The following is a 56,105-nucleotide window of genomic DNA, read 5'->3' as shown; positions in this document are numbered from 1 at the left end:
GCAGCGGCTCGGTGACCAGCACGAACCCGCGCCGCGGCAGCACCGGCAGCCGGACGCCGGCCAGCCCGGCCAACTCGCCGCCCCAGGTGCCGGCGGCGTTGACCACGGCGGCCGCGTCCAGCCGCCGCCGCTCGGTCTCGACGCCGCGCACGGCGCCGTCGGCCCCGAGCCGCACGGCCCGGACGGCCTCGCCGGTGTACAGCCGCGCCCCGGCCCGGCGGGCCGCGCGCAGCAGGTGGGCGGCGGCCAGCGCGGGCTGGACCTGGGCGTCCTGGGGGTAGTGGAAGCCACCGGCCAGGCCGGGCGCGAGGTGCGGCTCCAGCTCGTTCAGCCGCTCGCCGGGGATCTCCTCGGCGGTGACGCCGACCTCCCGCTGCGCGGCCGCGAAGGCGCGCAGCGCCTCCTGCCGGGCGGGGGTCGCGGCGACCACCAGGCCGCCCTTGGCCTCGTACTCGACGGCGGCGCCGAACTCGTCGGAGAGTTCGCGCCACAGGCCGGTGGAGTGCAGGGCGAGGTCGAGCTCGGGGCCGGGCTCCTTGTCGGAGACCAGCAGGTTGCCCTCGCCGGCGCCGGTGGTGCCGCCGGCGACCGGACCGCGGTCGACGACGTCGACGGCGAGGCCGGCCCGGGCGGCGTAGTACGCGCAGGCGGCGCCGACGACACCGGCACCGACCACCACGACGTCGGGGAGTCTCTGGGAGTGGGACACGTCAGTAATATGTCACATGCCATCGAACCTGCCAAGACCACCCGCCCGGAACGGGCCAAAAACATCGAAAAGCCCCGGCCCGCCGCTCGGAAAGCGGCGGGCCGGGGCTCGGGGCCCGTGGCCGGACCTCAGGTCATCGGCCGGTTCAGGTGATGTCGTCCATCTGCTCGTGGCGGGCGGCCGGCACGTGGCCGGAGGCACTCGGCGTGCTCGACGCCTCGATCGCCTCGGCCCCGGCGACCGGCGCCACCGAGAGGTCCACCTGCGAGGCCTCCTCGTCGCTCAGCGCGAGGTCCGGGTTGCGCCGGGCCCTGCGCCGGTCGTTCAGCATCGCCACCCCGACCGCGAGGAAGTACAGCGCCCAGATCGGCGCGGCCAGCGCCAGCATGCTGAGCGGGTCGGCGCTGGGCGTCGCGAAGGCGGCGAACACGGTGATGCCCATCACCATGCCGCGCCACCAGCCCAGCAGCCGCTTGCCGGTGACCATGCCGACCAGGTTCAGCATCACCAGCAGCAGCGGGAACTCGAAGGCCAGACCGAAGACCAGCACCAGCCGGGTGGCGATGTCGAAGTAGTCCGCGGGCGGCAGGATCGGCGTGGTCTTGTCCGGGGTGAACGAGATCAGCACCTGGACCGTCACCGGCAGCAGCAGGATCGCCAGGGTCACACCGGCCAGGAACAGCGGAGCGCCGCACGCCATGAAGATCACGGTGTACTTGCGCTCGTGCTTGTGCAGACCGGGCGCCACGAAGGCCCACAGCTGGTACAGCCAGACCGGGACGGTGACGACCACACCGACCGTCAGGGCGACCTTGAGCATCCAGTTGAAACCGGCGGTCAGACCGATGGTGGAGACCTGCGCGCACTTGCCCTTGGTGGTCTCGATGGTCTCCGGGGTGCACTGCGGCAGCGGCTTGAGCAGCAGCGTCTCGATCTGCTTGTGGAAGATCAGCGCGACGATCGTGATCACCACGATCGCCAGGACCGACTTGACCACGCGGTTCCGCAGTTCCCGCAGGTGGTCGGCGAGGGCCATCCGCCCCTCGGGATCCTTGGGCGTCTTCGACGCCTTGGTGAGCTTGCTCAACCCCGGTCCTCAACTCGTGCGTCGAGGCCCGCCGGTCGACGGGCCTCCAGTGGTCGCGTGCGCCGCGCGCTCAGCGCGCCCCGCCGTCCGGAGCGGACTGCCCGGTGGGCTGCTCGTTCACCGGACGGGCGGTCTCGGGCGCGCCCGGGGCGGACTGGATGGTCTTCGCCGTACCACCGTCGGCCACCGCCGGGGCGGACGGCGCCGGGGTGTCGGCGGTGCCGTCGGTGCGCATCGCCTTGGCCTCGCTCTTGAGGATCCGGGCCGACTGGCCCAGGGAACGCGCCAGCTCCGGCAGCCGCTTGGCACCGAAAAGCACAATGGCGATGACCGCGACCACGAGGATCGCGGTGAACGAGACCCGCATGCTCGACCACCTTCAGTCTCGGCGGCATCCGACGGGCCGCCCGCTGCGGGGATGGTAACCGCTGCGGGTGACGCCGTGACGTCGGCCGCCCGAACAGGACAGCGGCCCCCGTTCGCGCTCAGGAGCCAACTGAGAGCGTAACGCGCCCCTACCTCCGAAGAGCAGCCCCCGGTGCGCCCCGTTCGACATGACCGGCAGGTCCGCGACGGTCCGCCGCACTCCGTGCGCCGGGGTGAACGCTCCGTACGCCGGACCGCGGCGGGCCCGCGCGCCGTCAGGAGCGGGCCGCCGCCGAGGCCGCGAGGTCGCCGGCCGCCTCGGCCAGCGCCCGGGAGGCGGCGTCCACGCCCTTGGCCAGGGCCCGCACGTCCATCCAGAGCCGGACCGCGAGGACGCCGAGCACCAGCAGGCCGGCGGTGGCGAGGAGGACGGCGGCGACGAGCATCCAGGACATGTCCCCCACCCTATCCGCCCCGCTCACCCCTCGGCCGGCACCAGCCGCATGGTCCGCACCCCGGCCGCGGTCAGCGCGGCGACGATCTTCTCCCCGGCGGGCTTGCGCACCGCCGCCCCGCACAGCGGGCACCCGAAGCTGTAGTGCGGCTGCGCCGCCGCGCGGCCGAACGTCAGGCGGAACGCCTCGACCGGCAGCTCCACCTTCTCCCGGCACTCCGAGCAGTACACCTTGAATCTGGTACCGGGCTCCACGGCTCAGACCCGCCCCTCCCCGTAGTGCGCCAGCGCCTCCAGCGCCGCCGCCCGCGCCTGCCCGGCCAGCTCCGGCGGCGAGACGATCCGCCCGTCGCGGCCCAGCCGCAGCGCCAGCGGGCGCAGCTGCGAGGGGTCGGCGCTGCGCAGGGTGATCCGCAGCCCGCCGTCGGGCAGTTCCTCGGCCCGGTCGTGGGTGTAGTACTCGGCGACCCAGCGGCCACCGGAGGAGACCTCGACGACGACCTCGGGGTCGTCGGCGGAGGGGTTGACCAGCCCGCCGGAGAGGTCGCGCGGCTCACGCTTGGGCGGATCGGCGGGGACGTCCAGGACCTTGATCTCGGCGACCCGGTCGAGCCGGAACATCCGGTGGTCCTCGGAGGTCCGGCACCAGGCCTCCAGGTAGGTGTGGCCCTCGGTGAGCAGCCGGATCGGGTCGACCTCGCGCTCGGTCATGCCGCCGCGGCCGTGCGAGTAGTAGCGCAGCCAGAGCCGGCGGCCCTCGCTGAGGGCGCGGTCGATGTCGGCGAAGACGTGGCTCTCGGCCTCGAAGGTCACGCCGACCCGGGCGCTGCCCTCGGCGTTCTCCCCCGCCGCGTTCTCGATCTTGGCGACGGCCCGGGTGAGCGCCTCGCGGTCGCCGGCCCGCAGGCCGGGCAGTCCGGCGACGGCGCGGGCGGCGACCAGCAGCGCGGTCGCCTCGTCGGCGGCCAGCCGCAGCGGCTGGGCGACGTCGTCGACGTTGTGCCACCAGATCCGCTCGCCGTCGGTGTCGATGTCGAGCAGGTCGCCGCCGCGGAAGCTGGTTCCGCACATCGGCAGGACGTTGAGGTCGCCGATGAGTTCGCGCTCGCTGATGCCGAAGGCGCGGGCCACCTCGGCGACCTCGGCGCCGGGGCGCTCGCGCAGGTAGGTGACCAGCGAGAGCATCCGCCGGGTCTGGTCGATCGCGTTGCTCATGCCCGCACATCCTCCACCACGGTGCCGGCCACCGCACGCAGCCGGTCGATGACGTCGGCCCGCAGTTCCTCGGGGCCGACCACCAGCACGTCCGGCCCGAACTCGGCGAGGTCGGCGCCGAGCCCGTTGCCGTACGGGATCTCCAGTTCGTCCCAGCCGTCGTCGGCCCGCCGGGTGGCGAGCGCCTTGGTGCGCAGCGGGAAGCCCGCACCGCGGCGGACCCTGACCACGGCGGTGGCGGTGGCGCCCTCCCCGGCGAACTTGGCCACGGTGGCGCGGACGTCGACGTGCTCGGGCACCGTGCCGAGGAAGGCGCCGGAACGGGCCCGGACCTTGCCGGTGATCCGGCTGAGCCGGAAGACCCGGGCGTCCTCGCGGTCACGGTCCCAGCCGGCCAGGTACCAGTGACCGCGCCAGCACTCCAGGGCCCAGGGTTCGACACTGCGCTGTTCGACGGCGGCGGCGCCGGCCTTGCGGTACTCGAAGGTGACCGGGCGGCGGTCGCGGGCGGCGGTGAGCAGCGGTTCGAAGGCGGCCTCCCGGGCGGGGATGCGCGGTTCGAGGGCGGGGCGGCGCTCGGTCTCGGTGAAGGGGACGCCGGCGGCGCGGAGCTTCTGGAGCGCGCCGCTGGCGGCGCCGCTCATCTTGGCCTGCTGCCAGACCCGGGCGGCGAGGGTGAGCGCGGCGGCCTCCTCGGCGTCGAGGGCGATCTCGGGCAGGCGGTTGCGGTCGGCGCGGGCGAGGTAGCCGAGTTCGCCGTCGAGGGCGTTCTCGTCGACGTCGATGACCAGTCCGAGTTCGCGCAGGTCGTCCTTGTCCCGCTCGAACATCCGGTTGAAGGCTTCCTCGCTGCTGTTCTGCCAGGCTTCGCGGTAGGCCTCGATGGACTCCCGCAGCTCCTTCTTGGAGAGCGGACGTCTGGTGTTCATCAGGCACAGGGCGAGATTCATCAGCCGCTCTGCCTTGGCGATCGCCATCGCTGACCCTTCCGGTGTGCCGCGCCGCGCGCGGGGTGCGCCCGCCGGGCGTCGTCGTTGACCCGGCGGGACCGACCGTACCGGTAGCGGTACACCGTGCAAAAGCCGAGTCCGCGAACATCCCCGAACACGTGGGGCCGCACCCCCCTCAGGGGGTGCGGCCCTGGCGATCAGCGTCCTCAGACGGAGATCAGGTCGACCACGAAGATCAGGGTCGAGCCCGCGGGGATGAGCGGGCTGGGCGACTGGTTGCCGTAGGCCAGGTGCGGCGGGATGGTCAGCTCGCGCCGGCCGCCGACCTTCATGCCGGCGACACCCTGGTCCCAGCCCTTGATGACCCGGCCGCCGCCGAGCGGGAACTTGAAGGTCGAGCCGCGGTTCCAGCTGGCGTCGAACTCCTCGCCGGTCGCGAAGGTGACGCCGACGTAGTGGACCTCGACGACCTGGCCCGGCTTGGCCTCCTCGCCGGTGCCGACGACGATGTCGCGGATCTTCAGCTCGGCCGGCGGGTCGCCGACCGGGAAGTCGATCTCGGGCTTGCTCACTAGTACCTCATCTCACGGTTGGTTCGTTCCACGACCAAGCGGCGGGCGCCCGCACCCCGGTCCGTTCCCAGACCACGGTACGGGCGCCCGCCGCCCGTCCGGGCCTCGGCCACGCGGCCGGGCCCGGAGGTCACACGTACACCATTGTCACCCGAAAGTGGATCAGCCCTGACCGGCGTCGAGGATGTCGACGACGAAGACCAGCGTGGAGTTGGCCGGGATCTCGTTCTGGGCCTGGTCCTTGTAGCCGAGCGAGGCCGGGATGACGAGTTCGACCCGGCTGCCGATGGTCTGGCCCTCCAGTCCCTGGTCCCAGCCGGCGATGACCTGGCCGCCGCCGAGCGGGAAGGAGAACGCCTGGCCGCGGGTCAGCGAGGAGTCGAAGACCTTGCCGTCCTTGTACAGGGCGCCGGTGTACTGGACGAGGATCTTCTCGCCCTTCTCGACCTTGCGGCCCTCGCCCTTGATGAGGACGTGGCTCTTGAGCTCGGTCGGGTCGGCCGCGCCGGGCACCGGGGTGATGTCGGCGGGCTTCTTGCCGTTGTCCTTGACCTGCGGGAAGTCCGCGGGCGGCGGGGTCACGGTGCCGCTGACGACGGCGTCGGGGGCGTTGCTGTTGCGGATGTCGATGACGAAGATCAGATTGTCCTTCGCCCCGATCGACATGCTGGGGTTGCCCTGGGCGCCGAAGGCGGCGGCCGGCGGGGCGACGACCAGCAGCCGGGATCCGGCCTTCTTGCCGATGACCGCCTGGTCGAGCGCCGGGATGAGCGCATCGGTGCCGGCCTGGAAGATCTGCGGCTTGCCCTTGTCATCGTAGGACGAGGGGATGTCCTTGCCGGTGTTCCAGTCCTTGCCGGTGTAGTCGACGGAGGTCCAGGAGTTCTTCTCGACCTTGGCGCCGTTGCCCTCGGAGAGGACCTTGACGACGAAGTTGCCGTCGGCCTGGTCGGCGGGCACCTCGATGGTGGCCTTGCTGCCGAAGTCGCCGGTGACGTTGGGCAGCACCTTGGCGCTGTCCTTGATCGGCGGGACGGGCTCGGCGGACGGCGTCGCCGGGGCGGACTTGGCGGCGTCCGGCTTGGCGGCGGCGGTGTCGTCCGAGCCGTCCTTGTTCACCAGGTACAGGGTGACGGCGCTGCCGATGAGCAGGACGCCCAGGACTGTGCCGAGGATCACGCCGAGCTTGCCGACGTTGCCCGGGTTCTCGTCGTAACCGGCCTCGGAGGTGTCCCCGCGGCGGACGGTGGACGCGAAGATCTGCGGGGCCTCGTCGGTCTTCGTCCCGGTGGCCCGCGGAGCTTCCCCGGACCCGCCCCACCCGGCCTGCTGCTTCAGGATCGCCGGGGGCACGATGATCGACTCACCGTCGCCCGGGAGCGGGCCGCCGGGCCGCGAGTCGGCCGGGTCGCCGGCGGAGTTACCAGGCGTGGTGCCGGACCCGCCCGGGCTCGACGCTTTCTCAGACATGACTCCCCATCCATCTCGCCACGAGGTCTTCGAGGTCTACGGCCGGCGTGGTGGCGCCGGGGTGCTGCCGCACTGCCCGCCCGGACCCCGGGCGCCGGCGGCGCCTACCACAGTGCGAGGGCAGTATGACAGGTCAGGATGAGGGCGGGCGCTTGCCCGTGCGAGCGCCCGCCCAAGCGTACGGACTCCCCCGGGCTCGAACCAGCCCGCGCCGGGGATCTCCGCTGATCCGGTGCTACACGGCCTCCAGGATGTCCACCACGAACACCAGGGTGGAGTTCGGCGGCACGGAGCCCTGTGCCTGGTCCTTGTAGCCGAGCGCCGGCGGCACCACCAGCAGGACCCGGCTGCCGACGTTCTGGCCGACCAGGCCCTTGTCCCAGCCCTCGATCACGCTGCCGGTGCCGATCTGCAGGGCCTGGGCGCCGCCGTGGCTCCAGGAGGAGTCGAACTGCTGGCCGTTGCTCCACAGCACCCCGGTGTACTGCACGACCAGGGTCTGCCCGGACTTGACCTGCTTGCCCTCGCCCTTGATCAGCACGGCCTGCTGGAGGTCGGCCGGCGGGGCCTCCCCGGCCGGCACGGTGATGGTCACGGCGGCCTTGCCGTTGTCCTTGACCTGCGGCAGGTTCGTCGGCGCCTGCGTCATGGTGCCGGACAGCGTGGAGTCCGGCGGCAGGCTCTCCATGATGTCCAGCACGAAGACCACGGTGTCGCCGGGGCCGACGCCGAGCTGGGTGGAGCCCTGGGTGCCGAAGGCGGCGGCCGGCGGGGCGACGACCAGCAGCCGGCTGCCGACCTTCTTGCCGATCACGCTCTGGTCGAAGGCCGGCACCAGCTGCCCGCTGCCCGCCTGGTAGAGCTGCGGCTTGCCGCCGGAGTCGTAGGAGCTGGGCAGGTCCTTGCCGGTGGTCCAGTCCTTGGCGGTGTAGTTGACCGTCACCCAGTCGCCCTTGTTGACCGCCGGGCGGTCCCCCTCGCTGACGGTGTTCACCACGAACTGACCGCTGGGCTGCTGGCCCTCGGGGATGGTGATGGTGGCCTTGCTCCCGAAGCCCCCGCCGGACAGCACCGGCATCGGCGAGGCCTCGTTCACCGGGGCGGGCACGGTGGGCGCGGCGGTCGGCGACGCCGTGGGCGTGGCCTGACCGGCGGGCTTGGTGGAGCTGCTGCAGGCCACCGCCAGCAGCAGGGGCAGGGTGAGAAGCAACCCGGCGGTGCGGCGCACGGCGTTCCTAACTGTCGGTCAAAGTCGGCTCTCCGGACTCCGGCTCCGGACTCGACGGACAGCGTATGCGCAGACGGCGCCCGGTCCCGGTAGGCACCACCGGGACCGGGCGCCGCGAAGATCACACCGACGGACGACGGGGGCCGCGCGCCGCTCCCCCGCCCGCGCGCCGGTCACATGCCGGCGATGAGCTTCTCCACCCGCTCGTCGACGGACCGGAACGGGTCCTTGCAGAGCACGGTGCGCTGCGCCTGGTCGTTCAGCTTGAGGTGCACCCAGTCGACGGTGAAGTCGCGGCGCTGCTCCTGCGCCCGGCGGATGAAGTCGCCGCGCAGCCGGGCCCGGGTGGTCTGCGGCGGGATCGACTTGGCCTCGAAGGTCTTGAGGTCGGTGGTCACCCGCTGCGCCTGGTTCTTGGCCTGGAGCAGGTAGAACAGGCCGCGACGGCGGTGGATGTCGTGGTAGGCGAGGTCGATCTGGGCGACCCGGGGGTTGCTCATGCTCATCTGGTGCTTCTCGCGGTAGCGCTCGATGAGCTTGTACTTCATGATCCAGTCGATCTCGGTGGCGACCCCGTCGAGGCGTTCGGTCCTGACCGCCTCCAGGGTGCGGCCCCACAGGTCGAGGACGCGCGCGATGGTGCCGGTGTTGATGCCCTTGCGGTCGGCGAACTCCAGGGCCTTGGTGTAGTACTCCTCCTGGATGTCGAGCGCGCTGGCCTCCCGGCCGTTGGCGAGCCGTACCTGGTGGGTGCCGGTGAGGTCGTGGCTGACCTCGCGGATCGCCCGGATCGGGTTCTCCAGGGTGAGGTCGCGCATCACCACGCCGGCCTCGATGAGCCGCAGCACCAGGTCTGTGGCGCCCACCTTGAGCAGGGTGGTGGTCTCCGACATGTTGGAGTCGCCGACGATCACGTGCAGCCGGCGGTAGCGCTCGGCGTCGGCGTGCGGCTCGTCGCGGGTGTTGATGATCGGGCGGGAGCGGGTGGTCGCCGAGCTGACGCCCTCCCAGATGTGCTCGGCGCGCTGGCTGACGCAGTAGACCGCGCCGCGGGGGGTCTGCAGCACCTTGCCGGCGCCGCAGATGAGCTGCCGGGTCACCAGGAACGGGATGAGCACGTCGGCCAGCCGGGAGAACTCGCCGTGCCGGGCCACCAGGTAGTTCTCGTGGCAGCCGTAGGAGTTGCCGGCGGAGTCGGTGTTGTTCTTGAAGAGGTAGACGTCGCCGGCGATGCCCTCCTCGTGCAGCCGCCGTTCGGCGTCGACCAGCAGACCTTCGAGGATGCGCTCGCCCGCCTTGTCGTGCGTCACCAGCTCGACGACGTCGTCGCACTCGGGGGTGGCGTACTCGGGGTGGGAGCCGACGTCGAGGTACAGGCGGGCACCGTTGCGCAGGAACACGTTGCTGCTGCGGCCCCAGGAGACTACGCGGCGGAAGAGGTAGCGGGCGACCTCGTCCGGGGACAGCCTGCGCTGCCCGCGGAACGTGCAGGTGACTCCGTACTCGTTCTCCAGCCCGAAAATTCGGCGGTCCATGGGCCATCCATTCTCTGATGGGAGCTGTCCGAAACCGCCTCCGCGAAAGCCCGTCCGGGCCGCCGCAGGGGCACCGGGGTCCCGTGCGGCCGCCGCCGTCGCCGGCCGCCGTACGGGACCCCGTGGGCACTACTGGTCGGAGTCGCCGGGCGGGGTGGCCGCCAGCTTCCCCTTGTCGTCCGCGTCGTCCGAGTCGTCCGACTCGGCGGACTGGTCGCCGTCGAGCAGCCGGGCGAGCTGGCCGCCCAGGATCCGCTTGAACTTGCGCTGCTGGAAGCGCTGGCGGTCCAGGACCGCCACCTCCAGCTGGTCGGGAGTGAGGGTGCGCGGGCTGCCGCCGTTGGGGTCGCGGGCGAGCGAGTCCACGGCCACCTTGACGGCCTCGGTGAGCGAGAAGCCGCTGCGGTGGCGCTGGCCGAGGTAGTTGCCGATCGAGTCGGCGTTGCCGCCGACCACGACGTAGTTCTTCTCGTCGACCACCGAGCCGTCCGGGGTGAGCCGGTAGATCTGGTCGTCCTCGGCCGTGCGGCCGACCTCGGCGACGATCAGCTCGACCTCGTAGGGCTTCTCGCCGACCGAGGAGAAGATGGTGCCGAGCGTCTGGGCGTAGACGTTGGCCAGGCCCCGGGCGGTGACGTCGGCCCGGTCGTAGGTGTAGCCGCGCAGGTCGGCGTAGCGGACGCCGCCGATGCGCAGGTTCTCGAACTCGTTGTACCGGCCGACCGCCGCGAAGGCGATCTTGTCGTAGATCTCGGACACCTTGTGCAGGGCCCGGGAGGTGTTCTCGGCGACGAAGACGATGCCGTCCGCGTAGGTGAGCACGACCACGCTGCGACCGCGCGCGATGCCCTTGCGGGCGTACTCCGCGCGGTCCGCCATGGCCTGCTGGGGGGAGACGTAGAACGGTGTGGACACCGGCGATCGTCCCTTCCTTCCTCAGTTGATGGCTAGAGCAGCGGGGCCTGCGGCCCGTTGGGGTGGGCCAGGCGCTGGTCGGTGATGGAGACGGCGATCTCGGTGACCTCGGCCTCGGTGAGCCGGCGGAAGCCGTCCTCGGTGATCAGCGAGACGATCGGGAAGATCTTGCGGGCGAGGTCGGGGCCGCCGGTGGCGGAGTCGTCGTCGGCCGCGTCGTAGAGCGCCTGGACCACCATGGTGGCGGCCTGGTCGGCCGTCAGGTCGTCGCGGTGGAGCTTCTTCATCGAGCCGCGGGCGAAGACCGAGCCGGAGCCGGTGGCGGCGAAGCCGCGCTCCTCGGAACGGCCGCCGGTGACGTCGTAGGTGAAGATCCGGCCGCGGCCGAGGTCGAGGTCGTAGCCGGCGAACATCGGGACGACCGCCAGGCCCTGCATCGCCATGCCGAGGTTGCCCCGGATCATGGTGGTGAGCCGGTTGGCCTTGCCCTCCAGGGAGAGCACGGTGCCCTCGATCTTCTCGTAGTGCTCCAGCTCCAGCTGGAACATCCGGACCATCTCGATCGCGAGGCCGGCGGTGCCGGCGATGCCGATCGCGCTGTACTCGTCGGCCGGGAAGACCTTCTCCATGTCCCGCTGGGCGATCACGTTGCCCATGGTCGCGCGGCGGTCACCGGCGAGGACCACGCCGCCGTCGAAGACCGCGGCGACGATGGTCGTGCCGTGCGGGGCCTCGATGACGCCCTCGGGCAGCCGGCGCCGGCCGGGGATCAACTCGGGCCGGTGGGCCTCCAGGAAGTCGAGGAACGACGAGGACCCCGGGGTCAGGAAGGCAGCCGGTAGACGCCCGGTGCCACGAGTGTTGGCTTCCACACGATTCCTTCCAGGTAGCTTGAAGCGCGCACTGCCCGCACCCTACCGGCCGGACGATCACTGTCCAGCACGGTGCGGGGCCGGACCGGACGGACGGACGGCTCCCGCCGCCCGTCCGCCGTCATCGTTCGCGACCGTGGATTCCCGGAATGCCGCCGGGCAGCCTCCCGGATTCCGGACGGAATTACTGTCCGCCCTTTTGCACGAACTGCCGCACGAAATCCTCGGCGTTCGATTCCAGGACCTCGTCGATTTCGTCCAGAACCGCGTCGACGTCGTCGCTCAGCTTTTCCTGGCGTTCCTTGAGGTCATCCGAATTCTGCGCTTCCGCGGCCTGCTCCTCGACCTCCTCGGAGGAGCGGTTCGCCCGCTGCTGGCCGCCGCCGGTGTCCTTGCTCGCCATTTACCTCACCCCGCTCGATCGTCTGGCACGGTTTGGTCGTTGCTTGCTGCACCGACCCTATACACAAGGTGCGACAACCCGCTTCCGGTTTGCCGGTGGCGCTTCCTGTCCAACGTCCGCCGTCACCCCGGATGATTCCCATTTGCCCGGCGTTCACCCGTGGTGATCGGAAAGTGACCCGGCTACCCGCCGGAGAGGACCCGCAGCAGGTCCTCCGCCGTGCGGCAGCGGTCCAGCAGCTCCTTGACGTGGTTGCGGGTGCCGCGCAGCGGCTCCAGGGTGGGCACCCGCTGGAGCGAGTCCCGGCCCGGCAGGTCGAAGATCACCGAGTCCCAGGAGGCCGCCGCGACGTGCTCGGCGTACTGTTCCAGGCAGCGCCCGCGGAAGTACGCCCGGGTGTCCTCCGGCGGCTTGCCGACGGCCCTGACGACCTCCTCCTCGGTCAGCAGCCGGTCGAACCGGCCGCGGGCCACCAGGCGGTTGTAGAGGCCCTTCTCGGGCCGCACGTCGCTGTACTGGAGGTCGACCAGCTGCAGCCGCGGGCTGTCCCACTCCAGGCCGTCCCGGCTGCGGTAGCCCTCCAGGATCTCCCGCTTGGCGATCCAGTCCAGCTGGCGGGAGAGCGACATCGGGTCGCGCTCCAGGCGGCCCAGCACGTCCTCCCAGCGGGCCAGTACGTCCACGGTCTGCTCGTCGGCGTCGGTGCCGAAGCGGTCCTCGACGTACTTGCGGGCCAGCTCGAAGTACTCCAGCTGGAGCTGGACGGCGGTGAGCCGGCGCCCGCTGCGCAGCGTGACCAGGTGCTTCAGCGTGGGGTCGTGGGAGATCCGGTGCAGGGTGCGCACCGGCTGGTCGACGGCCAGGTCGGAGGTGATGAAGGCGTCCTCGATCATGGCCAGGACCAGCGAGGTGGTGCCGAGCTTGAGGTAGGTGGAGATCTCCGAGAGGTTGGCGTCCCCGATGATCACGTGCAGCCGGCGGTACTTCTCGGCGTCGGCGTGCGGTTCGTCCCGGGTGTTGATGATCGGCCGTTTGAGGGTGGTCTCCAGGCCGACCTCGACCTCGAAGAAGTCGGCGCGCTGGCTGATCTGGAAGCCGTGGGCGGAGCCGTCCTGGCCGATGCCGACCCGGCCGGCGCCGGTGACCACCTGGCGCGAGACGAAGAAGGGGGTGAGGTGGCGGACGATGTCGGCGAACGGGGTCGCCCGCTTCATCAGGTAGTTCTCGTGGGTGCCGTAGGAGGCGCCCTTGTTGTCGGTGTTGTTCTTGTAGAGGTGGATGTTCTGCCCGTTGGGCAGCTCCAGCGCGCGCTGTGCGGCGGCCGCCATGATCCGTTCGCCGGCCTTGTCCCAGAGCACGGCGTCGCGCGGGTTGGTCACCTCGGGCGAGCTGTACTCGGGGTGCGCGTGGTCCACGTAGAACCGCGCGCCGTTGGTGAGGATGACGTTGGCGAGGCCGATGTCCTCGTCGGTCAGCTGGCTGGCGTCGGCGACGTCCCGTGCGAGGTCGAAGCCCCGGGCGTCGCGCAGCGGATTCTCCTCCTCGAAGTCCCAGCGGGCCCGCCGTGCCCGGTGCATCGCCGCCGCGTACGCGTTGACGATCTGGGACGAGGTGAGCATGGCGTTGGCGTTGGGGTGCCCGGGCACGGAGATCCCGTACTCGGTCTCGATGCCCATCACGCGCCGTACGGTCATGCGGCCCTCCTTGCCCGGTGGGCCGCCCCCGGCGGGCGGTCCACGCTGACGTACCGCTGAACAACACCGACGCCGGCCGTCTGCCCGCGAACGGTGGGTCGAGCCTAGAACGCGGTACCGACCGGCGGGTCCCGAGACGCGCCGTCCGGCTGCGGGGCCGCGAGGCGCCACAGCCGGACGGGGTGCGAGCGTTCCGGGAGGCCCGGACCGGGTCGGTTACAGGTACTGCCCGGTGTTCGCGACAGTGTCGATGGAGCGGCCGGACTCGGCGCCCTGCTTCCCCGTGACCAGGGTGCGGATGAAGACGATCCGCTCGCCCTTCTTGCCGGAGATCCGGGCCCAGTCGTCCGGGTTGGTGGTGTTCGGCAGGTCCTCGTTCTCCTTGAACTCGTCCACGCAGGCGTTGAGCAGGTGGGAGACCCGCAGACCGCGCTGGCCGTGGTCGAGGTAGTCCTTGATGGCCATCTTCTTGGCCCGGTCGACGATGTTCTGGATCATCGCGCCGGAGTTGAAGTCCTTGAAGTACAGGACCTCCTTGTCACCGTTGGCGTAGGTGACCTCCAGGAAGCGGTTCTCCTCGGTCTCGGAGTACATCCGCTCCACCACCGACTGGATCATCGCCGCCACCGTGGCCTCGACGGAGCCGTCGTGCTCCTTGACGTCGTCCGGGTGGAAGGGCAGCGAGTCCTTGAGGTACTTGGAGAAGATGTCCTTGGCCGCCTCGGCGTCCGGGCGCTCGATCTTGATCTTGACGTCCAGGCGGCCGGGCCGCAGGATCGCCGGGTCGATCATGTCCTCGCGGTTCGAGGCGCCGATGACGATGACGTTCTCCAGGCCCTCCACGCCGTCGATCTCGGCGAGCAGCTGGGGGACGATGGTGTTCTCGACGTCCGAGCTGACACCGGAGCCGCGGGTGCGGAAGAGGGACTCCATCTCGTCGAAGAAGACGATGACGGGGGTGCCCTCGCCGGCCTTCTCGCGGGCCCGCTGGAAGACCAGGCGGATCTGCCGCTCGGTCTCGCCGACGTACTTGTTGAGCAGCTCGGGGCCCTTGATGTTGAGGAAGTAGCTCTTCCCCTGGGGGCGGCCGGTGACCTCGGCGACCTTCTTGGCCAGCGAGTTCGCCACGGCCTTGGCGATCAGCGTCTTGCCGCAGCCGGGCGGGCCGTAGAGCAGCACGCCCTTGGGCGGGCGCAGCTCGTACTCCTTGAAGAGCTCGGCGTGCAGGTAGGGCAGCTCGACCGCGTCGCGGATCAGCTCGATCTGGTTGGACAGGCCGCCGATCTGGCGGTAGTCGATGTCCGGGACCTCCTCGAGGACCAGTTCCTCGACCTCGGCCTTCGGCACGACCTCGTACACGTAGCCGGAACGCGGTTCCAGCAGCAGGGCGTCCCCCGCCCGGAGGGTGGTCTCGCGCAGCGGTTCGGCGAGGCGCACCACCCGCTCCTCGTCGGTGTGGCCGATGACCAGGGCCCGCTCGCCGTCCTCCAGGACCTCCTTGAGGGTGACGAGGTCGCCGATGCGCTCGAAGGCCATCGCGTCCACGATGTTGAGGGCCTCGTTGAGCATGACTTCCTGGCCGCGCCGCAGCTCGTCGAGGGCGACGTTGGGGCTGACGTTCACGCGGAGCTTGCGGCCGCCGGTGAAGATGTCGGCGGTGTCGTCCTCGTTGGCGCTGAGGAAGACGCCGAATCCGGCCGGGGGCTGTGCCAGCCGGTCCACTTCCTCCTTGAGGGCCACGATCTGGTCGCGGGCCTCACGCAGGGTGGAGGCGAGCCGTTCGTTCTGGGCGGTCACGCCGGCCAGGTTGGTCTGGAGCTCGACGATCCGCTCTTCGAGGATTCTCGAATTGCGCGGCGAGTCGGCGAGCTTGCGGCGCAGCACGGCGATTTCCTGCTCAAGGTACGAGACCTGAGCGGCCTCGTCGGAACCACGAGCGGGCCTGCCGGTGCTGCGGTTGTAGTCGTCATCGTGGGCTGCCACGGTCCTCACCTCCTCCGGGGAGCTGGACGCTTCCAGACCCTACCTGGGACCAGGGGTCCGTAAACCCCTAGATCAAGAAAGATGGAACGGGCGTGTCCGATCTTCGCCCTCGCGTGCTTCCCCTCTGCTAGGGGGATACCCACCGCGCACGGGCCAAAGCGGACCAGATGTATCGTCGATCGAGTCGATATCCGATCGCGACCGACGCACGGGGTCCGATCGTTGTACGAATGGCGGGAATGCCCCAGGACGGGGCGTCCCGGGACAGAAACGGCGGACAATCATCATGTCGGTGAGCGAGTCGAAGGCGGCTTCCGAGCCGCTGGAGGTGTGGATCGACCAGGATCTGTGCACCGGCGACGGCATCTGCGCGCAGTACGCGCCGGAGGTCTTCGAGCTGGACATCGACGGCCTCGCGTATGTGAAGGGCGAGGACGACGAGTTGCGCCAGCAGCCCGGCGAGACGGTGCCGGTGCCGCTGACGCTGCTTCAGGACGTCGTGGACTCGGTGAAGGACTGCCCCGGCGACTGCATCCACGTGCGCCGGGCCGCGGACGGCGTCGAGGTGTACGGGCCTGACGCGGAGTAGGGGTTCGTCACCACGAGCCGCTGGACAGGGCCTACTGGACAGGGCCTAGGTGAGGCTCAACGGGGCGGCGGTCTGGGAACGGTCCCAGCCGCCGCCCTTGCGCGTCCAGGTGAGGGAGAGCGAGATGTCGGGCGCGAACCGCGGTACGTCGTCGCCGGAGTAGCCCTGCGCGTGGGCGGTGACGGCCCCGTCGGAGCGCAGCGCGAGGCGGCTGACGGTGAGGTTCTCGCGCTCGGAGAGCAGGGTGGCCAGCACCGCGGGGCGCCCGTCGGTGCCGGTGCCGAGCAGGTAGACGGCGTCGGGCGGGGTGCCGTTCTCGGCGGCGCAGTGCGCGGCGGCGACGGTGCCGGGGCGGCCGTCGCCGAGGTCGGCGGCGAAGCTGACGGCCACGGTGACCGGGAACGGCCCGCAGTCGAGCGGGAGTTCGGCCTTCGACGGGTCGGGGGCGGCGGCCGCGGGCAGCGCCCTGGGGGTGGGCCGGGCGGGCGCGGGGGCGCCGCTGGCGGGGCCGGCGACGAGGGCGGCGGTCACCACGGCGGCGCAGCCGGCCACCGTCACGGCCCAGTGCCAGGGGGCGGTGCGCCCGTGCCGGGGGCCGGTTGGGCCCGTGGCGGTCTGCTGTCCAGCCGTCGTGCCGACCGCGGTCTCCACCAGGCGTCCCCTCCAGTGGTCTGTGTGAGCGAGCATCGTCCCACACCGGGGCGACCGCGAGGTGGTGCGGGTGTGCCCGGACGCGGGAGGGGTGGCACGGCGCTGCCGTACCACCCCTCCGGGAGGCGTCTTCGTCGGGCGGCTCAGTCGAGGACGGCCTGCTCCGCGGCCTCGGTGCGGGCGGCGGCCCGGGCGGCGGCGCGCTCCTGCAGCGTCGGCTCGGGGGCCCCGTTGTCGTAGTCCTCGCCGTAGGCGCCCTTGGCCGGGCGGCGGCGGCGCAGCGGCGGCTCGACGCCGTCGGCGAGCCGGCGGGCGGTGAGCAGGAAGCCGGTGTGGCCGATCATCCGGTGGTCCGGGCGGACGGCCAGGCCCTCCAGGTGCCAGGTGCGGACCATGGTCTCCCAGGCCTGCGGCTCGGTGAAGGTGCCGTGCTCGCGCAGCGCCTCGACGGTCCTGGACATCTGCGTGGTGGTGGCCACGTAGCAGCAGATGAGGCCGCCGGGGACGAGCGCCTCGGAGGCGACGTCCAGGCACTCCCAGGGGGCGAGCATGTCGAGGATGACGCGGTCGACGTCGGTCTCGACGAGGTTGTCCTGGAGGTCGCCCACGGTGAGCTTCCACGCCGGGTGCGGCCCGCCGAAGTAGCGCTCGACGTTGCCCTGGGCGATGTCGGCGAAGTCCTGGCGGCGCTCGTAGGAGGCGAGCATGCCGGTGTCGCCGACGGCGCGCAGCAGGTAGGTGGAGAGCGCACCGGAGCCGACGCCGGCCTCGACCACGCGGGCGCCCGCGAAGATGTCGGCCATGGCCAGGATCTGCCCCGCGTCCTTGGGGTAGATCACGGCGGCCCCGCGCGGCATGGACAGGACGTAGTCGGGGAGCAGGGGGCGCAGCGCGAGGTACGGGACGTTCCCCGTGGTGCGCACGACCGTGCCCTCGGGGGCGCCGATCAGCTCGTCGTGGGGGAACGCACCCTTGTGGGTGTGGAACTGGTTCCCGGCCTGGAGCGTGAACGTGTAGTGGCGGCCCTTGGGGTCGGTCAGCTGGACCTGGTCCCCGACCTGGAAGGGCCCTCGTCGGCGGGCGGCACCGGTCGGTTCGGACATGCGGACAATCCTAAGGGAAGCGAACCCTCCGGCTTACCAGGTGATCCTTCTCAGCGGCCGGTGACGGCGGCGGTCAGGCGCTGCTCGATGTCGGTGAGCGCCGCGACGCCGAACACCCGCCCGTCCTCCTCGACGACCAGGTACTCCCCGGCGGGGGTGGCCCGCACGGCGCGCAGCAGGTCCTCGCCGGCCAGGTCGGCGGGCAGCCGCAGGCCGGGTTCGAGGTCGCGGGCGAGCGGGCCGACGGCGACCCAGGGGCGGCGGCGCTCGGGGACCGAGCGGACGGCGGACTCCCGGACGAGGGCGATCGGCTCGCCCCGGCCGTCGATGACCACCACGGCCCCGGCCTGCGCCTCGTGGGCGCGCCGCATGGCCTCGCCGAGCGAGGTGTCGGCGGTGACCTCGACGGCCCGCCGGGCGAGGTCGCGCAGCCGCAGGCCGGGCAGGACCTCCTTGAGCCGGGCGTTGCGCAGCGCGCCGGTGGCGCCGTTCCAGATGATGGCGGCGAGGACGGCGGCGAGCACCGCGTCGACCAGGGTGTCGGTGCGGCTGCGTTCGAGGGTGCGGGCGGAGCTGATCAGCGGCAGGCCGATCAGGACGGCGATGGCGAGGGCCCGCCCGGCCCAGGCGGCGGCGACGGTGCCGGCCATCGGCCGTCCGGTGACGGCCCAGACGACGGCGCGCAGCATCCGGCCGCCGTCCAGCGGCAGGCCGGGCAGCAGGTTGAAGGCGGCGACGACGAGGTTGGAGACCATCAGGCCGGTGAGCAGGACGCCGGGGACGGTGGAGACCTCGACGGCCTGCAGGGCGAGGTAGAAGACGCCGCCGAGGACGAGCGACAGCAGCGGGCCGACGAAGGCCAGCCAGAACTCCCGCCAGGGGCGTTCGGCCTCGTTCTCGATCTCCGAGACGCCGCCGAAGAACTGGAGCTGGATGCGGCGCACGCCCAGCTTGTAGCGCAGCGCGACCAGGGTGTGGGCGAGTTCGTGGACCAGGACCGAGCCGTAGAAGGCGACGGCGAAGGAGAACGCGATCAGGTAGCGGGTGGCGCCGAGGTGGGGCAGCACCTGGTCGAGCCGGCCGCCGAAGACCCAGGTGATGAGGGCGGCGATGACGAACCAGGACGGGGTGACGTAGATCGGCACGCCGAAGGGGCGGCCCACCAGGATGCCGCCGCGGGGTTCCGGCTCGCGGGGCGGTGGGGGCCCCGGCCGGGTGTTGCCGCCGTGCGGTGGCTGGTCGGAGGTCTGGTGCCCCCTGGAGTCGCTCACCGTGTTCCCTTCGTCCGTCGCCCCCGGCGTGCGCCGCGCGCCGGTGCGCCCACGCTACGTGATCGGGACCGCCGCGCGGCGCCCGCCCCTCGCCTTCCCACTGCCTTCATACCCCGTGGCGGGCGCTTTGCGGCAGCACCGTGGCAGCGGGATGACAGCAGGGGGCAATAGGGTCTTGGGTATGCAGCAGACCGAGACCAGCGGCTCCGCCGCGGCGCCGCCCCGTCCGGCGGCGGCCCCGACCGGGCTGTCCCCGTCGCGTGCGGGCGACTTCCTCACCTGCCCGCTGTTGTACCGGCTGCGGGTGATCGACCGGTTGCCGGAGCCGCCGAGCTCGGCGGCGACCCGGGGCACCCTGGTGCACGCGGTGCTGGAGCGGCTGTTCGACTCGCCGGCGGCCGACCGGACGCCGGAGCGGGCGCTGGGGCTGCTGCGCCCGCAGTGGGAGCGGCTGCTGGGCGAGCGCCCGGAGCTGGCCGGGCTGTTCCCGGAGGACCCGGACGGCGCGGCGCTGACCCGCTGGCTGGCGGACGCCGAGAAGCTGGTCGGGCAGTGGTTCCGGCTGGAGGACCCGACCCGGCTGCACCCGGTGGAGCGCGAGCTGTACGTGGAGACGGCGCTGGAGTCGGGGCTGCTGCTGCGCGGCTACATCGACCGGGTGGACGTCGCGCCGACCGGTGAGGTCCGGCTGGTGGACTACAAGACCGGCCGGGCGCCCTCGCGGGACTTCGAGGGCAAGGCGATGTTCCAGATGAAGTTCTACGCACTGGTGGTCTGGCGCTGGAAGGGCGTGATCCCCAAACGGCTGCAGCTGGTCTACCTGGGCGGCGGCGGGGACGTGGTCAGCTACGACCCGGACGAGGCGGACCTGCTCGCGGTGGAGCGCAAGCTGCTGGCGCTGTGGGAGCGGATCGGCCGGGCGGTGGCGACCGGCGACTTCCCGGCGACCCGCAACCGGCTCTGCGACTGGTGCGACCACCAGGCCAGCTGCCCGGAGTTCGGCGGCACGCCCCCGCCGTACCCGCTGCCGCTGGCGCGTACGTCCGACGAGCGCGATCCCACGGGGGATCCGACGAACGAGGAGTCGTAGGTGACGATCCGAGTGCTGCTGGTCGACGACCAGCCGCTGCTGCGCACCGGTTTCCGGATGATCCTGGAGGCCGAGTCCGACCTGGTGGTGGTCGGTGAGGCCGGCGACGGCCAGCAGGCGCTGGACCAGGTGCGGGCGCTGCAGCCCGACGTGGTGCTGATGGACATCCGGATGCCGCGGATGGACGGTGTGGAGGCGACCCGCCGGATCGCCGGGCCGGGGCGGGACGGGCCGGCGAAGGTGCTGGTGCTGACCACCTTCGACCTGGACGAGTACGTGGTGGAGGCGCTGCGCGCGGGGGCGAGCGGCTTCCTGCTGAAGGACGTGCCGGCCGAGGAGCTGGTGCAGGCGATCCGGGTGGTGGCGGACGGCGCGGCGATGCTGGCGCCGTCGATCACCCGGCGGCTGCTGGACATGTACGCCACCAAGCTGCCGTCGGGCGAGGAGGCGCCGCCGCAGGCGCTGAACGCGCTGACCGAGCGGGAGCTGGAGGTGCTGAAGCTGGTGGCGCGCGGGCTGTCGAACGCGGAGATCGCGGCGGAGCTGTTCGTCAGCGAGACGACGGTGAAGACGCACGTCGGCCATGTGCTGACCAAGCTCCAGCTGCGCGACCGGGTGCAGGCGGCGGTGTACGCCTACGAGAGCGGGCTGGTGCGCCCGGGCACGCTGTAGGCGGCGCGGGACGACGGACGGCGGCCCGTCCGCTCCCCCCCGGCCGAGGCCGGGCGGGGCGGGCGGGCCGCCGTGCTGTCCGCGGGCGTTACTTGCCGCTCCGGCCGATCTCCCAGAAGCGGAAGAAGCCGGTGGTGTCGACGGTGGACTCGACGCCGGTGATGTTGGAGCGGGAGGTGAAGAAGGCCTTGTTCTGGAACAGCGGGATGAGCGGGGCGTTCTCGGCCACGATGCCCTGGATCTGGGCGTAGCTGTTGGTCGCCGCGGCCCGGTCGGTCTGCCGGAGGGTGTCGGGCACCAGCCGCTGGCTGATCCGCGGGTCGTCCCAGCCGTGGTGGTAGGAGCCGCCGTCGACGATCAGCGGGGCGACGTAGTTGTCCGGGTCCGGGTAGTCCGCGAACCAGCCGATGATGTACGCCTGGTACTTGCCCTCGTTCCAGCCCTTCTTGTAGGAGTCCCAGTCGGGCTCCTGCTGGACCGTGACCTGGAACAGGCCGCCGGCCTCCAGCTGCTTCTTCAGGGTCTCGGCCTCGGCGGACTCGGCACGCGAGCGCGCCCAGGTGATGCTGAGCTTGACCGGGGTCTGGACCTTGGCGGCGGTGAGGATCGCCTTGGCCTTGGTGACGTCCTGGTCGCCGTAGCGGTCGAAGAAGGCCGTGTTGTGGCCGGTGACGCCGGCCGGGACCATCGAGTACAGCGGCTGGACGGTGCGCGCGAAGACGTCGCGGGCCAGCGACTTGCGGTCGATCAGCTGGGCGGCGGCCTGGCGCACCGCGACGTTGCCGCCGGTGGCGTCCTTGGTGTTGAAGACCAGGTAGCGGGTGTCGTTGCTGTCGCCCTCGACGACGCGCAGGTCGGTCTTGCCGCCCTGCTGGTCGGAGAGGATCTGGGCCGCGGTGTTGGGCTCCAGGCTGTTGTCGGCCAGGTCGACGGCGCCGCTGTCCAGCGCGGCCTTGAGGTCGGCCGGCTTGTCGAAGTAGCGCAGGATGAACTTCTTGTTCCGCAGCTTGGCGTCGCCGGTGTACTTGTCGTTGGGCAGCAGCACGACCTTGGCCGGGCCGCCCTTGGCCATCGCCTCGACCGAGTCGATCCGGTACGGGCCGGAGCCGACCAGCTTGTCGTTGGGCAGCGCCTTGTCGGCCGGGTAGATCTCCTGGTCGACGATGGCGCCGGCCGGGCCGGCCAGCTTGGCGGGCAGGGTGGCGTCGGGCTGGCCGAGGTGGAAGACCACCTCGGTGTCGTTGGGCGCCTCGACGGACTTGATCGACGACAGCAGGCCGGCCGGGCCGTTCGGGTCGTTGATCTTCAGGGTCCGCTGGATCGAGTAGACGACGTCGGCGGCGGTGAGCGCGTGGCCGTTGGAGAACTTCAGCCCGGTCTTGAGCGTGCAGTGGTACTGGGTGGCGTCGCCGGCGGTGAACTCGCAGGACTGGGCGGCGTCCGGGGTGGGCGCGCTGGACGCGGCCGGGTAGGTCAGCAGCGACTGGAAGGTGTTGCGCAGCAGCAGCCAGGAGCCCGCGTCGTAGGCGACGGCCGGGTCGAGGGCGCTGGTCAGCGCGGTGGTGCCCAGGGTGATGGACTTGTCGCCGTCCCCCTTGACGGCGTCGGTGACCGAGCCGCAGCCGGCCACCGAGGCGGCGACGATTCCGGCACAGCCGAGCACGGCCAGTCGTTCAGCTGGAGTCTTCACGGGTCGCGTCCTTCTGGGGTGCGGTCCGGCTGCGACCGCGGGCACGACGGGGGTGCCCGTCAGCGGCGGTGCCTGGGCTGGGGTTGCAACGAACCCGAGTAGCGTGCCATATCGAACAGACACCCCCGGCCCCCTCGCAGGTGACGGTTGGGACACGGCGACGGGCTCTGGTCAGGCCTGTCCGACGAGTTGTCAGGCAATGCCCGTTTTCTCCCGGGACGCTCCCCCGGGGCCCGGCCGCCTCCGCCCGCTTGGCGGTGGTTCCACCCACTCTGCGATGAGACGACAATCACACTCGCGAGGTCACGAGGGAGCGCAGCAGCTCCAGGTCGACCTGCTCCAGCGAGGACAGCACCAGCCGGCCGGGCGCGGGCTCGATCGGCGTCACCGAGGGCACCGCGATCACCGGGCAGCCGGCCGCCTCGGCGGCCCGCACCCCGGTCGGCGCGTCCTCGACCACCACGCAGCGCGCCGGGTCGGCGCCCAGCCGGCGGGCCGCCTCCAGGTACGGGTCCGGGTGCGGCTTGGTGCGCGGGACCTCGTCCCCGGCGACCGAGAACGCGAAGTGCTCGGCGCCCAGCGAGCGGAGCACGATGTCGATGATGTGCCGGTGCGAGGCGGACACCAGCGCGGCCGGCACGCCGTGCGCGGCCAGCGTGTTGAGCAGCCGCTCGGCGCCCGGCATCAGCGGCACCCCGCCGCCCAGGAGGTCGACGAAGCGCTGGTTGATCAGCACGGTCAGGTCGGCCGGCGACAGGTCCACGCCGGTGCTGCTCAGCAGGTGGTCGATCACCCGGGTCATCGGACCGCCGACCACGTGGGCGCGGTCCTCGGCGGTCAACTGGTGGCCGAGGTCGGCGAAGAGCGAGCACTCGGCCTGCCACCAGTAGTCCTCGGTGTCGACCAGCGTCCCGTCCATGTCCAGCAGCACCGCCTGGAGGCCCCGGTCGTCGCCGCCGAGGATCTGGGTGGCGGTGGAGATGGTGGTCATGGCGGGATCCTTCCGTCCGTGCCCGGATCGGCCCCGGGGATGGCACGGGCCGGCCCGCTTTTGAGCGGACCGGCCCGTTCAGGATCATCAAGGATACGCCCCGCTCGCCCGGAAAGAGCGAACGCTGCGCGACACGGGCGTTACCGGGCGTTGAAGTACTTCGCCTCGGGGTGGTGGATCACGATCGCGTCGGTCGACTGCTCCGGGTGCAGCTGGAACTCCTCGGAGAGCACCACGCCGATCCGCTCGGGCTTCAGCAGCTCGGCGATCTTGGCGCGGTCCTCCAGCTCCGGGCAGGCGCCGTAGCCCAGCGAGAAGCGGGCACCGCGGTACTTGAGCGCGAACATGTCCTTGACGTCCTGCGGGTCCTCGTCGCCGAAGCCCAGCTCGTAGCGGACCCGGGCGTGCCAGAACTCGGCCAGCGCCTCGGCCAGCTGGACGGACAGCCCGTGCAGCTCCAGGTAGTCGCGGTAGGAGTTGTTCGCGAACAGCTCGTTGGCCGCCTCGGAGATCCGGTTGCCCATGGTGACCACCTGCAGGCCCACCACGTCGCGCACCCCGGACTCCTCCGGGCGGAAGAAGTCCGCCAGGCACAGCCGCCGCCCGCGCCGCTGGCGCGGGAAGGTGAAGCGGGTCCGCTCGGTGCCGTCCTCGTGGAAGACGATCAGGTCGTCGCCCTTGGAGTTGGCCGGGAAGTAGCCGTAGACCACGGCCGCCTCCAGCCAGCCCTCGGTCTGCAGCCGGTCCAGCCACATCCGCAGCCGCGGCCGGCCCTCGGTCTCCACCAGCTCCTCGTAGGACGGCCCCTCGCCGGTGCGGGCGGCCTTCAGGCCCCACTGCCCCTTGAACAGCGCGTCCTCGTCCAGCCAGGAGGCGTAGTCGGCGAACGGCACGCCCTTGACGATCCGCTCGCCCCAGAACGGCGGGGCCGGCACCCGGTTGTCCAGTGCCACGTCGGAGCGGATCTGGCCGAGGTTGACCTCCTCCGGCTCCTCGACCTCCACCCGGGCGTGCCGGCGCTGCTTGAGCTCCGGCAGCACGGCGCCGGGCACCCCGCGCTTGACCGCGATCAGCGCGTCCATCAGCCGCAGGCCCTCGAAGGCGTCCCGGGCGTAGCGGACCTCGCCCTCGTAGATCTCGTGCAGGTCCTGCTCGACGTAGGCGCGGGTCAGCGCGGCGCCGCCGAGGATCACCGGGAACTGGGCCGCCAGCTTGCGCTGGTTCAGCTCCTCCAGGTTCTCCTTCATGATCACGGTGGACTTCACCAGCAGGCCGGACATCCCGATGACGTCCGCGTTGTGCTCCTGCGCGGCGTCCAGGATCGCCGAGACCGGCTGCTTGATGCCCAGGTTGACGACGTTGTAGCCGTTGTTGGACAGGATGATGTCGACCAGGTTCTTGCCGATGTCGTGGACGTCGCCCTTCACGGTGGCCAGCACGATGGTGCCCTTGCCCTCCGAGTCGGACTTCTCCATGTACGGCTCCAGGTGCGCCACCGCGGACTTCATCACCTCGGCGGACTGGAGCACGAACGGCAGCTGCATCTGGCCGGAGCCGAACAGCTCGCCGACCACCTTCATGCCGGACAGCAGGGTGTCGTTGATGATCTCCAGCGCCGGGCGGGCCGTCAGCGCCTCGTCCAGGTCGGCCTCCAGGCCGTTGCGCTCGCCGTCGATGATCCGGCGCTGGAGCCGCTCCTCCAGCGGCAGCGCGGCCAGTTCCTCCGCCTTGGACGCCTTGACCGAGGCCGAGGAGACGCCCTCGAACAGCTCCAGCAGGCGCTGCAGCGGGTCGTAGCCGTCCCGGCGGCGGTCGTACACCAGGTCGAGCGCGGCCTCGCGCTGGTCCTCCGGGATCCGCGAGATCGGCAGGATCTTGGAGGCGTGCACGATCGCCGAGTCCAGGCCGGCCTCCACGCACTCGTGCAGGAAGACCGAGTTGAGGACGACCCGGGCGGCCGGGTTGAGGCCGAAGGAGATGTTGGACAGGCCCAGCGTGGTCTGCACCGCCGGGCGGCGGCGCTTCAGCTCGCGGATCGCCTCGATGGTCTCGATGCCGTCCCGGCGGGACTCCTCCTGACCGGTCGCCAGGGTGAAGGTCAGGCAGTCGACCAGGATCGAGCCCTCGTCGATGCCGTAGTCCGCGGTGAGCTCGCCGATCAGCCGCTCGGCGATCCCGACCTTCTTGTCGGCGGTGCGGGCCTGGCCCTCCTCGTCGATGGTGAGCGCGATCAGACCGGCGCCGTGCTCGCGGGCCAGCGCGGCGATCCGGCCGAAGCGGGACTCCGGGGCGTTGCCGTCCTCGTAGTTGACCGAGTTGAGCACCGCGCGACCGCCCAGCGCCTCCAGACCCGCCCGCAGCACCTCCGGCTCGGTGGAGTCCAGCACGATCGGCAGGGTCGAGGCGGTGGCCAGCCGGGCGGCGATCTCCTTCATGTCGGCGACGCCGTCGCGCCCGACGTAGTCCACGCACAGGTCCAGCAGGTGCGAGCCGTCCCGGATCTGGTCGCGGGCGATCTCCACACAGGCCTGCCAGTCGCCGGCCAGCATCGACTCGCGGAACTTCTTGGAGCCGTTGGCGTTGGTGCGCTCGCCGATCGCCAGGTACGAGGTGTCCTGGCGGAACGGCACCGACTGGTACAGCGAGGCGGCGGCCGGCTCCGGGCGCGGGTCGCGCGCGGCCACCGGGCGGCCCTGCACCCGCTCGACCACCTGGCGCAGGTGCTCCGGCGTGGTGCCGCAGCAGCCGCCGACCAGCGACAGCCCGTACTCGCGGGTGAAGACGTCGTGCGCGTCGGCCAGCTCGACCGGGCTCAGCGGGTAGTGCGCGCCGTCCTTGCCCAGCACCGGCAGACCGGCGTTCGGCATGCAGGACAGGCCGATCCGGGCGTTCTTCGCCAGGTAGCGCAGGTGCTCGCTCATCTCGGCCGGGCCGGTGGCGCAGTTCAGGCCGATGTAGTCCACGCCCAGCGGCTCCAGGGCGGTCAGCGCCGCGCCGATCTCCGAGCCGAGCAGCATGGTGCCGGTGGTCTCCACGGTCACCTGGACCAGCACCGGCAGGTCCACGCCCGCCTCGGCCAGCGCCTGCTTGGAGCCCAGGATCGCCGCCTTGGTCTGCAGCAGGTCCTGGCTGGTCTCCACCAGCAGGGCGTCCGCGCCGCCGGCGATCAGGCCGGCCGCGTTCTGCCGGAAGCCCTCGCGCAGCGTCTCGTACGGGGCGTGGCCGAGGGTCGGCAGCTTGGTGCCGGGGCCGATCGAGCCGAGCACCCAGCGCAGCCGACCGTCCTCGGCGCCGTGCGCGTCGGCGGCCTCACGGGCCAGCCGGGCGCCCGCCTCGGAGAGCTCGAAGACGCGGTCGGCGATCTCGTACTCGCCGAGCGCGGAGTGGTTGGCGCCGAAGGTGTTGGTCTCCACGCAGTCCACGCCGACCGCGAAGTAGGCGTCGTGCACCGAGCGGACGATGTCGGGCCGGGTGAGGTTGAGGACCTCGTTGCAGCCCTCCAGGTTCTGGAAGTCCTCCAGCGTGGGGTCCTGTGCCTGGAGCATGGTGCCCATCGCCCCGTCGGCGACCACCACACGGGTGGCGAGGGCCTCGCGCAGCGCGTTCGCGCGGCTCTGCTGGGTGACGGACGGCGTGGCTGCAGTGGCCATGGGGCTTCTCCCTGGGTGCGACGGCTGTCGGCTTTGCGAACCCGCTGAATCGGGGACGCACGTGGCCAGGGTATCCGGCGATCGCCGGGTGGTGACCACCAGTTCCGTATCCTGAGTGCTCGGCCATGAGGGGGGAGCCCACGGCATGACCACATTCCGGATACCTTTTCGAGACGGGGCGCGCGGGGCGCTGCGCCGGGCGGGGGCCCTGGCGGGGGCGCTGCGGGCCCGCTGGCGCGGCTGGTCCCGGTGGCGGAAGGCCGTGGTGGTGGCGGTGGCGGCGCTCGCCGTGGTGGCCGTGCCGGTCGGTTCGGCGGCGCTCGCGCTGCGCCTGCAGTACGTCGGCGACCCCTCCCCCGAGGCCCGCAGCCGGGGCCGCGACGCCGTCTGGCTCGGCCATGCCTGGGTGGACGGCCGGAAGGGTGACGCCGACGTCGCCGAACTCGCCCGGCGGCTGGCCGGCACCGGTGTGCGCGACCTCTACGTGCACACCGGCCCGCTGGAGCACGACGGCTCGCTGCCGCCTTCCGTGCACCCCCGTGCGCGGTGGTTCACCGAGGCCGCGCACCGGGCGCTGCCCGGGATCCGGGTGCAGGCCTGGCTCGGCGACGAGGTGAAGCCCGAGAGGGACGCCCTCGACCTGGAGGACACCGCCACCCGCGAGCGGGTCACCGCCTCCGCCGGTCAGGTGCTGGACCAGGGCTTCGACGGCGTGCACTTCGACATGGAGCCGATCCGGCCCGGTTCGAAGGGCTGGCTGGACCTGCTGGAGCGGGTCCGCCCGGTCACCGCGGGGCGCGGCGCGGTGCTCTCGGTGGCCGCCCCGCAGATCGACCCGCTGCCCTACCAGCACAACCTGGGCATCGCGTTCACCGGCCACGGCAAGTGGTGGGACCAGGCGTACTTCGCCGCCACCGCCCGCCGGGTCGACCAGATCGCGCTGATGACCTACGACTCCAGCATGCCGACCGAGGCGCTCTACGGCGGCTACAACGCCTACCAGACCGGACTCGCCCTGGAGGCCACGCCGCAGGACGTCGACCTGCTGATGGGCCTGCCGTTCTACTGGGAGGACGAGTGGGGCCACTGGGGCGACGCCGAGACGGTGACCGCCGGGATCCGGGGCATCCGGCTGGGCCTGGGCCGCCACGACATCGGGCGGCGCAACTTCGGCGTCGGGCTGTACGTGGACTTCGCGGCCACCGAGCAGAACTGGGCCGACTACCGGCGCGAGTGGGTGCGGTAGGTCTCGTCCCGTGGATCAGCCCGGGGCCGTGCGGTGGGCGAGCGCGGTCAGGAAGCGGTGCACGGTGGCGCCCTCACCGGTCACGTAGTGCGACACGGCCCGGTACAGCGGCTGGTACACCTCGCCGCGCTCGGTGACGGTGAGCGTGCAGCCCGCGCCGACCGCGGTCAGCGTGAAGGTCCAGGTGCCGCCGTACGGCAGGTCGGGGTCGGCGATGCCGGTCACCAGGCGGTGCGGGGCCTCGCTCTCCACCACCTCGTACACGGTGTGCCCGTGCCGGCCGACCTCGCGCCAGCGCGGGCGGCCGGCGGCGGTGGCGGGCAGCCGCTCGACGAGCACCACGTCCGGGCGCCAGGCCGGGAAGAGGTCGACGTCGGTCAGCACGTCCCAGACCTCGCCGGGCGGCCGTGCCAGCTCCAGGCCGCCCCCGCTGAGGTGCTCCACCGGCAGCCGCCGCCCCGCGGCCCAGGCCACCGCGCCCGCCGCCGCCACCCCGGCCGCACCCGCCGCCAGGGCCGCCGCCGCGGCACCCGCCCACCGCCGTCCACTCATCCGCCGGCTCCTCGCTGCCACGCCGTCCGGCCCCCGCCTCCCATCATCGCGCCGTCGGCGCGCTGCGGCACGGGCGGGCGGGCGGTGACGCTGGATAACCGGTGGATCGTGGGCGTCCGCTCGCCCAGACTGTCCCGGTGGCCCGGCGGAACGGGGCTTCAAAGCCCGTAGGCTGGGCAGGTAGGGAACCATGGAGCGAGGCGTTCCATGGGTGACGAGAGGTTCGACCGTCGGCATCCGGCCCGCCGGCGCCCGGGCAGTCCCGGCCGGGCGGGGCGGAGGCGGCCGACCGGAGGGAGACGCTGGGTGATCGAGCTGGAAGATGTTCCCGAGTTGATCGACCCGGTGATGGTCTGCGCCTTCGAGGGCTGGAACGACGCCGGCGACGCCGCCTCTGCGGCCCTGGCGCATCTGGAGGAGACCTGGGGCGGCAAGGTGTTCGCCGCGCTCGACGCGGAGGACTACTACGACTTCCAGGTCAACCGGCCGACCGTCTGGCTGGACGGCGGGGTGCGCCGGATCACCTGGCCGACCACCAGGCTCTCGGTGATCCGGGTGACCGAGCCGACGACCCGGGACGTCGTGCTGGTGCGCGGCATCGAGCCGAGCATGCGCTGGCGCTCGTTCTGCAACGAGCTGCTGGGCTTCGCGCACGAGCTGGGCGTCGAGCTGGTGGTGATCCTGGGCGCGCTGCTCGGCGACACCCCGCACAGCCGCCCGGTGCCGGTCAGCGGTGTCACCTCGGACCCCGAGCTGGCCCGCCGGCTGGAGCTGGAGGAGAGCCGCTACGAGGGCCCGACCGGGATCGTCGGGGTGCTGCAGGAGGCCTGCACGCACGCCGGGGTGCCGGCGGTGACGCTCTGGGCGGCGGTGCCGCACTACGTCGCGCAGCCGCCGAACCCCAAGGCCACCCTGGCGTTGATCAACAAGCTGGAGGACCTGCTGGACCTGCGCATCCCGCCGGGCGACCTCGGCGAGGACGCCCGGGCCTGGCAGCTGGGCGTGGACCAGCTGGCCGCCGAGGACAGCGAGGTCGCCGAGTACGTCCAGCAGCTGGAGGAGGCGCAGGACACCGCGGAGCTGCCGGAGGCCTCGGGCGACGCGATCGCCCGCGAGTTCGAGCGCTACCTGCGGCGCCGGGAGAACGTCGGGCCGACCGGGGAGAAGCCGGTCGCCGGGCACGCCACGGTGGAGCGGCCGGCCGATCCGGAGCCGCCGGCCGGCCGGGACGGCCAGGACGGCGCCGAGGAGGAGTGAGCCGCCTCGGCCCGTCGGCGCGGACGGCGAAGGGGCGCCGGGACCAGTGGTCCCGGCGCCCCTTCGCCGTTTGTCAGAGGGCCACGCCGAGCAGCGCGTCCACGGTGCGGGTGACCAGACCGGGGGCACCGGTGTCGGTGCCGCCGTCGGCCTGCTGCGCGGCGGCCCAGCGGTCCACCGCGGCCAGCGCGGCGGGCGCGTCCAGGTCGTTCGCGAGCGCCGCGCGGACCTCGCCGAGCAGTTGCTCGGCGGCCGGCCCGTCCGGCCGGGAGACGGCGGCGCGCCAGCGGGCGAGCCGCTCGACGGCCTCGTCCAGGGTGGCCTTGGTCCACTCCCAGTCCTCGCGGTAGTGGTGCGAGAGCAGGGCGAGGCGGATCGCGGCCGGGTCGACTCCCTCGCGGCGCAGCGCCGAGACGAAGACCAGGTTGCCGCGGGACTTGGACATCTTGTGGCCGTCCAGGCCGACCATGCCGGCGTGCACGTAGGCCCTGGCGTAGGGGTGCTCGCCGCAGGCGACCTGGGCGTGCGAGGCGCCCATCTCGTGGTGCGGGAAGGAGAGGTCGCTGCCGCCGCCCTGGATGTCGAAGGACATCCCGAGGTACTGCAGCGCGATGGCGACGCACTCGATGTGCCAGCCGGGGCGGCCGTGGCCGAGCTCGGTGTCCCAGGCGGGTTCGCCGGGGCGGGCCGCGAGCCAGAGCAGGGCGTCCAGCGGGTGGCGCTTGCCGGGGCGGTCCGGGTCGCCGCCGCGCTCGGCGAAGACCGGGCGCATGGCCTCGCGGGTGAGGCCGGAGACCTCGCCGAAGTGCGGGTCGGCGTCGACCGAGAAGTAGATGTCGCCGTCCAGCTCGTAGGCGGCCCCGCTCGCCAGCAGCTTCTGGACCAGCGGGACGATCCACGGGATCGACTCGACGGCGCCGATGTAGTGGGCCGGCGGGAGCAGCCGCAGCGCGGTCATGTCCTCGCGGAAGAGCGCGGTCTCGCGCTCGGCGAGGGCCACCCAGTCCTGGCCGGTCTCGACCGCGCGCTGCAGCAGCGGGTCGTCGACGTCGGTGACGTTCTGCACGTAGAGGACGTCGTGGCCGGCGTCCTTCCACACCCGCTGCACCAGGTCGAAGGCGTTGTAGGTGGCGGCGTGGCCCATGTGGGTCGCGTCGTAGGGGGTGATGCCGCAGACGTAGATCCGGGCGGTGCCGTCCTGCGGGACGACCTCCCGGATGCCTCCCGTCGCGGTGTCGTGGATTCGGAGGGGGAGCCCCTGACCAGGCAGGGCGGGAACCTCGGAGGCGGGCCAGGCATGCATGGCATTGACTTTAACCGTGAGAACATTTGAAAGCCTAACCAGTCGGCAAGATCGACTGGATTCGCTTCCTTTCGTGGCCCGAGCGGTTCCGGACCGATAGTGCCCGGCGCTTGACAGCGCCGGGCACCGGCCCGGATCCGCCCCGCGCACGGCCTCGCGGGGCGGATCCGGGCGGTCGGCCGCCCGGCCGGCCCTGCCGCCGACCGGGCGTCCGTGACCCTCTGGGCTCGCGGCCGGAGCCGCTACAGCCGCTGCCAGAGGGCCGGCACGTTCGGCGGCTCCCACCCGACGAAGGCGGTGTGCGCCTGGAGGCACACGTAGGAGACGCCGGCGTAGGTGACGCGGTCGCCCGCCTTGTAGGCGGTGCCCGCGGCCCAGGTGCCGCCGCCGCCGGTCTGGGTCGGCGTCGGGGTCGTGGGCGTGGTGGTCGGGGTGCCCGACGGGGTCGGGGTCTGCGCCACGTTGAGCACGAAGTCGTACGTGCCCTCCTTGGCCGACCCGACCTGGCGGACGTTCATCAGCAGCCGGGCGTCGTAGATGGTGTCCGTGCTGTTGCGCGGCTCGCCCGGGAAGTACAGCTGGGTGGTGATCACCGGCCGGCCGGGCGCCTGGAGCTTGACGTGGATGTGCCGGGTGCGGCCCGGGTAGAGGCCGGGCACGATCGTGGTGAGGCTGAAGGCGCCCTGGGCGTTGGTGAACTGGTGCCCGCGGAAGGTGAAGCCGACGTTGTCGTAGTCACCGTTCACGTCGGCCTGCCAGAAGTCCATCAGGACGTTGGCGATCGGCAGGCAGGCCCGGCCGAAGACGTAGCCGCTGACGGTGAGCCGGGTGCCCGGGGTGCTGTCGGTGATCAGAGACGTGCGCAGCGGGGAGTTGGGCTTGAAGTAGGGACCCTCGGTCTGCTCGATGGTCGGGGCGTCGCCGTCGTGGCACTCCGGGGTGAACTCCGTCATCTCGCCGGTGCCGACCCGGTCACGGGCCAGGGCGACGCCGCCGCCGACCAGCAGCGGTGCGGTGCCGAGCACGGCGGCGGCCCGGAGGACGGTCTTGCGGCTGATCCGGCGGTCGGTCGGACCGTCCGTCCCGGTGAGGGGCTCTTCGGACGCGGGCATGCGCCGACTCCTTCGGTGTGAGTGTGGGGGATCTGGTGGTTCCGTCCGGGGGCGGCCCTTGCCATGGTGGGGGCATGACAAGGACCGGGCCGACGGGCCGCCCGCTCGCGCCGGGCGGTCCGCCGGTGGCCCGCAGTCAACCTACGGTCCGCCGGGAGCCGCCGCGATGGACGTGATCCGGGGATCGTGGTGATTTCCTCCGACCCCCGCCCGGAACTCCCCCGGCGTCATCCCGGTCTCCCTGCGGAAGAACCGGCAGAAGTACGCCGGATCGCCGAATCCGGCCTCCCTGGAGACCTGTCGTACCGTCAGTTCGGTGCAGGCCAGCAGGCGTTTGGCCTCCAGCGTCTGCTGCTGGCGGATCAGCCGGCCCGGGGTGCGGCCGGTCGCCTGCTTGACCATCGCCTGCAGGTGGCCCGGGGAGACGCCCAGCTCGTGCGCGCAGGAGGCGACCGAGCGCTGCACCCCGCCCGGGGTGGCGATCAGCCGGGTGAAGGCGGCCGCGAGGTCCCCGGTGCGGCCGGGCAGTCCGCCCCCGCCGCCGGGCGAACAGGCCCGCAGGGCGCGCACGATGAGGATGTGCAGGCTGGCCCGCAGCACGCCCGGGTAGCCGGCCGGCCGGGCCCGGTACTCGGCCTCCATGTCCGCCAGCAGCGCGGCGATCGGCGCGGCGTGCTCACCCAGCCGCACCGCCGGGCGGGAGGCCAGGGTGCGCAGCGCGGAGCGGTCCTGCGGATGGTCCAGCAGGAAGTCCTCGTTGAACAGCACGACCTGTCCGACGAGGTCGTCCGCGTCCGCCCAGTAGTGCACCTGACCGGGGGCGATCACGCACAACTGCGGGGGCTGCACCGGCCGCTGGACCAGGTCCAGGACGTGGGCGCCGCGCCCGCCGGTGAGGTAGACGATCTCGTAGAAGGAGTGCCGGTGGGGGAAACCGGCCCGGGAGAGCGGGCCGATGGCGTCGAAGCTGCCGATCGCGAACGGGAGCAGATGCGGCAGCGGGACCTGGAGGCGGTGCAGCGGCAGGTCCAGGTGGGGGGTGGTCCGTCGCTCGTCCATCGTCGCAGTGTGCTGCCCGCACCGCGCACCGGTCCAGACCATTACCGGCTGAGCGGGCCGCTGCTCCGTCGGATCGAGGGCTCGAACCGCCTTCGAACCCTCGGCTCGGCGGGCCGCCCGGCCGTCAGATCGGCGGCCAGGGGATCGACGGCCAGTCCTCGGAGGGCAGCGGGTGGGTGCCGGTGGCGAGCAGTGCGGCCACCCGGGCGCGGGCGGCGTCCAGTTCGGCGGCGGTCAGGTGCGGGGCCAGCCGCTCCCCCAGCGCACCGTCCAGCCGCTCGGCCAGCCCGGCCAGCACGGCGGTCGCCTCGGCGGGCAGCGGCTGCCCGGCCCAGCCCCACAGCAGGGTGCGCAGCTTGCCCTCGGTGTTGAAGGTGACGCCGTGGTCGATGCCGTAGAGCCGGCCGTCGGCGGCCGGGATCAGGTGACCGCCCTTGCGGTCGGCGTTGTTGAGGACGGCGTCCAGCACCGCCAGCCGGCGCAGCCGCGCGTCGTCGGGGTGGACCAGCAGCGCGGTGCGGCCGTCGCCGACCTCGGCCCGGACGATCGGCAGCCAGCCGTCCTCGGGGCCGCGCGGGTCCTGCAGCGCGAGCAGCGGGGCGGCATCCGGGTCGGGCTCCACCCACAGCTGCACCATGCCGGGGCCGTGCGGGCCCTCGCGCAGCACGGTCGGCGGCACCAGGCCCCAGCCGGTGGCGGCGGACAGCTCGTACGCGGCCACCTCGCGGCCGGCCAGGGTGCCGTCCGGGAAGTCCCAGAGCGGCCGTTCGCCGGCCACCGGCTTGTAGACGGCCTGCGCCGAACGGCCGTCGGCGGCGGTGACGGTGCAGTAGAGGGCGGCGTTGGAGGCGTCGGTGAGCCGGCCGTGCACGGTCAGCGCGCCCTCGCGCAGCAGCCGCAGCGCGGTGCGCGGGTCGGCGGCCAGGGCGGCGGCCTCGGCGGGGTCGGACCGCGGCGGCTCCGGCGGGTCGGCGGGCCGGGCGGTCGGCGTGTTCAGCGCCGGTACCCGTTCGCGCGCGGGCACAGGTGGCCCTCCGGGTCGAGCGGCAGGTTGCAGAACGGGCAGGGCTTGCGACCGGCCGCGACGAGGTCCAGCGCCCGCTTGGCGAACACCCGGGCCATCGCGCCGGAGAGCCGCACCCGGAGCATGTCGGGGCCGTTCTCGTCGTCCTCGAAGACGGCGGCACCCTCGCCCTCGCCCTCCTCGTCCTCCACCAGCGCCTGGGCCTCGACCACCAGGCAGCTGTCCACGGCGTCCCAGGCGAGCGCCATCGTGCCGACCCGGAACTCCTGCTCCAGCGGCAGGTCCAGCGGCGCGGTGTCGAGCAGGTCCTGCGGGGCGCTGGCCGGGATGGTGGCGTCGCCGCCGCTGCGGCGCAGCGCCTCGTCGAGGACCTCGTCGATCCGCTCGGCGAGCGCGGCGACCTGGGTCTTCTCCAGCAGCACGCTGGTGATCCGCCCACGGGCGCTGGCCTGCAGGTAGAACGCCCGGGCGCCGGGCTGGCCGACGGTGCCGGCCACGAACCGTTCGGGCTGGTCGTAGAAGAAGACCTGACGGGTCACGCTCTCGCTCCGGGTCGTATCGATCGTCGTGGGCGCCGGCGGACGCCGCTGGGGTCGGTCGGGGTCGGGGCTGGGTGGTCCGGGGCACCCCGGGCCGACGGCGCGGGGACCCACTGGTCACCCTACGACCTCCGGGGCCGCACCGGGGAGCCGAGCCCCGGGCGGGGCCGGGCGGGCGGCTCAGGCCGTGCCGGTGGAGCCGCCGACCACCGCGTCCCCGGCCGGGCCGCCCGGGCGGGCGCCCGGGCCGGCCGGCCGCGGGGCGAGGGCGGCGAGGTCGCCGGTGTCGCCCATCCGCAGCACGAAGGGCCGGCGCGCGGTGTAGCGGATCGCGGTGACCGAGCACGGGTCGACGTTGATCCGCTGGAAGTGGTCGAGGTGCAGGCCGAGCGCGTCGGCCACCACCGCCTTGATCACGTCTCCGTGCGAGCAGGCGATCCAGACCGCGTCCTCGCCGTGCTCGGCGGCGATCTTCTCGTTCCACTCGCGGACCGCGCCCACCGTGCGGTGGCTCAGCTCGCGCAGCGACTCGCCACCGGGGAAGGCCGCCGCCGCGGCGTGGTCCTGGACGGTGCGCCACAGCGGCTCCTTGGCCAGCTCGGCGAGCGGGCGGCCGGTCCACTCGCCGTAGTGGCACTCGCCGAGCCGCTCGTCCAGCGCCGGGCCGGCCAGCTCGGGACGGGCGGCCAGCAGCGGCTCCAGGGTCTGCCGGCAGCGCTCCAGCGGGCTGCTGACCGCCTGGACCAGCGGGACCGGGGCGAGCCGGGCGGCGAGCGCCGCGGCCTGCGCGCGCCCGGTGTCGTCGAGCTCCACCCCGGGCGTCCAACCGGCCAGGATTCCGGCGGTGTTCGCGGTGGAGCGGCCGTGGCGGACGAGCAGCAGGGTGGGCATGGGGCCTACCCTACGGCCTCCCGGCCCGGGCCGGGTCCGCCGGCGGATCCCGCCCGGGGGCCGGGCGGGGAGCCGGACGAGGAGCCGGGCGGGCGCGCTGGTACCGGGACGGAAGCCGTCGCGGCGGATGTTCCGCGACCGGCCGAGGGGCCACAATGGCCCGCATGATCGTCCATTGCGCCATCTACCGCGACGGCCGCCCGGTCGCGACGCCCGCGGACCCCGCGGGCAGCCTCGCCGCCGCGCGCGCGGCGGGCCCGGGCGGCTTCGTCTGGATAGGCCTGTTCGAGCCCACCGTCGAGGAACTCGACCGGGTCGGCGCCGAGTTCGGGCTGCACCCGCTGGCCGTCGAGGACGCCGTCACCGCCCACCAGCGCCCCAAGGTGGAGGCGTACCAGGGCTCGCTGTTCGTGGCGCTGAAGACGCTCGGCTACCACCCGGGCGGCCACGCGGTGACCAGCGGCGAGGTGATGGTCTTCGTCGGCGAGGACTTCGTGATGACCGTCCGGCACGGCACCGACAGCCCGCTCGGCGAGCTGCGCTCCCAGCTGGAGCAGCGGCCGGAGGTGCTCCGGTACGGCCCGAGCGCCGTCCTGCACTCGGTCTGCGACACGGTGGTGGACGGCTACGTGGACGTGGCCGTCGGCATCCAGGCGGACCTCGACGAGCTGGAGGCGGACGTCTTCTCGCCCGGCCGGGTGGGCCGCGACGTCGCCGGCCGGATCTACGGCTACAAGCGGCAGCTGGTGACCGTCCGCCGGGCCACCGGCCCGCTGGTCGAGCCGATGATGCGGCTGGAGCGCGGCGGCGTGCCGTACGTCCGGGCCGAGGCGCTGCCGTACCTGCGGGACGTCTCCGACCACCTGGCCCGCGCCAACGACCAGGTGGAGGGCATGGACCGGCTGCTGTCGGACATCCTGTCGGCCAACCTGGCGCAGGTCAGCGTGCAGCAGAACAACGACATGCGGAAGATCTCCGCCTGGGCGGCGCTGGCCGCCGTGCCGACGATGATCGCCGGCGTGTACGGCATGAACTTCCGGGACATGCCCGAGCTGCGCCAGCCGTGGGGCTACCCGGCGGCGCTCTCGCTGATGGCGGTGGTCTGCGTGGTGCTGCACCGGGTGTTCAAGCGCCACGACTGGTTGTAGCGCCGTCCCCCGGGTGTCCGCCGGGGGGACGGGGGGACGGCCGGCCGCCGGGGCCGTCACGCCAGGCCGGCGCGCTCCAGGGCCTCGACGCCGGTGCGCAGCGCCGTGATCCGCTCGTCCAGCGTGAAGCCGGCCGGGGCCAGGGTGAGCGTGGTGACGCCCGCGTCGGCGTAGGCCTGCATCCGGTCGGCGATCCGGGCGGTGTCGCCGATCAGCGAGGTGGCGTCGATCAGGTCGCGCGGGACGGCGGCGCCGGCGCCCGCGTAGTCCTTGGCCAGGTAGCGCTCCTGGACCTCGTCGGCGGCCTGCTCGTAGCCCATCCGGCGGGCGAGCTGGTTGTAGAAGTTCTTCTCCTTGCTGCCCATGCCGCCGATGTAGAGCGCGGTGTAGGCGCGCTGGGAGTCGATGCCCGCCTCGATGTCCTCGCCGACGGCGATGGCGACGGTCGGGCAGACGTCGAAGCCGTCGAACTCCTTGCCGGGCTCGGCGCCCGCCTTGGCGCGGCCGGCCTTCAGCGGGTCGAGGGAGAGCGCGGCGTGCGCCGGGTCGAAGAAGATGCCGAGCCAGCCGTCGGCGATCTCGCCGGTCTGCTCCAGGTTCTTCGGGCCGATCGCGGCGATGTACAGCGGGATGTGCTCGCGCACCGGGTGCACGGTGAGCTTGATCGGCTTGCCGGGACCGCCGGGCAGCGGCAGCGTCCAGTGGGCGCCGTCGTGGACCAGCCGCTCCCGGGACATCGCCTTGCGGATGATCTCCACGTACTCGCGGGTGCGGGCCAGCGGCTTGTCGAACTTCACGCCGTACCAGCCCTCGGAGACCTGCGGGCCGGAGACGCCGAGGCCGAGCCGGAACCGGCCGCCGGAGAGGGTGTCCAGGGTGGCGGCGGTCATCGCGGTCATCGCCGGGGTGCGCGCCGGGATCTGGAAGATGGCCGAGCCGACGTCGATCCGCTCGGTCCTGGCGGCGACGTAGGAGAGCACGGTGGCCGCGTCCGAGCCGTACGCCTCGGCGGCCCAGCAGACCGCGTAGCCGAGCCGGTCGGCCTCCTGGGCGACGGCGATGTTGTCGGCGTCCATGCCGAGTCCCCAGTAGCCGAGGTTGATGCCGAGTCGCATGGGCACTGCCTTCCAGTCCGGTTGCTCGTGAGCGCGACGACGCGTCCGGGCGACATGCTACTGGCCGGTAGCGGTGTTCCGGGTCACATTTCGACACCTGTCCGCCGCACCCCGGTCCGGTGCGGCCGACGGTGATCTTCCTGCGGGTCTGCACACCTGCCCGGGCACCGGCCGCTACGCTCAGCCGACGTGGGGCGCCGCGTCCCACCTGCGGGTTTGTCCCGTGGGCACGCCGCCCCGCAGCGTTCCGCCACCGCACCTTCGGCCAGTGAGAGGGCCCGCCCGATGGAACAGCGTCACCTCGGCCGCACCGGGCTGCAGGTCTCCCGGCTCGGTCTCGGCACCATGACCTGGGGCCGCGACACCGACGAGCAGGAGGCCGCCGAACAGCTCAAGGAGTTCGTCGACGCCGGCGGCAACCTCGTCGACACCGCCGATGTCTACGCCGACGGCGACGCCGAGTACCTGCTCTCCCGGCTCACCGACGGCCTGATCCCCCGCTCCGACCTGGTCATCGCCACCAAGGCGGGCAGCGTGCCGGCCTCCGGCCGCCGCTTCGACGGCTCGCGCGGCCACCTGCTGGCCGCGCTCGACGCCTCGCTGCGCCGGCTCGGCACCGACTACGTCGACCTCTGGCAGGTGCACGCCTTCGACCCGGCCACCCCGGTCGAGGAGACCCTGAGCGCCCTGGACATCGCCGTCTCCTCCGGCCGCGCCCGCTACGTCGGGGTCTGCGACTTCAGCGGCTGGCAGCTCGCCAGGGCCGCCACCTGGCAGCACGCCCACCACGGCCGGGTGCCGCTGGCCGGGGCGCAGCTGGAGTACTCGCTGCTGCAGCGCGGTATCGAGCGCGAGGCCCTGCCGGCCGCCCGGGACACCGGGGTGGGCCTGCTCGCCGGCTCCCCGCTCGGGCGCGGCGTGCTCACCGGCAAGTACCGGCACGGGCTGCCGCAGGACTCGCGCGGCGCCTCGCCCTACCTGTCCGGATTCGTCCAGCCCTACCTCGGGGAACGCGCCCGGCGGATCGTGGACGCCGTCGCCACCGCCGCCGACGGGCTGGCCAGCAGCCCGCTGGCGGTCGCGCTCGCCTGGGTGCGGGACCGCCCCGGGGTGGCGAGCGCGCTGGTCGGGGCGCGGACCGTGGGACAGCTGCAGGCGGCGCTGTCGGTGGAGGCGCTTACGCTTCCGGAGGAGATCCGCGGTGCGCTCGACGACATCTCGGCGCCGGTCCACCGCTACCCCGACCAGGGGTGGAGCGAGCTGTAGCACCGCTCGACCCCGTGACCCGAGCCTGCCCGAACCGACCGACCGCCGGCCCGGCCGCCCCGTGCGGCCCCGGACCGGCCCGACCCGGCCGACCGCCCGCACCACGGGGCGGGCGGCGCCCAGCATGTGGAGTTGAGCTTTTGTGGAGCGGACGATGACTGACGCGGAGAACGGCGCTCCGGAGGAGACCCCGGCGGGCTCGGGCGGCGACGGTGCGGCCGGCGGCGCGGGCGCCGTCCCCGGGCAGGCGTCGTCGCCGGACACGGCCGAGCAGGGCGCTTCCGACCAGGACGCTTCCCAGCAGGGCGCGGCGGTCGCCGGTGACCCGGCGGGCACCGACCCGGCGGAACGGGCGGCGGCCGTCGCGGCGCTGGCGGAGCGGGTGCGCTCGGTCGGCCGGTCCGCCGGGAGTCCCGACGGCCCGGCCCCCACGGGCGCGCCCGCGGGCGAGGCGGGCGCCGCCGGGGCCGACCGGCCGGTGACCGACGAGCAGCGGGCGCAGGCGCTCAAGGCCACCGCCGAGGTGCTGACGGCGGGCGGCGCCCCGGCCGCACTGGCCGGCGCCGCCGTGGCGGCCTTCGGCGACGGCGCGGCCGAGCAGCTCCGCGAGGACCCGTGGGCCGTGCTCACCCTGCCCGGCGTCCGCCCGGAGCACGCGGACGGCTTCGCCCGCGGCCTGCTCGGCGCGCAGGCCGGCCCCGGCGACCCGCGGCGGGCCCAGGCGCTGGTCGGCTGGCTGCTCGAGCAGGCGGCGCTGCGCGGCCACTCGGCCCTGGAGATCGGCGAGGTGACCGCCGGGCTGGAGCGCCTCGGTGTGCCGGACTCCGCCGCCGCCGTCCAGGCCGCCGTGCTCGACGGCCGGGCGATGCCGTTCCAGGAGGAGCTCACCGGCGCCGAGGCGCACACGGCGGGCGGGGACGACGAGGACGAGCCGCCGACCCGCACCCTGCTCGCCCTGGAGCGGCTGGCGCTGGCCGAGGAGAGCCTGGCCGACGGCCTGGTCCGGCTGATGTCCACCTTCGTCCCCGGCGAGGACCTCGCGGAGGACGCCGACGAGGACGCCGTCGACGGCACCGGGGCCGAGGCCGAAACGGACGCCGGCGGGGACGCCGGCACCGAGGCCGGACCGCAGGCCCCCGAAGCCGCCGAGCAGGCGCCCGTCGCCCCCGGGCCGGCCGCCTGGGAGGCCGCCGCGGCCGCCGCCCCGTCCTCCTCCGCGACCGCCCTGGTCCGGGCCGCCGCCGAGAGCGCGCTCGTCCTGCACACCGGCGGCGAGGCCGCCCGCGCCGAACCGGCCGCCCTGCTGGCCGCCGCCACCGGCCTCGGCCTGCGGGCCTGGGCGGCCACCTGGAGCGACCACGGCCGGGACGCCTTCGCCGCGCTCGCCCCGCTCGCCGACGCCCCCGCCGGCACGCCCGCGCCCGTCACCACGCTGGCCGAACTGCTCGCCGGAGCGGCCGGCCCCGGCCGGTCCGCCGACGGCACGCTGGCGCTCGACCTGCTGATCGTCCTGGACGCCCCGCTGCTGGACGTCGAGCTGGCCGCCACCCTGCTGGAGTCGCTGGCCGACGGCACCCGCCTGGTGCTCAGCGGCGACCCGGGCCAGCTCTGGTCGGCCGGCCCCGGCCGGTTCTTCGCCGACCTGCTGGCCGCCAAGGCCTGCCCGTCCGTCGCCTCCCGCACCCCCGACTTCGGCCCGATCGGCGAGCTGGTCTCCGGCGTCGGCATCGGCGAGCTCCAGCCGGTCGAGGCCCCCGGCAAGGAGGTGGTCATCCTGACCGCCAAGGACGCCGGGGAGGCCGTCCACCGCGCCATCCAGCTGCTCACCGACTCGATCCCGCGCGCCCTCGGCATCCCGTCCGAGCAGGTCGTCCTGCTCACCCCCGGGCACGGCGGCGGGGCCGGTACCCGCGCGCTGAACGCCGCCGCCAAGGCGCGGCTCAACCCGGGCCCGGGCCGGTTCGGCGGCTTCGACCCGGGCGACCGGGTCGCCGACTCGCCCGCCCCCGGCCACACCAGGCTCGCCCGGGTGCTGGACGGCGACGCCACCGGTCTGCACCTGGAGTACCCCGACGGCACCCGCCGCACGGTCGCACCCGCCGAGGCCGGAAAGCTGCGGCACGGCTGGGCACTGACCGTCCACCAGGCGGTCGGCCGCCGCTGGCCGGGCGCGGTGGTGGTGGTGCCGGAGGACGCGACCGCGGCACTCACCCGGCAGTGGGTGTACACGGCGTTCGGCCGCGGCGAGCGCCACCTCTCGGTGGTCCACTCCGCCGGCCCGGCGCTCCCGCAGGCCGTCGCCGGGCGCCCGGCCGCACCGCGCACCACGCGGCTGCGCGCGATCCTCGCGGAGAACGCGGCCGAGTCCTCCTGACCGGCGCCGTCCGCGCGAGGAACGTCCGACATCATGCGCCCCGGTGGGCGCTCGGGCCCGGGGCACTCCGCCCCGGGCCCGCCGACGGATCAGTCGTCGGGGTCCTCGTCGTCGTAGACCTCGCTCACGTCGAAGCGGCAGATCAGCAGCTGCGGATCGGCGTGCTCGAACGGCTCCGGCAGCCACTCCCCCGGCTCGCTCGGCTCGGCGGCCGCCACCCAGAGCGTGGAGTCGGCCTCCTCCAGCCCGAACTCCTCGCTGCGGGCGGCGATCTCGTCCGGCTCGAACTCGCCGAACAGCACGCCGATCGCGGCGTTCACCCCGCCGCCGTCCGAGCCCCCGCCCGGGGTCAGCGAGTCGTCCAGCCGCTCGGCCTGGGCGCGCAGCCGCTTCGGGTCGACGACGTGGTAGTCGCGGCGGATCAGCACGCTGATCGCCTCGGGCTGTTCGGGGCCGTGGTACCCGCCCGGACCCTCGTCACCGGGGACCTCGAAGGGGGTGACCTCGTCGTAGACCTCGTACAGGAGTTGGTCGTACGCGATGGCCGCCGTCGCCAGCTGCTCGTAGGCGGTGGACACAGCGGAATCGTCCGCTGCGCTCTGGCTCGACACCGCTTCCAGATGACGGTCGATGGCGGCCTTGACCGCCTCGGCGGCGGCGCGTACCTCGGCAATGGTGGGCTGCGCGGCATCAGACATGGTGCAGACGCTATCTCCCCTCGGTGCCGGTACGCACAGCGGTTGTCACCTACACCCGCGATTTCACCGCAACTTCCCCCGCGATGTCCGTTCCGGGTGGGTCTGTCCCCCGGGGCGCCGGACGGCGGCGTGCGCCGGGCGCCCGCGCACACGGTCCGCGCGGGCCGTCCGGGTGCCGCTTCGCGCGGCGCGCCGGGGGTATGTCCTCCCCAGGAGCAAAGGAACTGATGCGCTGTCAGCGCGGAGCGGGTCGGGCGGCCGAAAATACCCGGGCCCGCTGTCGGAGGCAGGCCGTAGGCTTGCCCGCAGGTGTCCCTCAGGAGGAGCATTTTGACCCCACCGAAGCCGGTCCGGCAGCCGGAGTACGAGTACCAGTCGCTGCGCATGCCGCGCGGAACGTCCCGCAACGCGGCACGCCAACTGCTCACCGATCACGCCGAGTACGGGCACTGGGAACTGGACAGGCTCCGCCTGCTGCCGGACGGCAGCCGCACGGTGCTGCTGCGCCGGCGGATCATCCGGCAGGTCCGGAGCTGGTGACGGCGGGTGCGCGGCGGGTCGACCCGCCGCGCACCCGGTGCGTCCGCTGTGTCCGGTGCGCCGTGGAGGCTCAGCGGGCGCCGGCGCGGGCGCGGCGGTAGAGGACGCCGCCGCCGATCAGCAGGGCCAGGCCGGCCGCACCGAGCAGCTCGGTGTTGCCGGCGCCGGTGGCGGCCAGCTGCTGGTCGGCCTCCGCGACGGCCGGACCGGCGTGCGCGGCGGCCGGGCGCACCGCCGGGGCGGCGTGCTGCGGGGCGGGGGCCGCCGACGGCGCGGTCGGCACGGCCTCGGTCGGACCGTTGCCCGCCCGGGGGGTGCCCTGGGTGCCCTCGTGGTCGCTCGGGGCGGCCGGCGGCGGGGCGCTGTGCGGCGTGTGCTCCTCCGGCGGGCAGTCCTCCTGCGGCGCGGCGGGCTTGCTGGGCACCGGCGCGGCCACGTTGGCGCAGTCGTTGCCGTAGGCCGGGTTGAGGGCGCCGACCACGTCGATCGAGTTGCCGCAGGCGTTGACCGGGACGTGCACCGGGGCCTGGACGCTGTTGCCGGAGATCACTCCGGGCGAGCCGGTGGCCGTGCCGGAGGCCGTCGCCCCCGAGGCCGCCGTACCCGCGGCGGCGCCCGCCGCCCCCGAACCGGCCTGACCGCCGCCCGCCTGGGCACCGCCGGCCTGGGCACCGCCCGCACTCGCGCCCGCGCCGCCGGACTGGCCGCCGCCGGTGTGGGCACCGCCCGCGCTCGCGCCGCCCGACTGGGCGCCGCCGACGTGCGCGCCGCCGCCGGGGTGGCCGGAGACGTTGGCGCACTTGTTGCCGTAGGACGGGTTCAGCAAGCCGATCACGTCGACCGTGTTGCCGCAGGCGTTGATCGGCACCTCGATCGGCACCTGCACCGAGTTGCCCGAGGCGACACCCGGCGAGCCTGCCGCGACACCCTCCGCGCCGGCGCCCGCGTAGGCGTAACCGGCGGTCGAGGCCAGCACACTGCCGGTGGCCACGGCCGTGAGGAGCCCCTTCTTGGCTGCGTTCCTCATATTTTCCCCTGACATTTCGAGACGACGTGACGACCTCCCGAAAGTCGGAATTTCCCACTAGGCGGGGAGGTCCTCGGCTGCAACGGAAAGAACGAAGGAATCCACGGGGAGGTTGGCCGGTTCCACGCCCATTCACCCTTTCGAGGGATCTCACGGGCCGGACGCGGGGCGGTCCGGAAAAACAAGCGCCCCCGGCACGACGTGCACGCCGTCCGGGGGCCCGGCTCAACGACCGACGTGGACTCAGACGTTGAAGCAGGTGTTGCCGAACGCCGGGTTCAGCACACCGATCACGCTGATGGTGTTGCCGCACACGTTGACCGGGATGTGCACCGGAATCTGGATCTGGTTGCCGGACAGCACGCCCGGGGAGCCGGCGGCCACGCCCTGGGCACCGGCCCCGCCGTGGGCGGAGGCGACACCGGTGACGGCGAGCACCAGGCCACCGGCGGCGGCGGTCACGGCGGCGATCTTCTTGACCTTCATCATTCCTCCTGTATGAACACCCGGATATCGGTTCCGGGCCGTCACAGGAAGGAACGATGTTGCGGCAAACGGGGTACGGACCGGCCGTCCGCTTCACCCAGACCGGTGATACTACGAACAGGAAATCGATCTGTCAGAACAGCGATGGCCCGCCCCCGGGAGCTCCGGGAGCGGGCCATCGCCGGGCGCTCAGCAGGCGTCGATGAACCGGTCCAGCACCCGCACGCCGAACTTCAGGCCGTCCACCGGCACCCGCTCGTCCACGCCGTGGAACATCCCGGCGAAGTCCAGCTCCGGCGGCAGCTGCAGCGGCGCGAAGCCGAAGCAGCGGATCCCCAGGTCCTGGAACGACTTGGCGTCCGTACCGCCGGAGAGGCAGTACGGCACCGCCCGGGCGATCGGGTCCTCGGCGCGCAGCGCGGTCTGCATCGCCTCGACCAGGGCGCCGTCGAAGCCGGTCTCGATCGCCTTGTCCGAGTGCAGGCTCTCGCGCTTCACGCGCGGGCCGAGCACGCTGTCCAGCTCGGCCAGGAACTCCTCCTCGTAGCCGGGCAGGAAGCGGCCGTCCACGTGCGCGGTGGCCTGGCCGGGGATCACGTTGACCTTGTAGCCGGCGCCGAGCATGGTCGGCTGGGCGGTGTTGCGCAGCGTGGTGCCGATCATCTTGGCGATGCCGCCGAGCACCCGCAGCGTCTCGTCCATGTTCTCCGGGTCGAGCTCGACGCCGAGCGCGTCCGACAGCTCGTCCAGGAAGGCCCGCACGGTCTTGGTGATCCGCAGCGGGAACTGGTGCCGCCCGAGCCGGGCCACCGCCTCGCACAGCTCGGTGATGGCGTTGTCGTCGTTCTCCATCGACCCGTGCCCGGCCCGGCCCTCGACCGTGAGCCGCATCCAGTGCATGCCCTTCTCGGCGGTCTCCACCAGGTAGAGCCGGGTGCGGTCGTTGACCGTGAAGGAGAAGCCGCCGACCTCGCCGATCGCCTCGGTCACGCCCTCGAACAGGCCCGGGTGCTTGTCCACCAGGTAGCGGGCGCCGTAGGTGCCGCCCGCCTCCTCGTCGGCGAGGAAGGCCAGCACCAGGTCCCGCGGGGGCTTGCGGCCGGTGCGCAGCCGGTCGCGGACGACCGCGAGGGTCATCGCGTCCATGTCCTTCATGTCGACCGCGCCGCGGCCCCAGACGCAGCCGTCCGCGATCTCCCCGGCGAACGGGTCGTACGTCCAGTCGGCGGCGTTGGCGGGCACGACGTCGGTGTGCCCGTGGATCAGCAGGCCCGGACGCGAACGGTCCTCGCCCTCGATCCGGACCACGGTGGACGCCCGCCCCTTGGCCGACTCGATGATCTGCGGCTCGAGGCCGAACTCGGCGAGCTGCTCGGCCACGTACTCGGCCGCCTTCCGCTCCCCCGGGCCGGAGCCGTCGCCGTAGTTGCTGGTGTCGATCCGGATCAGATCGCGGCAGAGGTCGGCGACCTCGGACTCGCCCGTCACCTTCGGCGCCGCCGCCCGCTCCGCCGACTCGCTCCGCTCGCTCACGGTCACTCCTCGTCTCCAGCCCGCACCGGCGCCCCAGCGCCACCCCCGGGACCTCCGCCCGGGCCGCACGAGCACGTCCGACCATCCTCTCCCAGCCCCCGACCCGGATCCACCCCCCGGATACGGGGCGACACGCCGCCGCAACCTGCGCTCCCCCGCCCGGAGCCGTTTTGGGACCGGCAGCAGATCACTGCTACAGTTACATCTGTCAGCGCGGCCGACGAACAGAAGGAAGCCGTGCGGACAACACCCCGTCCGGGTGGCGGAATGGCAGACGCGCTAGCTTGAGGTGCTAGTGCCCTTTATCGGGCGTGGGGGTTCAAGTCCCCCCTCGGACACCGCTGAGCGGGCCAGGAGAAATCCTGGCCCGCTTTTCGTGTTGCCCTCCGTCCGTTTCCGCCCGGACTGTTTCCCGTCGGCGCACCATTTGTACGCCGTTGGTCCCTGTTCGGTTGCCGTGACCTGAGGTTTACTTTGTCGGCGCCGCCCTCCCGGGGGTGGCGCCGACGGGGGTGTCCAGGCCGGTTCGATGGGAAGGGGGGGCGTTCCGTGGGGAACCTCCCGGATGGGTCGTATGCCGTTGACGGGCGCGGAGCCGCGCAGGTGTGCGTCATCGGCGCGGGGCTGGCGGGTCTGGCCGCCGCGCACGCGCTGGCGGTGCGGGGCGTCGACTTCGTCTGCCTGGAGAAGGCTCCGGAGGTCGGCGGGATCTGGCGCAAGCCCGGTGCCGGGGAGCACGGGCCGGGCTACCGGTCCCTGCACCTGAACACCGCGAAGGAGCTGACCGGCTACGCCGCGTTCCCGATGCCGGACTCCTTCCCGACCTATCCCCGGCACGACGAGATGGCCGCCTACCTGCGGGCCTTCGCCGAGTGGGCGGGTCTGCTGCCGCGCATCGAGTTCGGCACCGAGGTGCTGTCGCTCCGACAGGACTTCGACGGCTCCTGGCTGGTGGCCGCCCGGGACGCGAACGGGGTCGCCGGCACGAGGCGCTTCGCGCGGGTGGTCGTCGCCTCGGGCGCCAACGCGGAGCCGCTGCTGCCGGATCCGCTGCCGGCCGGCGCCGAGTCGTTCACCGGCCGCATGCTGCACGCCGTCGACTACCAGGAGGGCGCCGAGTTCCGCGGCCGGCGGGCGGTCGTGGTGGGCCTCGGGGCCTCGGCGGTGGACATCGCCACCGACCTCTCCCGGCACGCGGCGCGGACCGTGCTCTCGGTGCGCCGGGGGCTGCATGTCGTCCCGAAGCAGCTCTACGGCATATCGTGCGACGTGATCGCCGAGTCGCCCTGGTTCACCGCCATGTCGCTCGCCGAGCGGCGCGAGTACATCGAGCAGGCCCTGCTGGTGGCCCGGGGACGGCTGTCGGACTACGGGCTTCCCGAGCCCGACCATCCGATCTTCTCCTCCGCGGTGACCGTCTCGGACGAGATCTTCAGCCGGATCCGGCACGGCGCGGTGATCCCCAGGCCGGGGATCGAGTCCTTCGAGGGGAACCTGGTCCGGTTCACCGACGGGTCGGCGGTGGAGGCCGACACGGTCGTCTGGTGCACCGGCTACCGGATGTCCTACCCGTACCTGCCCGCCGACTGCCCGGTCGGCCCGAGCGGACGGGTGGAGCTGTACCGGCGGATCGTCGCGCCGGACCGGCCCGGCCTCTACTTCGTCGGCCTGATCCGCCCGGTGGGGGCCATCACCCGGGCCCTGGAGGCCCAGGCGCACTACGTCGCCCGGCTCATCGGCGGCGAGGAGGCACTGCCGTCCGGGGACGTCATGCACAAGGAGATCGACGACTACCTGACCGGCATCGCCGCGCGCTACGGGCAGGGACTCGGCGCCTCGATCCAGATCGACGTGGTGCCGTACGTGCAGGAGTTCCGCACGCAGTAGCCCCTGCCCGCGCGCCGGCGGGGTCAGCCGGTCGGCGGCCGCACGCTGTAGGCCTCCGCGGAGAGGTACACGGTGATCCGCGGCGGCCGGCCCCGCTGGTGGGCGAGCGCCAGGTAGGCGATCAGCCCGACGCCGTCCTGCGGCCGCCGCCCGGTGAGGGAGGGCAGGGCGCGCAGGAGCGGGGCCGGGTCCATGCCGTGCCGGCCGAGCAGGGCCACCGCCCGGTCCAGGGCTTCGCCGTCGTGCCGGGCGTAGTCCCGCACCGGGATGTGCAGGGTGAAGCCGCTCGGCCGGTCGGCCGCCGTGTCGGTGAAGACGTGGCAGGACAGCACCGGCAGCCCGGAGAGCCGGGCGTCGCCGGCCGCCGTCCCGGCCGCGGTGGCGGCGAAGTCCCGGAGCTCGGCCGCCGTCGGTCCGTCGGCCGTCCGGGAGAGCTCTCCGGCCTCGGCGGCCGACAGCGCGGGGTGACGGACGTAGACCTTGACCCGGGGCTGCTCCCAGTCGCCGAGGTCCAGGGCGAGGAACGGGTAGCCGTCACCCGGCGGCAGGGCCGCGAACGCCCGCGTCAGGCCGAGCCGGTCCAGCGCCTCACGCAGCGTTTCGGCCGCCCGGGCGGGGCCGCGGGCGGCGGGGTTCAGGTACACCTTGACCCGGGGGACGCCGCCGGGGCGCAGCTCCAGGGCGCACCACAGGGCCAGCGGCCCCTGCGGGGAGGCCGGCAGGAAGAGGTCCTCCACCTTGTCCAGCCAGGCGGTGGAGAACCCCCAGCGGCGGGACATGGCACGGACCGCGTCCAGTCCGGCGCGGCCGTTCTCCTCCAGGGTCGCGGTGCCGCAGCCGGGTTCCAGCAGCACCCTCAGGTCGGGCGCGCCGTCGGGCCGGAAGGAGAGCGAGTACTCCACCGGTGTGTGGTCGTCGGACAGGAAGGTCCGACCGGACGGCGGCAGGTCCAGCCGCCGTCCGGCCTCCGGTCCGAGGGCCTCGACGAGGACGTCCTGGTAGGTCCGGGCGTCCTGCTCGCCGAGGCCCGCGACCTCGCACAGTCCGCGCAGCTGGCGCGCGGTGAACTCCCCGAGCGTCGGCACGCCCGGTCTTTCGGCTGTGCCGGTCACTTGGCGAGCCAGGTCAGGAAGGAGCTCCACAGCCCGCGCTCCTTGCGGGGTCCCGTGCCGTGGTCCTCCCGGGCGGGGGCGGCCGTCCGGGCCGCGGCGGGCCGGGGTGCCTCCTGGACCGGGGTGAACCTGGTCGGCAGGGCGGACAGCGCCCGGCTGAACGGGCCCGGACGCCAGGTCAGGCTGTCCGCCGGCACCGCGAGCTCGATGTCGGGCAGCCGGTTGAACAGGTTCTCGATGGCCGTCACGGTGATGTGCCGGGCGGGCTCCTTGGAGGGGCAGGCGTGCGGGCCCGCGCTCCATGCCAGGTGGGCCCGGTTGCTGCCGGCTCCGCCGGTGTTGGCGGCCGCGATGCTGACCAGCACCAGGTCGCCGGCGTTGAGCTTCGTGCCGGCGAACTCCATGTCGGCCGCGGGGTAGTGCGGCGCGTAGTTCGTCAGCGGCGGGTTGCCCCACAGCGTGTCGTCGAGCGCCTCGGCGATCAGACCGCCCTTGTGGGCGTACTGGTCGTGGGTGAGCAGCCGGTGCAGGGTGTTGCCGATGAGGTTGCGCAGCGGCTCGGCGCCCGCGCCCAGGAGCAGCGCGAGCTGGTGGACCATCTCCTCGTTGTCCAGGCCGGCCTCGTGCTGCATCAGCCAGGATGTGACGTCCTCGCCGGGCCTGGTCCGCTTGAGGGCGACCAGGTCGGCCGCGGCCTGCATCAGGACGTCGGCCGCCCGGGCGGCGTTGACGCCGTCGAACATGCCGGAGATCCCGAACAGCACCCGGTCGCCGATGTCGGCCGGGCAGCCGAAGAGCTCGTTGAAGACGAACAGCGGCAGCTGCTTGGAGTACTCGCCGACCAGGTCGGCCGAGCCGCGCGCGCTGAACTGGGCGATGAGGTAGTCGGAGATCTGCCCGATGCGCTGGGTGAGCCGGCGGGTGTCTATTCGGGCGAGGCTGTCGGTGACGGCCTGGCGCAGCCGCAGGTGCTCGACCCCGTCGCTGAACATGCAGTTGGCCCGGTAGGCCAGCAGCGGCAGGACCGGGCTGTCGGCGGGGACCCGGCCCTCGTTGAGGTCCCGCCAGCGGCGCGAGTCCTTGCGGAAGGCGGCCGGGTCCTGCAGCAGCTGCAGCGCGGCGGTGTAGTCGGTGACCAGGGTGGCCTCGACGCCCGGGGAGAGCTCGACCTGCGCGGTCGCCCCGAAGTGGCGCATGTAGGCGTAGTAGGCCTGCGGGTCGGCCGCGAACTGCGACCCGTACAGGGGTATCGCTTCGCCGCTGCCGTGGGCGGGGCACCCCGGCGGGGGTACGAGTGCGGTGGACTCAGCGTCCATGTCTGCTCCTAGTGGACACGGTTAGTGGACACGGTCCAGCAAGTGACGGACCAGTCTGATCAATGCTTCGGCGGAGGACTTCTCGTCGCGGGCGTCGCAGGTGACCACGGGGGTGTCGTCCAGCAGGTCCAACGCCTCCCGCAGGGCGGCCTCCTGGTAGACCGGAGTGCCGTCGAAGCGGTTGACGGCGATCGCGTAGTCGAGCCCGTACTGCTCGATCAGGTCGATCACGGCGAAGGAGTCCGCCAGCCGGTCGGGGTCGACCAGCACCAGCGCGCCGAGCGCGCCGCGTGCCATGTCCTCCCACATCTGCACGAAGCGCAACTGCCCGGGGGTCCCGAACAGGTACAGCACGACGCGGTCGCTGAGGGTCAGTCGGCCGAAGTCCATGGCGACGGTCGTGGTGGTCTTGCTCCTGACCCCCTTGAGGTCGTCGACCGCCTCCCCGGCCCGTGTCATGGTCTCTTCGGTGGACAGCGGGGTGATCTCGGAGATCGAGCCGATGAAGGTGGTCTTGCCCACCGCGAAGTGCCCGACGACGAGGATCTTCACGGCGGTCTGGTTGGCTCCGTCGCGGACGTAGGCCCGCTCATCCAAACTTGGCCTCAAGTCCATTCAGCACCTCCTGAAGGATGCGCGTGTCCACCAGGGAGGCACGCGCGACGGGCGGCCGCACGAGAAGGTAGCCGCCTTCACTGAGGGCCGAGAGAAGGATCCTCACCACGCCCAGGGGCAGCCGGGTGTGTCCGGCGATCTCGGCCACCGTGAGGTAGCCCGCGGCACATAATTCGAGCAGGCCCTGCTCCTCGGGGGAGAGCCGTCGGGTGGGGCGCTGCTGCTCGTCGCCCGCCGCCGTGACCAGCGTGACCAGGGAGAGCTGCTCGTCGTCCGGCAGCCCCCGGCCCTTGGTGATGACGTACGGTCGCACCAAGGGCGGGGCAGCGTCGGGGGCGTGCTCGCCTCGGCTCGTCATGGGCGCACGCCGAGGTTCTCGCGCGGGGGCGCCATGAGCGCCTTGCCGAGCTGTCCGACGAGCTGCTGCATCCGGAAGGTGATGTCCGCCATGTCGACGTCCGGGGAGGCCGAGACGCCGAGGTAGGCGCCCTGGCCGGCGGAGATGAGGAAGACCCAGCCTCCGTCGAACTCCACCAGGGTCTGCCGCCACTGGTGCTGGGAGCCGTTGCAGAAGAAGGCGAGCGAACGGCTCAGCGACTGCACTCCGCTCATCCCGGCGGCGACCCGGTCCGCGTCGTCCTTGCCGATCTCTCTCGTCCGGGCCATCAGCAGGCCGTCCGCGGATATCAGGACCGCGTGCAGGGCACCGGGGATCTCCAGGGCACTGTCAAGCATCCATGACAGGTCGTTGTTCACGGGTACTCATGTCCTTCACTACTTGCAGCGGTTGGGCTGCTCGTCGTCTCCGCGGCGTCCGGACTCGTCGCCCGGCCGGACTGGGTGCCTCGCTGGAAGGCGCCCATGATCGCCGCCGTCTCCGCGCCGGAGCGGACCGGTGTCCCGGGGGCCGGTGCGCCGAAGGGCTGACCGAAGCCCTGGCCGAAGCCCTGGGCGTCAGCGGCGACCGGCTCGGCCGGTACGACGGACATCGGCCGCTTGCGGCGCCGCTTCGGCAGGCCGTCGGGGCCGGTCGCGGCCGAGACCGGCGCGGCCTCGAACGGGTTGCGGGCCGTTTCGGCGCCGCCGGGGCCGGCCTCCGTCGGCCGGTGCTCCGGCATGGCGGTGAGGAGTTCGTGCGGCAGGAGGAGAACCGCCCGCACACCGCCGTAGGGGGAGGAGGAATCCACCGAGGCCTCGAAGCCGAAGCGCTCGCTGAGCACACCGGCCACCGCGAAACCGAACTGCGGCGGGTTCCCGAGCGAGGAGACGCCGGAGACCCGCTCGGTCGACAGCAGCTTGTCCGCCCGGCTGCGCTCCTCGTCGTTCATGCCGATACCGGCGTCGTCGACGACGATGCAAATGCCCTTCGGCACGGTGCGGATATTGATTTCCACCATCGTGTCGGGGCTGGAATAGCTGGTAGCATTGTCGAGAAGTTCGGCGAGCACCAGCGCCACCGGTTCGACGGCCCGGCTGGTGATTCCGTAATTGACCTGGGAAAGAATCTCGACCCGCCGGAAATGCCGGATGCGGCCCTGCGCGCTGCGGACCACGTCGTAGATCGACGCCACCTCGCGCTGCCGGCCCAGCCATCCGTCGCACAGGACGGCGATGGACTGGGCACGCCGGCCGAACTGCGAGTTCGTGTGGTCGATCTCCAGGAGGTCCTCCAGGATGATCGAGTCGCCGTACTTGTTCTGCAGCCGGGAAATGACCAGCTGCTGTTCGGCGGCAAGGCCCTGAAGGGTTCGCATGGCGGACTTCAGGACCGTTTTGGTCTCTTCGTCGGCGCGCACGTGAGCCGCCTCGACGGATTGCGAGAAGTCGCTCTCCAACGCGGCGTAGTGGGCTCTGAGTGCGTCGGACTCCTTTCGCGCCGACGCTGCCGCCCTGCGCTGGAGGACAATGACGGCGATCGCGCCGAGGAGGACGACGAGAAGAGCCCAGAGAATGGGGTTCTGCAGGGAATGCGTCATAGGACTCTCTTCAGGAGAGTGGCGGCCAGCTGCTGATTTACCGTCAAAGCAGGGGTGGGCCGGCGGGCGTCCGCGCCGGGGTCACCGCCCGAACCGCCCCTTGTGATTCCGTCTCACACCCGCCCGATCCCCCCGGCAAGCGCCGTGATCATATCATCGGATGAAACGCCCCCTCGCAGCCCGCCACCAGGGACGTCTAGTTGACGTGCGCTCAGTTCGCCCCACGACGAACACCGCCCCCGGGGCCGCTGCGACGCCCATTCGACCAGACCATGACACGACGGGCAAGCGCGCTGCTCCCGCCGCCGGCGGAACGCGGCTGCCCGGTGGGCGGGTTCAGCGCGGCGGGGCCGCCGGGGCCGGCGCCCGGCCCGTCCACCGTGCGGCGAGACTGCGGACCGACTCGCCGACGACAAACGCCGTCACGGCAGTGACCAGCAACAACGGGAGCAGGTTGGACGCCTGGGACCCCAGCAGGGCGGTCGCCAGCACCGTGCTGGTGACCGGCAGGCGGGTGACCGCCGTACTGGCGGCGGCGAGTCCGACGGCCAGCCCCGGCGCGGTGCCGAAGCCGGGCAGCGGACCGCAGGCCAGGCCGAGGGCGGCGCCGATCAGCACCGCCGGGAAGATCGGCCCACCGCGCAGACTGCCCAGCGCGACACCCCAGGCCGTCGCCTTGCAGAGGGTCAGCATCAGCAGCGCGAACACCGACCAGGCCGCCGGGTCCGCGGCGAGCGTGCCCAGGGTCGCCTGGCCGGAGAGCGCCGCCTCCTGCGGCGAACGGCCGGTCAGCAGCGCGTAGGCGGAGATGCAGGCACCGACCGCGACGGCGCACAGCACGGTGCGCACCCCCGTCCGCCGCGCGGTCGGAGGCGCCGCGGCGCGCTCCGGGTCGCCGGTGGTGAACACCTTCACCCGCCGGCCCAGCGTCTGCGCCGCGACGCAGACCACCGTGACGGCGGCGGCGATCGGCACGCCCCACAGGAAGTCGCCCGGGTCCGGCACCCCGCTGTGCGGCACCGAGGGCAGCGAGAGCGCACCGATGGACAGCCCCGTCCAGTGGCCGAAGCCGGTGAAGACCAGCGCGCCGACCCCGCTGGCCAGCAGGCAGGGCATGATCAGCAGCAGGAGCCGCGGCCCGCCCAGGCCGGCCGCCTCGATCATCATCACGGCGGCCACCAGCGGGCTGCCGAAGATGGTGGAGATCGCCGCCGTCGAACCGGCCGCGCCGAGCACCGGCACCAGCTGTGGCCGCGCCGTCCGCCGGGCCGGGCGGACGGCGAGCAGCGCCAGCCCGCCGCCCATCGCCATCAGCGGTGCCTCCGGACCGAGCACCACACCGAGCGGCAGACCGACGAGGGCGGCGAGGAGGACGCCGGGCACGGCCTTCGGCGGGGCCGGCGGCCCGCCCAGGCCGTCCACCGGGACGTGGCCGCCGTGGCCGGGCAGCCGGGTGATCACCGGGACGATCAGCAGGCCGGCCAGCAGCAGCGCGGGCAGCGGCCACCACCAGGGCGCGCGGTCGTGGCCGAGGGCGTCCGGCAGGCTCTCCCAGATCCAGTGCTGGAGTTGGTGCTCCAGGCCGACGAACCAGAAGGCGGCCAGCGAGACCGGGACGCCGACCAGGGCGGAGATCAGCAGCAGGCCCAGGTAGCCCTTGGTCAGCAGGACCTCGCGCAGGGCCGGGGCGGGCGCCTCCGCGGGGCCGGGCGCCTCGGCGGATCCGGTCGTCGGGGCGGGCCCGGTCGTGGGGGCGTCGCCGCCGCTCGGTCCGGCGCTCGGCTCGGGCATCGTCCGCCTCCGTCGCGTTCCCGCGCCGGTCCGGCTCCGGCCGCGTGCTGCGACCGAGTCTCGCCCGCGCCCGCGGGGCCCGCACGTAACCGCCCGTGCGGCTGCGCGCCGCTTGCGCCGTCGGGGTGACTGGGGGCGCGTCAGTCCCCTTGGACCTGCCGGGACTCGCCGAGGGCGCTCTCGATGCCCTGCACCATCCGCCACAGCGGCGCCCGGCGGCTGGCGACCAGGACCACGACGTCGTCCTGCTCCCCCGGCCCGGCACCGTCGGCCGCACCGCTGCCACCGCCGCCGGGCCGGTCGCTCCAGGTGTCGGTGACGAAGGCCATCGCGCGGTCCACCTCGGCCACCCAGTCGCTCTCGCCGCCCGAGCGCAGCCAGGTGCGCAGGGCGTGGTTGTGCGCGGCGACCACGGCGGCGGCGACCACGTCGGCCCGCAGCGGCCCGTCCGGGCGTTCGGCGAAACGACCGCGCAGGTAGTGCGCGAGGGTGTGCTCGTAGCGCCAGACCACGGACAGCTCGTAGGCGCGCAGGCCGGGGACCTTGCGGGTGAGCCGGTAGCGCTGGACGGAGAAGGACGGCTGCTCGGCGTACATCCGCAGGACGAGCCGGGCGGCGTCGCCGGCGTGCCGGACCGGGTCCTCCTCGCCGGTGCCGGATTCGAGGAACTCCGTCATGTCGGCGAGGCCGCGCTCGTGGTCGGGGAAGACCACGTCCTCCTTGGCCGGGAAGTAGCGGAAGAAGGAGCGCCGGCCGACCCCGGCCAGCGAGACGATGTCGTCGATCGTGGTCTGCTCGAAACCGCGCTCCAGGAAGAGCTCGAAGGCGGCGGCTACCAGCGCCTCGCGCATCGCGGGCTTCGGGTGCCCGTCGTTCATGGGCTGGTCCTGCTCTTCCTTCTCGCTCATTCTCCGGAACATAGCATCGGCCCCCGGCACCCGGACCGGGCCGCGGACGGCCGGCCCGGGTGCGTGCGGGGGTTAGGGTTACGGGAGGTTGCGGGCCATCACGATGCGCTGGATCTGGTTGGTGCCCTCGTAGATCTGCGTGATCTTCGCGTCCCGCATCATCCGCTCCA

53 protein-coding genes and 1 tRNA gene (1 of these 54 running past the window's edge) are annotated in these 56,105 nt (G+C 72.9%); 11 read left to right on the top strand and 43 right to left on the bottom strand.

From position 1 onward, the window contains the following. The 16 genes from ABZW10_RS31050 to arc form a co-directional block, all read right to left on the bottom strand. Positions 1-709: the 5' portion of an FAD-binding oxidoreductase gene (locus ABZW10_RS31050; protein ID WP_355372485.1), read on the bottom strand. 461 nt of this gene lie to the left of the window's left edge; 709 of the gene's 1,170 nt are visible here — the first part of the coding sequence; its start codon is at positions 707-709; its stop codon lies beyond the left edge, outside the window. Positions 710-854: 145 nt separating this feature from the next. Continuing rightward, positions 855-1,796, bottom strand: a complete 942-nt coding sequence (gene tatC, locus ABZW10_RS31045; protein ID WP_355372483.1) for a twin-arginine translocase subunit TatC — start codon at positions 1,794-1,796, stop codon at positions 855-857. Positions 1,797-1,866: 70 nt separating this feature from the next. Then, positions 1,867-2,163: a Sec-independent protein translocase subunit TatA gene (gene tatA, locus ABZW10_RS31040; protein ID WP_355372480.1), complete on the bottom strand. Its 297-nt coding sequence runs from the start codon at positions 2,161-2,163 to the stop codon at positions 1,867-1,869. 274 nt (positions 2,164-2,437) lie between these two features. Then, complete coding sequence (locus ABZW10_RS31035; RefSeq protein WP_355372477.1) at positions 2,438-2,617, bottom strand: hypothetical protein; 180 nt, start codon at positions 2,615-2,617, stop codon at positions 2,438-2,440. Between the two features lie 23 nt (positions 2,618-2,640). Next, entirely contained in the window at positions 2,641-2,847 is a 207-nt protein-coding gene (locus ABZW10_RS31030) for a hypothetical protein (RefSeq protein ID WP_355372474.1), read from the bottom strand. A gap of 27 nt (positions 2,848-2,874) precedes the next feature. After that, positions 2,875-3,831, bottom strand: coding sequence for a WYL domain-containing protein (locus ABZW10_RS31025; protein ID WP_355372471.1), 957 nt, complete (start codon positions 3,829-3,831; stop codon positions 2,875-2,877). Beyond that, positions 3,828-4,808 carry a WYL domain-containing protein gene (locus ABZW10_RS31020; RefSeq protein ID WP_355372468.1) on the bottom strand — a complete coding sequence of 327 codons (981 nt, stop codon included), beginning with the start codon at positions 4,806-4,808 and terminating at the stop codon, positions 3,828-3,830. The genes ABZW10_RS31025 and ABZW10_RS31020 overlap by 4 nt, the downstream gene beginning before the upstream one ends. A gap of 179 nt (positions 4,809-4,987) precedes the next feature. After that, entirely contained in the window at positions 4,988-5,353 is a 366-nt protein-coding gene (locus tag ABZW10_RS31015; RefSeq protein ID WP_355372465.1) for an FKBP-type peptidyl-prolyl cis-trans isomerase, read from the bottom strand. A 162-nt stretch (positions 5,354-5,515) separates the two neighbouring features. After that, positions 5,516-6,823 carry an FKBP-type peptidyl-prolyl cis-trans isomerase gene (locus tag ABZW10_RS31010; protein ID WP_355372462.1) on the bottom strand — a complete coding sequence of 436 codons (1,308 nt, stop codon included), beginning with the start codon at positions 6,821-6,823 and terminating at the stop codon, positions 5,516-5,518. 235 nt (positions 6,824-7,058) lie between these two features. Beyond that, on the bottom strand, positions 7,059-8,051 hold the full coding sequence (locus ABZW10_RS31005; protein WP_355372459.1) for an FKBP-type peptidyl-prolyl cis-trans isomerase: 993 nt from the start codon (positions 8,049-8,051) through the stop codon (positions 7,059-7,061). A 173-nt stretch (positions 8,052-8,224) separates the two neighbouring features. Then, the gene (gene pafA / locus ABZW10_RS31000; protein ID WP_355372456.1) at positions 8,225-9,586 is read right to left on the bottom strand and encodes a Pup--protein ligase; all 1,362 of its coding nucleotides are present in this window, start codon (positions 9,584-9,586) and stop codon (positions 8,225-8,227) included. 129 nt (positions 9,587-9,715) lie between these two features. After that, positions 9,716-10,501 (bottom strand): proteasome subunit alpha, encoded by a 786-nt coding sequence (prcA, locus tag ABZW10_RS30995; RefSeq protein ID WP_355372453.1) that lies wholly within the window; start codon positions 10,499-10,501, stop codon positions 9,716-9,718. A 32-nt stretch (positions 10,502-10,533) separates the two neighbouring features. Continuing rightward, positions 10,534-11,373 carry a proteasome subunit beta gene (gene prcB, locus ABZW10_RS30990; RefSeq protein WP_355372450.1) on the bottom strand — a complete coding sequence of 280 codons (840 nt, stop codon included), beginning with the start codon at positions 11,371-11,373 and terminating at the stop codon, positions 10,534-10,536. A 184-nt stretch (positions 11,374-11,557) separates the two neighbouring features. Continuing rightward, entirely contained in the window at positions 11,558-11,776 is a 219-nt protein-coding gene (locus ABZW10_RS30985; RefSeq protein WP_344321819.1) for a ubiquitin-like protein Pup, read from the bottom strand. A 182-nt stretch (positions 11,777-11,958) separates the two neighbouring features. After that, on the bottom strand, positions 11,959-13,470 hold the full coding sequence (gene dop / locus ABZW10_RS30980) for a depupylase/deamidase Dop (RefSeq protein ID WP_355372447.1): 1,512 nt from the start codon (positions 13,468-13,470) through the stop codon (positions 11,959-11,961). 216 nt (positions 13,471-13,686) lie between these two features. Next, complete coding sequence (gene arc / locus ABZW10_RS30975; protein ID WP_355372445.1) at positions 13,687-15,453, bottom strand: proteasome ATPase; 1,767 nt, start codon at positions 15,451-15,453, stop codon at positions 13,687-13,689. Between the two features lie 286 nt (positions 15,454-15,739). On the opposite strand from arc, the gene ABZW10_RS30970 reads away from it, so the two are divergent. Further along, on the top strand, positions 15,740-16,042 hold the full coding sequence (locus tag ABZW10_RS30970; RefSeq protein WP_355372442.1) for a ferredoxin: 303 nt from the start codon (positions 15,740-15,742) through the stop codon (positions 16,040-16,042). Between the two features lie 45 nt (positions 16,043-16,087). Here the strand turns inward: ABZW10_RS30970 and ABZW10_RS30965 are convergent, their stop codons facing one another. From ABZW10_RS30965 to ABZW10_RS30955, 3 genes are all read right to left on the bottom strand, one after another. After that, on the bottom strand, positions 16,088-16,729 hold the full coding sequence (locus ABZW10_RS30965) for a hypothetical protein (protein WP_355372439.1): 642 nt from the start codon (positions 16,727-16,729) through the stop codon (positions 16,088-16,090). A 107-nt stretch (positions 16,730-16,836) separates the two neighbouring features. Further along, positions 16,837-17,796, bottom strand: a complete 960-nt coding sequence (locus tag ABZW10_RS30960; RefSeq protein ID WP_355372436.1) for a tRNA (adenine-N1)-methyltransferase — start codon at positions 17,794-17,796, stop codon at positions 16,837-16,839. A gap of 50 nt (positions 17,797-17,846) precedes the next feature. Further along, entirely contained in the window at positions 17,847-19,067 is a 1,221-nt protein-coding gene (locus tag ABZW10_RS30955) for a site-2 protease family protein (RefSeq protein WP_355372433.1), read from the bottom strand. A 181-nt stretch (positions 19,068-19,248) separates the two neighbouring features. Between ABZW10_RS30955 and ABZW10_RS30950 the strand changes: the two genes are divergently transcribed. Next, complete coding sequence (locus ABZW10_RS30950) at positions 19,249-20,157, top strand: RecB family exonuclease (RefSeq protein ID WP_355372430.1); 909 nt, start codon at positions 19,249-19,251, stop codon at positions 20,155-20,157. Beyond that, positions 20,158-20,829: a response regulator transcription factor gene (locus ABZW10_RS30945; RefSeq protein ID WP_148647703.1), complete on the top strand. Its 672-nt coding sequence runs from the start codon at positions 20,158-20,160 to the stop codon at positions 20,827-20,829. A gap of 88 nt (positions 20,830-20,917) precedes the next feature. Here the strand turns inward: ABZW10_RS30945 and ABZW10_RS30940 are convergent, their stop codons facing one another. From ABZW10_RS30940 to metH, 3 genes are all read right to left on the bottom strand, one after another. Then, positions 20,918-22,519, bottom strand: a complete 1,602-nt coding sequence (locus tag ABZW10_RS30940; RefSeq protein ID WP_355372427.1) for an ABC transporter substrate-binding protein — start codon at positions 22,517-22,519, stop codon at positions 20,918-20,920. A gap of 289 nt (positions 22,520-22,808) precedes the next feature. Continuing rightward, positions 22,809-23,510 (bottom strand): HAD family phosphatase, encoded by a 702-nt coding sequence (locus ABZW10_RS30935; RefSeq protein ID WP_355372424.1) that lies wholly within the window; start codon positions 23,508-23,510, stop codon positions 22,809-22,811. Between the two features lie 140 nt (positions 23,511-23,650). After that, complete coding sequence (metH, locus tag ABZW10_RS30930; RefSeq protein WP_355372422.1) at positions 23,651-27,160, bottom strand: methionine synthase; 3,510 nt, start codon at positions 27,158-27,160, stop codon at positions 23,651-23,653. Between the two features lie 145 nt (positions 27,161-27,305). On the opposite strand from metH, the gene ABZW10_RS30925 reads away from it, so the two are divergent. Continuing rightward, a complete protein-coding gene (locus ABZW10_RS30925) occupies positions 27,306-28,406 on the top strand; it encodes a glycosyl hydrolase family 18 protein (RefSeq protein WP_355372419.1) in 1,101 nt (366 codons plus the stop codon). A 15-nt stretch (positions 28,407-28,421) separates the two neighbouring features. Here the strand turns inward: ABZW10_RS30925 and ABZW10_RS30920 are convergent, their stop codons facing one another. Further along, positions 28,422-28,958, bottom strand: a complete 537-nt coding sequence (locus ABZW10_RS30920) for an SRPBCC family protein (protein ID WP_355372416.1) — start codon at positions 28,956-28,958, stop codon at positions 28,422-28,424. Positions 28,959-29,264: 306 nt separating this feature from the next. Here ABZW10_RS30920 and ABZW10_RS30915 point away from each other — a divergent pair, with 306 nt between their 5' ends. Next, positions 29,265-30,215: a PAC2 family protein gene (locus ABZW10_RS30915; protein WP_355372413.1), complete on the top strand. Its 951-nt coding sequence runs from the start codon at positions 29,265-29,267 to the stop codon at positions 30,213-30,215. Between the two features lie 73 nt (positions 30,216-30,288). Here the strand turns inward: ABZW10_RS30915 and mshC are convergent, their stop codons facing one another. The 6 genes from mshC to ABZW10_RS30885 all read right to left on the bottom strand — a co-directional run bounded on the left by mshC (position 30,289) and on the right by ABZW10_RS30885 (position 36,143). Then, the gene (gene mshC / locus ABZW10_RS30910; RefSeq protein ID WP_355372410.1) at positions 30,289-31,518 is read right to left on the bottom strand and encodes a cysteine--1-D-myo-inosityl 2-amino-2-deoxy-alpha-D-glucopyranoside ligase; all 1,230 of its coding nucleotides are present in this window, start codon (positions 31,516-31,518) and stop codon (positions 30,289-30,291) included. A gap of 242 nt (positions 31,519-31,760) precedes the next feature. Further along, positions 31,761-32,630 carry a carbohydrate-binding protein gene (locus ABZW10_RS30905; RefSeq protein ID WP_355372407.1) on the bottom strand — a complete coding sequence of 290 codons (870 nt, stop codon included), beginning with the start codon at positions 32,628-32,630 and terminating at the stop codon, positions 31,761-31,763. 141 nt (positions 32,631-32,771) lie between these two features. Then, positions 32,772-33,689, bottom strand: coding sequence for an AraC family transcriptional regulator (locus tag ABZW10_RS30900; RefSeq protein ID WP_355372404.1), 918 nt, complete (start codon positions 33,687-33,689; stop codon positions 32,772-32,774). Positions 33,690-33,813: 124 nt separating this feature from the next. Next, positions 33,814-34,614: an SCO1664 family protein gene (locus tag ABZW10_RS30895; RefSeq protein ID WP_355372534.1), complete on the bottom strand. Its 801-nt coding sequence runs from the start codon at positions 34,612-34,614 to the stop codon at positions 33,814-33,816. Positions 34,615-34,682: 68 nt separating this feature from the next. Next, positions 34,683-35,252 (bottom strand): DUF3090 domain-containing protein, encoded by a 570-nt coding sequence (locus ABZW10_RS30890; RefSeq protein WP_355372401.1) that lies wholly within the window; start codon positions 35,250-35,252, stop codon positions 34,683-34,685. A gap of 180 nt (positions 35,253-35,432) precedes the next feature. Next, complete coding sequence (locus ABZW10_RS30885; protein ID WP_355372399.1) at positions 35,433-36,143, bottom strand: MSMEG_4193 family putative phosphomutase; 711 nt, start codon at positions 36,141-36,143, stop codon at positions 35,433-35,435. 155 nt (positions 36,144-36,298) lie between these two features. On the opposite strand from ABZW10_RS30885, the gene ABZW10_RS30880 reads away from it, so the two are divergent. Further along, on the top strand, positions 36,299-37,291 hold the full coding sequence (locus tag ABZW10_RS30880; RefSeq protein ID WP_355372396.1) for a magnesium and cobalt transport protein CorA: 993 nt from the start codon (positions 36,299-36,301) through the stop codon (positions 37,289-37,291). Between the two features lie 56 nt (positions 37,292-37,347). On the opposite strand, the gene ABZW10_RS30875 is transcribed toward ABZW10_RS30880, so the two are convergent. Beyond that, positions 37,348-38,406: an LLM class F420-dependent oxidoreductase gene (locus ABZW10_RS30875; protein WP_355372393.1), complete on the bottom strand. Its 1,059-nt coding sequence runs from the start codon at positions 38,404-38,406 to the stop codon at positions 37,348-37,350. Positions 38,407-38,691: 285 nt separating this feature from the next. Here ABZW10_RS30875 and ABZW10_RS30870 point away from each other — a divergent pair, with 285 nt between their 5' ends. Then, complete coding sequence (locus ABZW10_RS30870; RefSeq protein WP_355372391.1) at positions 38,692-39,672, top strand: aldo/keto reductase; 981 nt, start codon at positions 38,692-38,694, stop codon at positions 39,670-39,672. Between the two features lie 154 nt (positions 39,673-39,826). Next, positions 39,827-42,046, top strand: coding sequence for a helix-hairpin-helix domain-containing protein (locus tag ABZW10_RS30865; RefSeq protein ID WP_355372388.1), 2,220 nt, complete (start codon positions 39,827-39,829; stop codon positions 42,044-42,046). 89 nt (positions 42,047-42,135) lie between these two features. On the opposite strand, the gene ABZW10_RS30860 is transcribed toward ABZW10_RS30865, so the two are convergent. Further along, the gene (locus ABZW10_RS30860) at positions 42,136-42,744 is read right to left on the bottom strand and encodes a hypothetical protein (RefSeq protein ID WP_355372385.1); all 609 of its coding nucleotides are present in this window, start codon (positions 42,742-42,744) and stop codon (positions 42,136-42,138) included. A 330-nt stretch (positions 42,745-43,074) separates the two neighbouring features. Here ABZW10_RS30860 and ABZW10_RS30855 point away from each other — a divergent pair, with 330 nt between their 5' ends. Then, positions 43,075-43,284 carry a DUF5703 family protein gene (locus ABZW10_RS30855; RefSeq protein WP_355372383.1) on the top strand — a complete coding sequence of 70 codons (210 nt, stop codon included), beginning with the start codon at positions 43,075-43,077 and terminating at the stop codon, positions 43,282-43,284. Positions 43,285-43,354: 70 nt separating this feature from the next. On the opposite strand, the gene ABZW10_RS30850 is transcribed toward ABZW10_RS30855, so the two are convergent. The 3 genes from ABZW10_RS30850 to ABZW10_RS30840 all read right to left on the bottom strand — a co-directional run bounded on the left by ABZW10_RS30850 (position 43,355) and on the right by ABZW10_RS30840 (position 46,330). After that, on the bottom strand, positions 43,355-44,311 hold the full coding sequence (locus ABZW10_RS30850) for a chaplin (RefSeq protein ID WP_355372380.1): 957 nt from the start codon (positions 44,309-44,311) through the stop codon (positions 43,355-43,357). Positions 44,312-44,554: 243 nt separating this feature from the next. Further along, positions 44,555-44,800 (bottom strand): chaplin, encoded by a 246-nt coding sequence (locus ABZW10_RS30845; RefSeq protein ID WP_355372378.1) that lies wholly within the window; start codon positions 44,798-44,800, stop codon positions 44,555-44,557. A gap of 186 nt (positions 44,801-44,986) precedes the next feature. Further along, a complete protein-coding gene (locus tag ABZW10_RS30840; RefSeq protein ID WP_355372376.1) occupies positions 44,987-46,330 on the bottom strand; it encodes a M20/M25/M40 family metallo-hydrolase in 1,344 nt (447 codons plus the stop codon). A gap of 253 nt (positions 46,331-46,583) precedes the next feature. On the opposite strand from ABZW10_RS30840, the gene ABZW10_RS30835 reads away from it, so the two are divergent. Together ABZW10_RS30835 and ABZW10_RS30830 are read left to right on the top strand one after the other, a co-directional pair. Continuing rightward, a tRNA-Leu gene (locus tag ABZW10_RS30835) sits at positions 46,584-46,668 on the top strand. A gap of 265 nt (positions 46,669-46,933) precedes the next feature. Then, complete coding sequence (locus ABZW10_RS30830) at positions 46,934-48,217, top strand: FAD-dependent oxidoreductase (RefSeq protein WP_355372373.1); 1,284 nt, start codon at positions 46,934-46,936, stop codon at positions 48,215-48,217. Between the two features lie 23 nt (positions 48,218-48,240). Here the strand turns inward: ABZW10_RS30830 and ABZW10_RS30825 are convergent, their stop codons facing one another. The 9 genes from ABZW10_RS30825 to ABZW10_RS30785 form a co-directional block, all read right to left on the bottom strand. Then, the gene (locus tag ABZW10_RS30825) at positions 48,241-49,302 is read right to left on the bottom strand and encodes a tryptophan dimethylallyltransferase family protein (RefSeq protein ID WP_355372370.1); all 1,062 of its coding nucleotides are present in this window, start codon (positions 49,300-49,302) and stop codon (positions 48,241-48,243) included. A 23-nt stretch (positions 49,303-49,325) separates the two neighbouring features. Next, on the bottom strand, positions 49,326-50,645 hold the full coding sequence (locus ABZW10_RS30820; protein WP_355372367.1) for a cytochrome P450: 1,320 nt from the start codon (positions 50,643-50,645) through the stop codon (positions 49,326-49,328). Positions 50,646-50,666: 21 nt separating this feature from the next. Further along, positions 50,667-51,260, bottom strand: coding sequence for an ATP/GTP-binding protein (locus ABZW10_RS30815; RefSeq protein WP_350572322.1), 594 nt, complete (start codon positions 51,258-51,260; stop codon positions 50,667-50,669). Further along, positions 51,235-51,618 (bottom strand): DUF742 domain-containing protein, encoded by a 384-nt coding sequence (locus ABZW10_RS30810; RefSeq protein WP_355372364.1) that lies wholly within the window; start codon positions 51,616-51,618, stop codon positions 51,235-51,237. The genes ABZW10_RS30815 and ABZW10_RS30810 overlap by 26 nt, the downstream gene beginning before the upstream one ends. Next, positions 51,615-52,016 carry a roadblock/LC7 domain-containing protein gene (locus ABZW10_RS30805; protein ID WP_355372362.1) on the bottom strand — a complete coding sequence of 134 codons (402 nt, stop codon included), beginning with the start codon at positions 52,014-52,016 and terminating at the stop codon, positions 51,615-51,617. The genes ABZW10_RS30810 and ABZW10_RS30805 overlap by 4 nt, the downstream gene beginning before the upstream one ends. Beyond that, entirely contained in the window at positions 52,013-53,236 is a 1,224-nt protein-coding gene (locus tag ABZW10_RS30800) for an ATP-binding protein (protein WP_355372360.1), read from the bottom strand. Before ABZW10_RS30800 ends, ABZW10_RS30805 begins: the two co-directional genes overlap by 4 nt. A 336-nt stretch (positions 53,237-53,572) precedes the next feature. Further along, positions 53,573-55,027, bottom strand: a complete 1,455-nt coding sequence (locus ABZW10_RS30795; RefSeq protein ID WP_355372358.1) for a chloride channel protein — start codon at positions 55,025-55,027, stop codon at positions 53,573-53,575. A 140-nt stretch (positions 55,028-55,167) separates the two neighbouring features. After that, positions 55,168-55,935, bottom strand: coding sequence for a TetR family transcriptional regulator (locus ABZW10_RS30790; RefSeq protein WP_355372355.1), 768 nt, complete (start codon positions 55,933-55,935; stop codon positions 55,168-55,170). A gap of 78 nt (positions 55,936-56,013) precedes the next feature. Then, the coding region (locus tag ABZW10_RS30785) for an acyl-CoA dehydrogenase family protein (protein WP_355372531.1) at positions 56,014-56,105 on the bottom strand (92 nt) is incomplete at its 5' end.

This window comes from Kitasatospora sp. NPDC004723 (assembly GCF_040609255.1).
Taxonomy (GTDB): Bacteria; Actinomycetota; Actinomycetes; order Streptomycetales; family Streptomycetaceae; genus Kitasatospora.
The sequence above is the reverse complement of the archived record's forward strand: the minus strand, read 5'-3'. Positions and strand labels throughout refer to the sequence as shown.

Bases quoted from the DNA above. Each gene is read 5' to 3' on its own strand.
- tatA (WP_355372480.1), bottom strand. From the start codon at position 2,163: ATGCGGGTCTCGTTCACCGCGATCCTCGTGGTCGCGGTCATCGCCATT.
- ABZW10_RS31035 (WP_355372477.1), bottom strand. From the start codon at position 2,617: ATGTCCTGGATGCTCGTCGCCGCCGTCCTCCTCGCCACCGCCGGCCTG.
- ABZW10_RS31025 (WP_355372471.1), bottom strand. From the start codon at position 3,831: ATGAGCAACGCGATCGACCAGACCCGGCGGATGCTCTCGCTGGTCACC.
- ABZW10_RS31020 (WP_355372468.1), bottom strand. From the start codon at position 4,808: ATGGCGATCGCCAAGGCAGAGCGGCTGATGAATCTCGCCCTGTGCCTG.
- ABZW10_RS31010 (WP_355372462.1), bottom strand. From the start codon at position 6,823: ATGTCTGAGAAAGCGTCGAGCCCGGGCGGGTCCGGCACCACGCCTGGT.
- pafA (WP_355372456.1), bottom strand. From the start codon at position 9,586: ATGGACCGCCGAATTTTCGGGCTGGAGAACGAGTACGGAGTCACCTGC.
- ABZW10_RS30985 (WP_344321819.1), bottom strand. From the start codon at position 11,776: ATGGCGAGCAAGGACACCGGCGGCGGCCAGCAGCGGGCGAACCGCTCC.
- dop (WP_355372447.1), bottom strand. From the start codon at position 13,470: ATGACCGTACGGCGCGTGATGGGCATCGAGACCGAGTACGGGATCTCC.
- ABZW10_RS30970 (WP_355372442.1), top strand. From the start codon at position 15,740: ATGTCGGTGAGCGAGTCGAAGGCGGCTTCCGAGCCGCTGGAGGTGTGG.
- ABZW10_RS30965 (WP_355372439.1), bottom strand. From the start codon at position 16,729: ATGCTCGCTCACACAGACCACTGGAGGGGACGCCTGGTGGAGACCGCG.
- ABZW10_RS30960 (WP_355372436.1), bottom strand. From the start codon at position 17,796: ATGTCCGAACCGACCGGTGCCGCCCGCCGACGAGGGCCCTTCCAGGTC.
- ABZW10_RS30950 (WP_355372430.1), top strand. From the start codon at position 19,249: ATGCAGCAGACCGAGACCAGCGGCTCCGCCGCGGCGCCGCCCCGTCCG.
- ABZW10_RS30935 (WP_355372424.1), bottom strand. From the start codon at position 23,510: ATGACCACCATCTCCACCGCCACCCAGATCCTCGGCGGCGACGACCGG.
- metH (WP_355372422.1), bottom strand. From the start codon at position 27,160: ATGGCCACTGCAGCCACGCCGTCCGTCACCCAGCAGAGCCGCGCGAAC.
- ABZW10_RS30925 (WP_355372419.1), top strand. From the start codon at position 27,306: ATGACCACATTCCGGATACCTTTTCGAGACGGGGCGCGCGGGGCGCTG.
- ABZW10_RS30920 (WP_355372416.1), bottom strand. From the start codon at position 28,958: ATGAGTGGACGGCGGTGGGCGGGTGCCGCGGCGGCGGCCCTGGCGGCG.
- mshC (WP_355372410.1), bottom strand. From the start codon at position 31,518: ATGCATGCCTGGCCCGCCTCCGAGGTTCCCGCCCTGCCTGGTCAGGGG.
- ABZW10_RS30905 (WP_355372407.1), bottom strand. From the start codon at position 32,630: ATGCCCGCGTCCGAAGAGCCCCTCACCGGGACGGACGGTCCGACCGAC.
- ABZW10_RS30900 (WP_355372404.1), bottom strand. From the start codon at position 33,689: ATGGACGAGCGACGGACCACCCCCCACCTGGACCTGCCGCTGCACCGC.
- ABZW10_RS30885 (WP_355372399.1), bottom strand. From the start codon at position 36,143: ATGCCCACCCTGCTGCTCGTCCGCCACGGCCGCTCCACCGCGAACACC.
- ABZW10_RS30880 (WP_355372396.1), top strand. From the start codon at position 36,299: ATGGCCCGCATGATCGTCCATTGCGCCATCTACCGCGACGGCCGCCCG.
- ABZW10_RS30875 (WP_355372393.1), bottom strand. From the start codon at position 38,406: ATGCGACTCGGCATCAACCTCGGCTACTGGGGACTCGGCATGGACGCC.
- ABZW10_RS30870 (WP_355372391.1), top strand. From the start codon at position 38,692: ATGGAACAGCGTCACCTCGGCCGCACCGGGCTGCAGGTCTCCCGGCTC.
- ABZW10_RS30865 (WP_355372388.1), top strand. From the start codon at position 39,827: ATGACTGACGCGGAGAACGGCGCTCCGGAGGAGACCCCGGCGGGCTCG.
- ABZW10_RS30860 (WP_355372385.1), bottom strand. From the start codon at position 42,744: ATGTCTGATGCCGCGCAGCCCACCATTGCCGAGGTACGCGCCGCCGCC.
- ABZW10_RS30850 (WP_355372380.1), bottom strand. From the start codon at position 44,311: ATGAGGAACGCAGCCAAGAAGGGGCTCCTCACGGCCGTGGCCACCGGC.
- ABZW10_RS30845 (WP_355372378.1), bottom strand. From the start codon at position 44,800: ATGATGAAGGTCAAGAAGATCGCCGCCGTGACCGCCGCCGCCGGTGGC.
- ABZW10_RS30820 (WP_355372367.1), bottom strand. From the start codon at position 50,645: ATGGACGCTGAGTCCACCGCACTCGTACCCCCGCCGGGGTGCCCCGCC.
- ABZW10_RS30815 (WP_350572322.1), bottom strand. From the start codon at position 51,260: ATGGACTTGAGGCCAAGTTTGGATGAGCGGGCCTACGTCCGCGACGGA.
- ABZW10_RS30810 (WP_355372364.1), bottom strand. From the start codon at position 51,618: ATGACGAGCCGAGGCGAGCACGCCCCCGACGCTGCCCCGCCCTTGGTG.
- ABZW10_RS30800 (WP_355372360.1), bottom strand. From the start codon at position 53,236: ATGACGCATTCCCTGCAGAACCCCATTCTCTGGGCTCTTCTCGTCGTC.
- ABZW10_RS30795 (WP_355372358.1), bottom strand. From the start codon at position 55,027: ATGCCCGAGCCGAGCGCCGGACCGAGCGGCGGCGACGCCCCCACGACC.
- ABZW10_RS30790 (WP_355372355.1), bottom strand. From the start codon at position 55,935: ATGAGCGAGAAGGAAGAGCAGGACCAGCCCATGAACGACGGGCACCCG.